The 42,472-nt window shown below is 71.0% G+C and carries 36 protein-coding genes and 3 pseudogenes (1 of these 39 running past the window's edge); 14 read left to right on the top strand and 25 right to left on the bottom strand.

The features are described from left to right. Positions 1-1,103, bottom strand: a pseudogene (locus tag ACIPK3_RS27315) (LysR substrate-binding domain-containing protein); the annotation flags it as partial. A gap of 43 nt (positions 1,104-1,146) precedes the next feature. On the opposite strand from ACIPK3_RS27315, the pseudogene ACIPK3_RS27310 reads away from it, so the two are divergent. Both ACIPK3_RS27310 and ACIPK3_RS27305 read left to right on the top strand, forming a co-directional pair. Beyond that, positions 1,147-1,277: pseudogene (locus tag ACIPK3_RS27310) on the top strand (alpha/beta fold hydrolase); the annotation flags it as partial. A gap of 460 nt (positions 1,278-1,737) precedes the next feature. Continuing rightward, the gene (locus ACIPK3_RS27305) at positions 1,738-2,142 is read left to right on the top strand and encodes an FKBP-type peptidyl-prolyl cis-trans isomerase (RefSeq protein WP_402573815.1); all 405 of its coding nucleotides are present in this window, start codon (positions 1,738-1,740) and stop codon (positions 2,140-2,142) included. A gap of 281 nt (positions 2,143-2,423) precedes the next feature. Here the strand turns inward: ACIPK3_RS27305 and ACIPK3_RS27300 are convergent, their stop codons facing one another. Next, the gene (locus tag ACIPK3_RS27300) at positions 2,424-3,065 is read right to left on the bottom strand and encodes a TetR family transcriptional regulator (protein ID WP_402573813.1); all 642 of its coding nucleotides are present in this window, start codon (positions 3,063-3,065) and stop codon (positions 2,424-2,426) included. A gap of 111 nt (positions 3,066-3,176) precedes the next feature. On the opposite strand from ACIPK3_RS27300, the gene ACIPK3_RS27295 reads away from it, so the two are divergent. Next, a complete protein-coding gene (locus ACIPK3_RS27295; protein ID WP_402573811.1) occupies positions 3,177-3,830 on the top strand; it encodes a hemerythrin domain-containing protein in 654 nt (217 codons plus the stop codon). Continuing rightward, complete coding sequence (locus tag ACIPK3_RS27290) at positions 3,827-4,513, top strand: SDR family oxidoreductase (protein WP_402573809.1); 687 nt, start codon at positions 3,827-3,829, stop codon at positions 4,511-4,513. Before ACIPK3_RS27295 ends, ACIPK3_RS27290 begins: the two co-directional genes overlap by 4 nt. 209 nt (positions 4,514-4,722) lie before the next feature. On the opposite strand, the gene ACIPK3_RS27285 is transcribed toward ACIPK3_RS27290, so the two are convergent. Beyond that, positions 4,723-6,087 carry a M4 family metallopeptidase gene (locus tag ACIPK3_RS27285; protein ID WP_402573808.1) on the bottom strand — a complete coding sequence of 455 codons (1,365 nt, stop codon included), beginning with the start codon at positions 6,085-6,087 and terminating at the stop codon, positions 4,723-4,725. Between the two features lie 120 nt (positions 6,088-6,207). Beyond that, on the bottom strand, positions 6,208-6,696 hold the full coding sequence (locus ACIPK3_RS27280; protein WP_402573806.1) for a GNAT family N-acetyltransferase: 489 nt from the start codon (positions 6,694-6,696) through the stop codon (positions 6,208-6,210). Positions 6,697-6,787: 91 nt separating this feature from the next. Here ACIPK3_RS27280 and ACIPK3_RS27275 point away from each other — a divergent pair, with 91 nt between their 5' ends. Beyond that, a complete protein-coding gene (locus ACIPK3_RS27275; protein ID WP_402573804.1) occupies positions 6,788-8,008 on the top strand; it encodes a metallophosphoesterase in 1,221 nt (406 codons plus the stop codon). A gap of 88 nt (positions 8,009-8,096) precedes the next feature. Here ACIPK3_RS27275 and ACIPK3_RS27270 read toward each other — a convergent pair whose 3' ends face one another. The 5 genes from ACIPK3_RS27270 to ACIPK3_RS27250 form a co-directional block, all read right to left on the bottom strand. After that, on the bottom strand, positions 8,097-8,777 hold the full coding sequence (locus ACIPK3_RS27270; protein ID WP_402573802.1) for an HAD family hydrolase: 681 nt from the start codon (positions 8,775-8,777) through the stop codon (positions 8,097-8,099). A gap of 108 nt (positions 8,778-8,885) precedes the next feature. Then, a complete protein-coding gene (locus ACIPK3_RS27265) occupies positions 8,886-9,530 on the bottom strand; it encodes a response regulator (RefSeq protein WP_402573800.1) in 645 nt (214 codons plus the stop codon). Then, entirely contained in the window at positions 9,527-10,705 is a 1,179-nt protein-coding gene (locus tag ACIPK3_RS27260; RefSeq protein ID WP_402573798.1) for a sensor histidine kinase, read from the bottom strand. The genes ACIPK3_RS27265 and ACIPK3_RS27260 overlap by 4 nt, the downstream gene beginning before the upstream one ends. 34 nt (positions 10,706-10,739) lie before the next feature. Continuing rightward, a complete protein-coding gene (locus tag ACIPK3_RS27255) occupies positions 10,740-11,471 on the bottom strand; it encodes a hypothetical protein (protein WP_402573797.1) in 732 nt (243 codons plus the stop codon). Further along, a complete protein-coding gene (locus tag ACIPK3_RS27250; protein WP_402573795.1) occupies positions 11,468-12,418 on the bottom strand; it encodes an ATP-binding cassette domain-containing protein in 951 nt (316 codons plus the stop codon). Before ACIPK3_RS27250 ends, ACIPK3_RS27255 begins: the two co-directional genes overlap by 4 nt. A 234-nt stretch (positions 12,419-12,652) precedes the next feature. On the opposite strand from ACIPK3_RS27250, the gene ACIPK3_RS27245 reads away from it, so the two are divergent. The 4 genes from ACIPK3_RS27245 (at position 12,653) to ACIPK3_RS27230 (ending at position 14,899) form a co-directional block, all read left to right on the top strand. Beyond that, positions 12,653-12,919 carry a PLD nuclease N-terminal domain-containing protein gene (locus ACIPK3_RS27245; protein WP_402573793.1) on the top strand — a complete coding sequence of 89 codons (267 nt, stop codon included), beginning with the start codon at positions 12,653-12,655 and terminating at the stop codon, positions 12,917-12,919. A 103-nt stretch (positions 12,920-13,022) separates the two neighbouring features. Then, on the top strand, positions 13,023-13,508 hold the full coding sequence (locus ACIPK3_RS27240) for a DUF2975 domain-containing protein (RefSeq protein WP_402573791.1): 486 nt from the start codon (positions 13,023-13,025) through the stop codon (positions 13,506-13,508). Then, positions 13,508-13,729 carry a helix-turn-helix domain-containing protein gene (locus tag ACIPK3_RS27235; RefSeq protein WP_402573789.1) on the top strand — a complete coding sequence of 74 codons (222 nt, stop codon included), beginning with the start codon at positions 13,508-13,510 and terminating at the stop codon, positions 13,727-13,729. The genes ACIPK3_RS27240 and ACIPK3_RS27235 overlap by 1 nt, the downstream gene beginning before the upstream one ends. Positions 13,730-14,260: 531 nt before the next feature. Next, positions 14,261-14,899, top strand: coding sequence for a hypothetical protein (locus ACIPK3_RS27230; protein WP_402573788.1), 639 nt, complete (start codon positions 14,261-14,263; stop codon positions 14,897-14,899). Here the strand turns inward: ACIPK3_RS27230 and ACIPK3_RS27225 are convergent. Then, a complete protein-coding gene (locus tag ACIPK3_RS27225) occupies positions 14,812-15,132 on the bottom strand; it encodes a hypothetical protein (RefSeq protein WP_402573786.1) in 321 nt (106 codons plus the stop codon). The two genes, ACIPK3_RS27230 and ACIPK3_RS27225, sit on opposite strands and share 88 nt — an antisense overlap. A gap of 326 nt (positions 15,133-15,458) precedes the next feature. Further along, a complete protein-coding gene (locus tag ACIPK3_RS27220; RefSeq protein ID WP_402573784.1) occupies positions 15,459-16,901 on the bottom strand; it encodes an amidase in 1,443 nt (480 codons plus the stop codon). Between the two features lie 90 nt (positions 16,902-16,991). On the opposite strand from ACIPK3_RS27220, the gene ACIPK3_RS27215 reads away from it, so the two are divergent. Continuing rightward, on the top strand, positions 16,992-17,627 hold the full coding sequence (locus ACIPK3_RS27215) for a TetR/AcrR family transcriptional regulator (RefSeq protein ID WP_402573782.1): 636 nt from the start codon (positions 16,992-16,994) through the stop codon (positions 17,625-17,627). Between the two features lie 124 nt (positions 17,628-17,751). Here the strand turns inward: ACIPK3_RS27215 and ACIPK3_RS27210 are convergent. The 5 genes and pseudogenes from ACIPK3_RS27210 to ACIPK3_RS27190 all read right to left on the bottom strand — a co-directional run. Further along, positions 17,752-18,444: pseudogene (locus ACIPK3_RS27210) on the bottom strand (transglycosylase SLT domain-containing protein); the annotation flags it as partial. Between the two features lie 238 nt (positions 18,445-18,682). Next, positions 18,683-19,309 (bottom strand): hypothetical protein, encoded by a 627-nt coding sequence (locus ACIPK3_RS27205; protein WP_402573780.1) that lies wholly within the window; start codon positions 19,307-19,309, stop codon positions 18,683-18,685. A gap of 106 nt (positions 19,310-19,415) precedes the next feature. Continuing rightward, on the bottom strand, positions 19,416-20,123 hold the full coding sequence (locus tag ACIPK3_RS27200) for an AAA family ATPase (RefSeq protein ID WP_402573778.1): 708 nt from the start codon (positions 20,121-20,123) through the stop codon (positions 19,416-19,418). A 49-nt stretch (positions 20,124-20,172) separates the two neighbouring features. Continuing rightward, positions 20,173-20,754, bottom strand: coding sequence for a TetR/AcrR family transcriptional regulator (locus tag ACIPK3_RS27195; protein WP_402573776.1), 582 nt, complete (start codon positions 20,752-20,754; stop codon positions 20,173-20,175). Between the two features lie 98 nt (positions 20,755-20,852). Next, on the bottom strand, positions 20,853-21,752 hold the full coding sequence (locus ACIPK3_RS27190; RefSeq protein WP_402573774.1) for an SDR family NAD(P)-dependent oxidoreductase: 900 nt from the start codon (positions 21,750-21,752) through the stop codon (positions 20,853-20,855). 208 nt (positions 21,753-21,960) lie between these two features. Here ACIPK3_RS27190 and ACIPK3_RS27185 point away from each other — a divergent pair, with 208 nt between their 5' ends. Beyond that, a complete protein-coding gene (locus ACIPK3_RS27185) occupies positions 21,961-22,680 on the top strand; it encodes a tetratricopeptide repeat protein (RefSeq protein ID WP_402573772.1) in 720 nt (239 codons plus the stop codon). A 33-nt stretch (positions 22,681-22,713) separates the two neighbouring features. Here the strand turns inward: ACIPK3_RS27185 and ACIPK3_RS27180 are convergent, their stop codons facing one another. Beyond that, positions 22,714-23,205 carry an RICIN domain-containing protein gene (locus ACIPK3_RS27180; protein WP_402573770.1) on the bottom strand — a complete coding sequence of 164 codons (492 nt, stop codon included), beginning with the start codon at positions 23,203-23,205 and terminating at the stop codon, positions 22,714-22,716. A gap of 341 nt (positions 23,206-23,546) precedes the next feature. Between ACIPK3_RS27180 and ACIPK3_RS27175 the strand changes: the two genes are divergently transcribed. Then, entirely contained in the window at positions 23,547-23,951 is a 405-nt protein-coding gene (locus ACIPK3_RS27175; RefSeq protein WP_402573768.1) for a hypothetical protein, read from the top strand. Positions 23,952-24,010: 59 nt separating this feature from the next. Here ACIPK3_RS27175 and ACIPK3_RS27170 read toward each other — a convergent pair whose 3' ends face one another. From ACIPK3_RS27170 to ACIPK3_RS27145, 6 genes are all read right to left on the bottom strand, one after another. Beyond that, the gene (locus tag ACIPK3_RS27170; RefSeq protein ID WP_402573766.1) at positions 24,011-27,178 is read right to left on the bottom strand and encodes a condensation domain-containing protein; all 3,168 of its coding nucleotides are present in this window, start codon (positions 27,176-27,178) and stop codon (positions 24,011-24,013) included. Then, positions 27,168-29,093, bottom strand: a complete 1,926-nt coding sequence (locus ACIPK3_RS27165) for a non-ribosomal peptide synthetase (protein ID WP_402573764.1) — start codon at positions 29,091-29,093, stop codon at positions 27,168-27,170. Before ACIPK3_RS27165 ends, ACIPK3_RS27170 begins: the two co-directional genes overlap by 11 nt. Position 29,094: 1 nt before the next feature. Beyond that, a complete protein-coding gene (locus tag ACIPK3_RS27160) occupies positions 29,095-31,008 on the bottom strand; it encodes a non-ribosomal peptide synthetase (RefSeq protein WP_402573763.1) in 1,914 nt (637 codons plus the stop codon). Then, positions 31,008-34,160, bottom strand: a complete 3,153-nt coding sequence (locus ACIPK3_RS27155) for an amino acid adenylation domain-containing protein (protein WP_402573761.1) — start codon at positions 34,158-34,160, stop codon at positions 31,008-31,010. The genes ACIPK3_RS27160 and ACIPK3_RS27155 overlap by 1 nt, the downstream gene beginning before the upstream one ends. Before the next feature lie 316 nt (positions 34,161-34,476). After that, a complete protein-coding gene (locus ACIPK3_RS27150; protein WP_402573759.1) occupies positions 34,477-35,769 on the bottom strand; it encodes a condensation domain-containing protein in 1,293 nt (430 codons plus the stop codon). Positions 35,770-35,832: 63 nt separating this feature from the next. Beyond that, entirely contained in the window at positions 35,833-37,134 is a 1,302-nt protein-coding gene (locus ACIPK3_RS27145) for an MFS transporter (RefSeq protein WP_402573758.1), read from the bottom strand. A gap of 638 nt (positions 37,135-37,772) precedes the next feature. On the opposite strand from ACIPK3_RS27145, the gene ACIPK3_RS27140 reads away from it, so the two are divergent. Together ACIPK3_RS27140 and ACIPK3_RS27135 are read left to right on the top strand one after the other, a co-directional pair. Further along, the gene (locus ACIPK3_RS27140) at positions 37,773-39,002 is read left to right on the top strand and encodes a hypothetical protein (protein WP_402573756.1); all 1,230 of its coding nucleotides are present in this window, start codon (positions 37,773-37,775) and stop codon (positions 39,000-39,002) included. A 74-nt stretch (positions 39,003-39,076) separates the two neighbouring features. After that, positions 39,077-41,284, top strand: coding sequence for a tetratricopeptide repeat protein (locus ACIPK3_RS27135; RefSeq protein ID WP_402573754.1), 2,208 nt, complete (start codon positions 39,077-39,079; stop codon positions 41,282-41,284). 55 nt (positions 41,285-41,339) lie between these two features. Here ACIPK3_RS27135 and ACIPK3_RS27130 read toward each other — a convergent pair whose 3' ends face one another. Then, the gene (locus ACIPK3_RS27130; protein WP_402573752.1) at positions 41,340-42,158 is read right to left on the bottom strand and encodes a class I SAM-dependent methyltransferase; all 819 of its coding nucleotides are present in this window, start codon (positions 42,156-42,158) and stop codon (positions 41,340-41,342) included. 101 nt (positions 42,159-42,259) lie between these two features. Further along, positions 42,260-42,472: the 3' portion of a hypothetical protein gene (locus ACIPK3_RS27125; protein ID WP_402573750.1), read on the bottom strand. 582 nt of this gene lie beyond the right edge of the window; only the last 213 of its 795 coding nucleotides appear in the window; its start codon lies off the right edge, out of view; the stop codon is at positions 42,260-42,262.

The raw sequence follows: 42,472 nt of genomic DNA, 5'->3' as shown, positions 1-42,472 counted from the left end.
GGGGGGGGTGGGGGCCCCAGCCACCCCCGGGTGTGATTGGGTGCGGGGGTCACAAACCAAATCCCGGGGGGGGGGGGGGGGGGCGCGGCCCCCCCCCCCCCCCCCCCCCCCCGCACTCGGTGCTCGGCCGTTCGAAGCCGACTGTCGTGGCTTCGGCCAATCCACGGGCTCCGGCTGCGGCCGGACCGACGCCGAGCCGGCTGCCGACGTCGATGGGCGTTGTTCTTCTTGCAGGGGAGCCTCCCTGGTGGCGGTGATGTCGCGGCGACATCGCGTAGGAGGTCGATCAGCATGTCTGCGAGCGGCGTGAGACTGGCGTCGGTTCTTGTCAGGGCGTAGAGCTGGCGGTAGGGCCTGGGGTGGGCCAGTTCGCGATGGGTGGTGCCGGGCCCGGGTCAGGGCCAGTCGCGACACCAGAGCCACAGCGCTGCCTGTGCCGACGAGGGCCTGGACGACGTCGTAGGACTCGGTCTCGAACCGCACGGTGGGAGTGAAGCCGGCTTCGCGGGCAGCGTCGTGGAACTGTGCGCGGGCGGCGTGGCCGGCCAGGATGGAGACCAAGATTCGTCGCGCAGTTGTTCCAGGTGCAGTTCGCTGTCCGCGGGCTGCCCGATGGCCAGAGGGTGGTCGTCGGGCAGAACCACGACCATCGGGTCCAGCAGGAGCGGGTGAGCGCGCAGGTGCGGGGGCGGCGCGAGCGGCGTGCCCCAGGACGCGACGAGGGCGAGATCCAGGCACCCTTCGCTGATCTCGTCCGCCCCGCGTCCGGACACCACGTCGACGACGAAGACGTCGGCGTCCGAATGGCGGTGCCGCAGAGCCGTCGGGGCGGGTGGCAGCAGATGCAGGGCAGCAGCCTGCCACGTTCCGATCCGCAGCCGTAGGGAGAGGTGACCGAGCAGTGCGGCCAATTGCGCCTCGGCCTTGTCCGACGCCTCCTCCACGGTTCGACCGTGAGAGGCGAGCAGCGCACCGGCCGCGGTGAGCGTTGCTCCGCGAGGGCAACGGACGACCAGGGGCACCTGCCAGTCGCGCTCGGCCTTGGCCACCTGCTGGGCCACTGCCGCGGGCGGGAGTTGGAGGGCGTGAGCCGCCGCCGTCAAGGAGCCGCGACGCTCGATCAACGCGAGAAGCCGCAGCTGTCACCTGCTCGCCGATCGCATCCCCAACGCCCGACTCCACCTGATCCCCGAAGCCCGGCACTCCTACTTCGAGGAGTCCGCACCCACGCCAGCCCCCTCGTCCTGGACTTCCTCACCACCGCGGACGAGTCGTAGGCCATTCGAGAACAGTGCCGCAGCCCTGAACGGCCGCAGGAGGGGAGGGGGTGGATTGTGCGCCATCGGCAGTTCAACACGCGGGACTTGACAGGGAACGCACATGGTCGGACGACGCCACCCACGCCTTCCGGACCAGGTGTCCGTCGACATCGTCGCCCGATCGGCGACACCGTCCGGTGCGATCACCCTCGCCGTGCGAGAACGGGCGCCAGACGGTCATCGGCCGTGAGGAGGACTGTCCCACCGACGTCGTCAACGAAGTCGCGGGTCCATCACTGGTTCGCGATAGACCCCGTCAACGGGGCAAAGGCGTGAAACATCAACAGGTGAGGCCGCCGAGTTCGGTGCGCTCCGGGGGGATGGGCATCCTCGGTAGCGTGACCATCTGCTGCACGGGGGGTCCATGGGTCCCGGCTGGTCCGTGCGGGTGCTTTCAACGGAGAGTGATGAGGCGGCGATGAGTGAACTGACGAAACCCGAGGTCCGCGTTCCGGGGGGTGACGCTCCGACCGAGCTGACCATCCGGGATCTGGTCGTCGGGAATGGGGCTGAGGTGAAGCCGGGCATGGTGGTCAGGGTCCATTATGTCGGGGTGACCTTCGAGTCCGGGAAGGAGTTCGACGCCTCCTGGGACCGGGGCGAGCCGTTCAAGTTCGCCCTGGGCAGTGGCAGGGTCATCAAGGGTTGGGACCGGGGGGTGAGGGGGATGAAGGTCGGCGGTCGGCGCGAGATCATCGTTCCCCCGCGACTCGGCTACGGGAATCAGTCGCCGTCGCCGTTGATCCCGGCAGGCTCGACCCTGGTCTTCGTGGTGGACCTGCTCGACTCGTACTCCGGCACGGCTGGGTGGAGTACCGCCTGACGCCCTGGCCGCGCCTTGGCTTCGACGCGCCGCGTCGTCTCCTGGGTCCGGCCGCCGTGTTCCTCGCCGCCGTTCCGGCTTCGGCCTCCGCAGCGTCCGAACTGCCCCGCCGCGACTCGTTGACCGCCGAACACCTGGGATTTCCCCCGGTCAGGCACCCGCGTTCCGGTCGACTCATCGGGAGGCCCAGAGTTTCCGGACCGGGCACGGACCAGGGCCCGACTCAGCCTGCGATGTCCCCGTAGCCCCGGCACGGTCTCCCGCTAGGACGAAGCCCCTGTTCACTGGGGCGGGTTCCGAGGTGCGGGGGCATCGTCGAAGAGAATGTGCCGCAGGATCCGCGTGAGGTGTGAGGCGAGCTGCTCGGGTGACATCGAGGCAAGTGGCTCGGTTCGTGCGATGTACCGGCTGAAGACCACTCCGATCATGTGTGACCCCACGAGTGCTACGCGGATGTCCAAGTCATCGCCGAGCACTGCCGGTGCGTCGGGGGAAAGCACGGACCGGTACGCAGCGGCACTGTGCTCCTGCATCGCGACCAGGAGGTGAGCGGCTGCACGTTCGTCGGACGCGGCACTGCGCACGAGGGCGACGAGTGGGTCGTTGACGGCGTCGGTCTCCATCCGCCGGACGAAGGCGTGGGCGATCCGGTCGGGCAGTGTCGCCGGGTCTCCGGCAACTACCCGTTCCAGGTCGCTGTTACCGGGCACGGCCGCGAGGAAGAGCCGCTCCTTGGACTGGAACTGACGTGTGATCAGGCCGTGGGTGACACCGGCTCGGCGCGCGATCTCGCGGAGGGTAGTGCGGGCGTAACCACGCTCGGCGAAGGTGTGACGGGCCGCCTCCAGAATGGCCGCCCGGTGTCCCTCCGGGTCCCGTCGGCGCGTGCGCAGTGGCTTCTCGGACGCATCCTGACCGTTCATGGCGTCTCCTTCATCTGATCACTGTAGTGCCGGCCACCGGGGTCCACACCGACCGCTGGTACTCTTAATATCCAAGTGGACATTAAGAGTCCATTGAGATGGGAGGCTGCTGTGAGCACGAGTCCGCCGGAGTCCGCGGGGATCGTCGAGACACGGCTACTGCACAAGATGCACCGGGCCGCGACGTCCCTGCTGGCCGACGCCGCGCAGCGCGACAACGCCCCGTCGGCCGCGCTGGCCGAACTGCGTGACTTCCTGGTGGCGGCGCTGCGGCATCATCACGAGAGCGAAGACGATGTGCTCTGGCCGCAGTTGATCGCCGCCGACCCGGTGGCCGGCGCCGTGCTGAGCGAACTCAGCACGGAGCACGATGCGCTGGACGCGGCATTGGACGCGCTCGCCGCCGCTCCCGTGCGGGACGATGCGGACCGGGCACCGGTGGCCGCCGCGGCAGCCAGTGTGCGCGACCTGGTGCACCAGCACCTTGAGCGCGAGGAACCGGTGCTGTTTCCCGCGTTGGCAGCGCACATGTCGGATCGGGCCTGGTCCGAGTTCTCCCGCGCGGTGATCGCCTCGGCCCCGCCCGTAGGTACCCACCTCAACCTTGGTTTCTTCGAACAGGTGGGCACTCCCGCCGAGCTCGCGGTGGTCACGGCGAACCTGCCGCAAGCCGTTCTTCCCCTCGTGCCGGCCATGCGTGAGCAGGCCGAAGCCACCCTGAACAGCCTTCGCGCAACCGACAACTCAAGGACGGTCATCGCGTGACCAGCACACTCATCGTCGGCGGCAGCGGCGGCCTGGGCGGAGTGATCGCCCAGCACTTCGCAGACCGCGGTGACGAAGTCATCATCACCAGCAGGGACAAGGCACGGGCCGAGACCATTGCCGCCGGGATCGGCGTCGGCGTCCGGGGGCTGGCCCTCGACCTTGCCCAACCCGAAACAATCAGCGCCTCGTTGGCCGACGTGGCCGAGGTCGACAATCTTGTCATCACCGCGGTCGGGCAGGCCGCGAACACGCTGGCGCAGTTCAACATCACTGATGCCGTGACGGCCGTGACCATGAAGCTCGTCGGCTATGCCGAGACCGTCCGTGTGCTGCGCGACCGGTTTCGCCCAGGCGCTTCCGTCGTTCTCTTCGGCGGGCTCGCCAAAGAACGCCCGTATCCGGGCTCGACCGTCGTCACCACCTTCAACGCCGGAATCACCGGCTTGGTGAAGACCCTCGCGGTGGAGCTGGCTCCGCACCGCGTCAACGCCCTGCATCCGGGCCTGATCGGCGACAGCCCCAAATGGCGCGACGTTCCCGACCCACCGCACTCGGCCCAGACACCGATCGGACGACTGGTGACGATGGCCGAGATCGCCGACGCCACCGACTTCCTGCTCCGCAACACCGGCATCAACGCCCACGACCTGTACATCGACGGCGGCCTGCTGGCCACCTGACCCACAACCCCACGCGAGTTCATAGCCCCCTCGCTCTACTGCTTGAGCATGGAGGCGTGGCAACGCATGGGAACGCGAAACCGGCGGGTGCCCGCTCCATGTGCTGTGGAGCGGGCACCGCTGTCTGCTTACTGAACGGGCCCGGGGCGCATCGCCATCACCGGGGGAAGGCCCCTGTATGACGCACGCCGGTCAAGCCCGGAGCGATGTCACTGAGGCCCGACCTCCCACTTCACCTGGCGCTGCGAGGCGTTGCCGTCGCTGTCCGTCGCGGTGAACGTGATGTCGAAGCTGCCCTGCTGGGTGGGACGGCCCGAGACCACACCAGTGGACTTGTTCAGCGTCAACCCCTGGGGCAGGCCGGCGGCGGTGAAAGTGACGCGCTGACGCTGCGGGTCCGGCGCCTGCAGCCGCAACAAGGACTGCCCTCCGACCGCGCTCCTCTGATAGTTGATCCACTTCAGCGACGGAGCCTGCGCCGCCTCAGGCACCGGGTCGCTGCCGTCGACCCCGACCGCGAGCCACGCCGCTCCCACGGCCTTGGTCTCGGCACTGTTGCTCCCGTACAGGTCGGCAGCGGCGCGCAGGCTCGCGGCGCGGGCTCCGGAGAAGGTGGAATTGGGCACCAGGTAGCGGGTCAACGCGCGGTACCAGATCTTCCCGGCCTTCTCGTTGCCGATGCCCTTGACTGCCGGTGCTCCATCACAGGTGGGGCTGTTCCCCCACCGCGACTTCACGCTGCCCACGGCCAGTTGGTAGAAGAACTTGTTGCTGATCCCGGCGAGCGCGTGGGGTTCCGCTTCGCCCTCTCCGATTCCGGGTGACCAGCAGCCCATGGACTTCCCGTCCTTGGTGGGATCGTCCATGTACCGCAAGGGCGTGCCGTTCAGGCCCTCACCGATGGTGTAGTCGGGCCGGTCCTTGGAGTTGTCCGCCGAGAACTCCACCAGGGTGCCGAAGATGTCGCTCGTGGACTCGTTCAGGCCACCGGACTCACCGTATGTGTTCAGGCCCGCGGTCACGCCGGTGATTCCGTGGCTCATCTCGTGCGCCACCACATCGAGGGTGTTGGCCGCGGAAAGGCCACCTCCCGCCGGGCCCAGATACATGCAGCCGCACTCCGGGTCGAACTGGCCGTAGACCTCACCGTCGGCCGTACCGACATCGGTGAACACCCGGGCCCCTTTCCCGTCGTCGTAGATGCCGCGCCTTCCGTGCTGCTTCAGGAAGTAGTCCCAGGTCTTCACTGCCGCGTAGTAGGCGTCCACGTCGGTGGTCTGCCGATCGTCCCTGGTTCCGTCGCCCCACACGTTGTCGGTGTCCGAGGACAGGGTGCCGGCGTACCAGCCTTGGACGTCGCCGCCTGCCAGGTTGCGTACCTGGACACCGCCTCGTCCGGGGTCCTCCAGCAGGAAGTCGCCGTTGGCGTTCCGGCTGGTGCTGATCTTCACGTCACCATTGTGGTAGCCGTGCCCAAGGCCGGTGGAGGGCGTGCCTGCCTGAGCCACACCGGTCATGGCCACGGCAGCGGCCACAGCCGCCGCCAGTGCGAGTGCTTTGGATGTCTTTCTCATGCAGCCAGGCTGCTCAGACCAGATGATCGCCCCTGGCCCGGATTGTCACGGATCAGTAACCGGAATGTCGAGCCTGCTGCGCCTTCCGTGGTCACTGTGTTCGAGGTGGCCGGCACCGCGTCATTCAGAAGGAATGCGGAACTCGAATTCGGGACGGTCCCACGGCACGGCGGGCGGGTTCGCGAGCGCCGTCCCGGTCCGTACCGCACCGGCGCGGTGGTAGAAGTCCGCGGCGGGAACATGCGACACGACCTTGACACGGTCGAGCCCGGCGGCGCGTGCCTCGGACCGCATGTGCGCGACGAGCTGTCGCCCAATACCCCGTCGTTGCGCTTCGTCGGCGACGAACAACAGGTCGAGCTCCGGCGGCGCGAGGACGAGCGAGTAGAAGCCGAGGACCCGGCCTCCGTGCTCGTCGGCGGCCACGGCGACGAAGACGCGGTGGGCCTCGATGTAATCAGGACCTACCCGGTAGCCCGCGACTGCGGCCTCGTACTTGCCCTCGTAGGCGCCCGAGCCACGCACGAGCCGTGTGAGCCGTTTGGCGTCCCGCGCGACGGCCCTCCGTATCGTGACCGGCCGCCTGACCAGGGAAGTACGTGAACCCATCGGGAGAGTATGTCCCATGAGCGCAGCGTCCGCGGCCCGAGGGCGACCGGATACAGTGCGCGAGACGGCAGCCCGGTCAAGGAGGGGAAGCGTGACCGACACCAGTAACACCCGCCCCGCCGACAGTGCGGCGCAGACGCCGCGGCAGAGCCGACTGCACCGTCTGATGCGCTACCTCCCCCTGATCGCCCCCGTTCTGCTGTGGGCTGTGCCGTGCTGGGTGCTCCTGTACACCGGCCAGCACTGGCCGGTGCCCGTCACGCTCACCGGCACCGCCCTGTTCGCCCTCGGCCTCGGCGGTATGCCGCTCGCGATGGCGCGCGGCCACGGTCGGCGGCAGCAGGACCGGGCGGCGATCTTCGGTGACAGCCTGCTGGGCATCAGTTGGGTCCTGTTCACCTGGTCCGTTCTGCTCGGCGTCCTGCTGCGGCTCGCCTTGAGCGTGGCCGGCGTCGGCGAGGGCCAGGACCGGGCTCGAATCGTCACTTCGGCCGTCCTCGGGGTGACCGCCGTACTGCTCGCCTGGGGGTACGCCGAGGCCCGCCGTGTGCCGCGCGTGCGCCGACTCGACGTACAACTCCCCCGCCTGGGTGCCGGGTTGGACGGCATGCGTGTCGTCCTCATCACCGACACCCACTACGGTCCCCTCGATCGCGCCCGCTGGTCGGCACAGGTGTGCGAGACGGTGAACGCCCTGGAGGCCGACCTGGTCTGCCACACCGGCGACATCGCAGACGGCACGGCCGAACGCCGTCGCGCCCAGGCCGCCCCACTCGGTACGGTGCAGGCGACTCGGGCCCGTGTCTACGTCACGGGCAACCACGAGTACTACAGCGAGGCGCAGGGTTGGGTCGACCTGATGGACGAGCTGGGCTGGGAGCCGCTGCGCAACCGCCATCTGCTGCTGGAACGCGGAGGCGACACCCTCGTGGTCGCCGGTGTGGATGACGTCACCGCCGAGTCCTCCGGCCTGGCCGGCCATCGCGCCGACCTCGCCGAAGCCTTGGACGGCACCGACCCCGACCTGCCCGTCCTGCTCTTGGCGCACCAGCCCAAGTTCATCGACCGGGCGGCAGCCGACGGCATCGATCTCCAACTCTCCGGCCACACCCACGGCGGCCAGATCTGGCCCTTCCACCACCTGGTCCGCATCGATCAGCCCGCCCTCGCCGGACTCAGCCGCCACGGCACCCGCACTCTCCTCTACACCAGCCGCGGCACCGGCTTCTGGGGTCCGCCGTTCCGCGTCTTCGCCCCCAGCGAGATCACCCTGCTCGTGCTCCGCTCCCCGCAGCAGCCCACCTCGATGTAGCACTGGGCGGCCCGACACCTCCGCTTGCAGCCGTGTTCGTCAAGCCGTCTCATCGAAACGGTCGGCCCGTACGCTCAAGAGGGGTGGGTCAGCAGGCTGTGGCATGCCCCAATTCCCTGGCCCAGCGCTGCAATTCGGGTTCGGCCAGGCTGGTGCCCAGCCAGTCGTGGTCGAGGTCGGCTCCCGGCATGGAGGGTACGACCGCGACGTAGAGCCCGGCGGCACGCGCCGAGGCGATGCCTGTGGCCGAGTCCTCGAAGGCGATGGAACGCGCGGGGGCCGCACCGAGCGTCTCGCATGCCGTGAGGTACAGCTCTGGTGCGGGCTTGGGGGAACGCACCTCGTCGGCGGCGAAGGAGTGGGTGAAGCAGTCGCTGAGGCCCGCCGACCACAGCGCCGCGTCCAGCAGTTCCCGGGGGCTGTTGCTGGCTACGGCTATGGGTACGGCCGCCTGGCAGGCGCGCACCAGTTCTGTTGCCCCCGGGAGCGCTGCGGCGCCTCGGGCAAGCTCCTCGCGGACCCTTTCGAGGAGTTCGACGGCGAGTTCGGCACCGGCGCCGGGGCGGCCGAGGTAGTGGGCCATGGCCTCCCCGGCGGCCTCCACGGTGCGGCCGATGACCAGGGCCTTCTGTTCGGGACCGAAGGGATGGCCGTGCGCGGCGAAGATAGCCGTTTCCGCAACGGTCCAGCAGCGTTCGGTGTCGACCAGCAGGCCGTCACAGTCGAAGACCACGGCCTCGGCGCCGGTGGGGAGTGAGTAGGTGATCATGAGCGATCACCCTAGGCAGGAGGTCGCGGTCCGTCCAGATTTCTGCCCGATTTCGGGCAGGAGTGGCGATGTTCACGCCCTCGCCTGCGATGTTCGGACAGGAGGCAGTCAGGCCAGGTTGGCTTCGTGGGTGAGGATGGCGATCTGGGTGCGGTTGGCGGCGTCGAGCTTGGTCATGATGCGGCCTATGTGGACCTTCACCGTGGACGGGCTCATGAAGAGGTGGCCCGCTATTTCCGCGTTGCTCATTCCTTGGGCGACGGCCACCGCGACCTCGCGTTCGCGTGGGGTGAGGGCTTCCAGCCGGGTCTTCGCCGCCCGGGAGGGGGCGCGGGAGGAGAACTCGGAGAGCAGCTTGGTGGTGATCCTCGGCGAGAGCATCGCCTCACCCCGCGCAAGGACGTGGACGGCGCGGGCGAGTTCGCGTGGCGGGGTGTCCTTGAGCAGAAAGCCCGCCGCGCCGTTCTGCAGGGCGGCGTAGACGTACTCGTCCAGATCGAAGGTGGTGAGGATGGCCACGGCCGGGGCGTCGGGCAGCGCGGTGACGCGCCGGGTCACCTCCAGCCCGTCGACCCGGGGCATCTGGATATCGGTGAGCACCACATCCGGACAGTGGCGGGTGACGAGCTCGGTGACGGCCGATCCGTCGGCGTCCTCGGCAACGACCTCGATCTCCGGGTCCGCGTCCAGGATGAGCCGGACGCCTGCGCGCACCAGCTCCTCGTCCTCCAGCAGAACCACCTTGACGCTCACGCCGCGATCCTATCCGTGCCCAGCGGGAAGACCGCCCGGACGCGGTACCCACCGTCGTCGCTCCTGCCGGTGCGCAGGGCTCCCCCGGCCAGAGTGACGCGTTCCCTCATGCCCATCAGCCCGTAGCCGGAGCCGGGGATGGCGGATCCGGCCGCGGCCCCGCGCCGGTTGGTGATGGTGACCTGGAGCTGGTCCTCCGCCACTTCGAGCGTGACGCGTATCGCTGCGTGCGGGGCGTGCTTGGCGGCGTTGGTGAGGGCCTCCTGGACCACGCGATAGGCGGCCCGGCCCACGGCTCCGGAGACCTGCGGAAGCGGATCGGGGAGGCTGGCCCGGAGGTTCGCCCCGGCAGCGGTGGCCTCGTCCACCAGGGTGGCGACACCCTCCAGCGCGGGCGGTCCCGAACCCGGGGCCGGCGTCTGATCGTCCCTGAGGACCTTCAGCACGTCACGGAGCTCGGCCAGTGCGCCGGCGCTCGCACGGCGGATCACCTCGGCTATTTCGGCCGTTCGTTCGTCCGGGGCGCTCACGGACAGGCCGCCGGCCTGTAGCGCGATCACGCTGACCCGGTGCGCGACCACATCGTGCATCTCCCTTGCGATACGGCGCCGCTCGGCTTCGACCGCGCGTTCGGCAAGCAGATCCCGCTCGCGCTCCGCCTGCTCGGCCCGGTCCCGCAGGCTGGCGAGCAGCGCACCCCGCTGAAAGAACCACAGGCCCAGCAGCACGGAGGCCGCCACCGCGAACAGTGGCACCACCGCTACGTACACCAGCCGGTCCGCGCTTCCGGTGAGCTCCCGGTAGTAGCCGGGGATCATCGCGAGGGTGACTGTCCCGCCCGCGACCCAAAGCCGTCGGCACGGCCCCCAGCGACGGGCCGCGGTGTACCCGGCGACGCAGGCCGCGACGCCCACCGAACCGGTGAAGGCCACCATCACCGTCGCGACGACCGACAGCCACGGGAACCGTCTGCGCAGCAACAGCGCGGGAGCGGAGGCGGCCAGGGCACAGACCGTTATCAGCGCAGGCGCCGTGTGGCGGGCGAATACGCCCGCCAGGACCAGGGCGGTGACCAGCAGATCGAAGCAGAGCGACCGGAACCGGCCGTCCCACCAGTCCAGCCACTGTCGGCGCCGGGTCGGGGCAGGGCTCAGCGCCGCTCGCGGATTCTCCATGTACTCGTCCTTCCGCCCCGACTTCTTGTTCAGTTCAGACATCCCGCCGGGAGAGGGCCAGGGCGCTTCCAGCCAGCAGAAGGGCCGTCAGTGCGAGCAGCGGCAGGGCCTCGTAGCCGTGCGCGGCCGCCCCCGCTTCGGCCAGCTGCCTGGCCGCAGCGAACGGCACCATCCGTGAATCGAGCCGGAGAGCAGTTGTCAGCAGTGGTTCCAGTACCGCCGGCCACAGCACGGTGATACTCAGCGCGGCCACGGCGCTCCTCGTCAGCCCGGCGAGTGCCAGGCCGACCAGGCCGGTCAGCGTGACATACGACACGGTAGCGCCCGCTGCCGCGAGGGCCCGACCCGGGTCCGGGACGGTGTGACCGATTGCCAGCACACCCACGTAGTCCACCGCGGCGGCGACCGCGGCGGTCACCGCGCCCAGGGCAGCCACCACCACGGCCTTCGCGGCCACGATCCAGGCTCGGGACTGGAGGGTCAGCACTGTTGTGATGATGGTCCGGTGGCGGTACTCCGCACCGAAGGCGTTCACTCCGAGGGCCGCGATCGGTGCCGCGGTGAGCACGATCATCAGTGACAGGCCCTTGGTGAACTGCTCCGTGCCGGTGGTGTCGGCTCGTTGGTCGACCAGGGCGAAGCCGAGCTGGGCCAGGACCACAAGGCCGCTCAGCACCCAGGTCGAGCGCAGGGTGCGCAGTCCCGTCCAGGCGTGGTGCAGGGCCGGGATGGCCGGGCCCGAAGGGCTGGAAACGCTGACGCTCATGCCGCTTTCCTCTCCTGTCCGCGCTGCTCGCGCAGCTCGGCGCTGTACTCACCGGCGCTGTACTGGCCGGCCTCGGCGGTGGCGGCGAGGAAGGCGTCCTCCAGACTGCTCTGACGGGTGTGCAGCTCACGCACCCGCACTCCGCCACGGGCCGCCGACTCCGCCACCTGATCGGCGTCCAGACCCTCGACGACGACGGTCTCGGCTCCCTCGCGGCGAGCGGTTGCCCCCTGCGCACCCAGCCCTGCCAGCAGGGCCTCTGTGTCCGTTGTGCGCACCACCACCTCCGAGCGGGTGTACGCGGCGATGAAGTCCTCCACGGACTGGGCCGCGATCAGCCTGCCCCGGCCGATCACCACCAAGTCGTCGGCGGTCTGCGCCATCTCGGACAGCAGGTGGGAGGAGGCGAAGACGGTACGGCCTTCCTCGGCCAGATCGCGCAGCAGGGCGCGGGTCCAGTGCACCCCCTCCGGGTCGAGGCCGTTGACCGGTTCGTCCAGGACCAGGTACTCGGGGTCGCCGAGCAGGGCGGTGGCCAGCCCCAGCCGCTGGCGCATGCCGAGGCTGAAGCCGCCGGCCCGGCGGCGGCGAACGTCGTCCAGGCCGACCAGCGACAGCACCTCCCGCACCCGCCGTTCGCCGATTCCCGCCCCGGCCGCCACCATCCGCAGATGGTGGTACGCGCTGCGGGCGGGGTGCGCCGCACCCGGATCGAGCAGCACCCCCACCGTCTTCACCGGATCGGCCAGTTCACGATAGGTGCGACCGCCGAAGGTGGTCCGGCCCGCGCCATGCTCGAGGCCGAGCATCAGCCGCATGGTGGTGGACTTCCCGGCGCCGTTGGGGCCGAGGAATCCGGTGACAGCGCCTGATCGCGCGGTGAAGGAGAGGTCGTCGACGGCGACCGTCTCCCCGTAGCGCCTGCCGAGTCCCTGAACGGTGATCATCGCTCTCCTCGCAAAAAGGCCGTGGGCGGAGCGTCCGTGCGCCCGCCCTGACGAACTCGTCAAGACTGCGCCGGTCTCGCGGCCCGACGCATCACGCGACCGGTCAGCGCCGCCTACGACTTTTGGTCAAGTGGGAGCGGCGGAAAGAGAGATGTCCCTTCTGGACTGCTCGGACAGCCTGGAGGCAGTCGGATTCACCCCGCGCCTCGGCGCGATCGGAAAGGAAGAGTTCCCATGCACGTACTGGCGACGCAGCACACGCTCCTGGCCGCCCACTCCGCCCACGCCAACACTCTCATTGCGGCCGCGGTGATCGTCCTGCCGATCCTCCTCCACGCGACCCTGTTCGTGGGCGCGCTGATCAGCATCAGCCGGTCCGGTCTCGGCGGAGGGATGAGGCTGGTCTGGACCGTCTTCGCCCTCGTCGCCCCGTTCCTGGGCAGCCTGCTGTGGTTCGCCTTCGGCCGATGCAACGCCGCACGGCAGCGGCGCTTCGCCTGATGTCCGGCCGGGGCCCATGGGAGGGGACGACCTTCGCCCCAGCCCTTGCCTCGCCTATCGAAATTCGATAGATTTCTATCGCAACTCGATGGAAGGATGGGTCATGGGCAAGCTGGCAATGCGTGCACTTCGCGTCGTGCTCGTGGTGGTACTCGCCGGCACCGTGTTCGTGCAGACGTTGATGGTGTGGGCGTTGGCCACCGACCCGGAGGACGGGTCGCTGCCGCTGACCCCGCTGCGCGTGATCACGATCCTGGGCATGGTGTCGGCCCAGGTCGCCCTGATCTGCGTATGGCGGCTGGTGACGATGGTGCGACGCGGAACCGTGTTCTCCCACGCCGCCTTCCGGAACGTGGACGTCATGATCGGCGCGATCGTGGCGGCCGCCCTCGTGTGGTTCTCGGTCACGGCCATCAATGCTCCGGGCCAGCGGGAAGACCCGGGCGTCACCCTCATCATGGGCGGGGTTGGCGTGGCCATCCTGGGGGTCGCGCTCATCGTGCTCCTGTTGCGGATGCTGCTCGCCCAGGCCGTCGCCCGCGACGTCGAAGCGGCACAGATGCAGGCCGAACTGGACGAGGTGATCTGATGCCCATCACCGTCGGGATCGACGTGATGCTGGCCAGGCGGAAGATGTCCGTGGGCGAGCTCGCCGACCGTGCAGGGATCACGCCCGCCAACCTGGCGGTTCTCAAGAACGGCCGCGCCAAGGCGGTGCGCTTCGCGACACTCGCCGCGCTCTGCGAGGTGCTCAAGTGCCAGCCGGGCGAGCTGCTGCGCTGGGAGGCTGAGGACGCCTCGGGCGGATGACGTGCCCCCGGTGGCCGTCATGTCCTCCTCGTCTCGACCTGCCAGGGGCGGCACGGCAACAGGAAGCACCCCACGGCGCCGACGGCGCGCGCCAGTTGAATCACGGCCATCGGCATCAAGGCCAGAGCGTTCCACGAGAGCCACTGCTCCCGCGAACGTGGACGGTCGACACTCACCACGCGTGAGCCTTGGAACGCCTGGCAGACCGACTGGGTCCGGATCCTGATCCTTTCAGGTGAATCGGATGACTGGCCGCTTGGTTCGAGGTTCATACGGCTACGCCTTCCAGAGGCACGTGGCCCACGAGGAACCGGGCCCCGGACAGACCCTCCGCGCCGGGCCCCCGTGTCGTCCCGAGCATCACCACTCCCCCGCCGGACCTCCCAGGGCAACCCGCCGAGATCTCCAGGAGCGTCAGATGCCGAGCCGGATCAAGCCGACGACCGTGACAGGCCGCAGACTGACGGCCTAGCGCTGGCCACCCAGGCTCTGACCCTCCCGGGCACGGCTCCTGCCCACGCCGATGTGGTCGTGGCCTGCGACCCCGCGGCCCTCAAGAGCGCGATCAGCACCGCCGACACCGGCGGCGACGCGGTACTGAACCTCACTCCCTACTGCGTCTACGAGTACAGCGCCCAGGACTCCGGGGACGACGCGCTGCCGGCCATCACCGTCCCTCTCACCATCCACGGCTTCCACGCGACCATCCTTCGCGACACCGGCACCTCGACCCCGGCCTTCCGCATCCTCGACGTCAACGGCGGAAACCTCACCATGGACGACGTCACCGTCATGAACGGCTCGGTCATCGGTGTCTCCCCGTCCTTCGGCGGCAACATCTACGTCCGGGGCAACGGCACCCTCACCACGACGGGGGTGACCATCCAGGGCGGGAGATCCCGCGCTCTCGGAGCTGGGCCCTACATCGCGAGCGGCAGCACCGCCACCCTCGGCACCGGCAACCTGGCCACAGGCCGGTATTCGAGGGGTGCCGGGATCTATCGCGCGGTCGGGGTGGCCACCGACATCATGAGCCTCACCAGCACCAGCATCACCGGCAACAAGGCCACCGGCACAGGATCTCAGACGGGCGGACCGCTCTGGACGGTCCCGCTGGTGTCGGGGTCGTCCGTGATGTTCGCATACAGCCCGCCGCCCAGGGAGTACTGACCGGAGGCGGTGTTCCCGCTGATCGTCGAGCCGGTCTGGACGATCAGCGAGCCGCCCAGGGCGGCGATTCCGGCGCCCCTGCTCCCCGCGCCGACGAGCCGGTTACCGGTGACCCGGGTGCCGGTCAGCGTGGTGGTTCCGCTGAAGGTCACCAGTCCGCCGCCGCCCCCGGCCTCCTCGGCGTTGGCGATGGTGGCGAGGTTGCCGGAATCGGGCTCAGGCCTGAGCCTCACCAACACCGCCATCACGCAGAACACGTCGCCCCCCGCCCGGCTCCCGGCGGCTTCTACAGCGACGCCGCAGTCACGGACGGCGGCGGCAACACGGTCCTCAACTACTTCCCCACCAACTGCCTCCTCAGCCCTGTGATCCCGCCCTTCTGCCCAGGGGACTGACTGATCCGGGCAGGAAGTTGGTACGACGGAGACGTGGTGTCGGCAGACGGTCGTGGTCGACACCACGAGGGGCAGGGGGCCCGCGACCGGCGCGGCGCGGATGTTGCCTCTCCGCGCCGCCCGTTGCCCCCTGACCGTCTCCTTGCCCGCTGTCGTGGCACCACCTACCGCGCGGCGGCGAGAACTTCCGGGCGAGGGTCGACTGGCGTGAGCACGCCGAGGCGGTTCTCGATCTCCTGGGCGGCGGCCAGGCAGAGGTCTTCCCGGAACGCGCGCCCGATGATCTGTACGCCGGACGGCAGTCCGTCGCTGACTCCGGTCGGTACGGCGACTGCGGGAACTCCCACGAAGCTGGTCACCGTGCACAGGCGCATGCCCTCGGCGACCCGCTCCCGTCCCGCTTCATCGCGTGACTCCAGTCCCGGCTCGACTGGCGGCTCGGTGAACACCGGTCCGAGCAGCAGCGGGTACTCGTCGAGGAACTCCGCCCAGGAGCGGCGTATGCCGAGCCATGTCCCCATCAGCTTCGTGAGCTCTGCGGCGTTCGCCGGCGGAGTCTTCTCCATGGCCATCCGGATGTAGCGGTCTCCGCCGTTGCCGAGCAGTGTCCGCACCACTGGCCAGGACGGCGCGAATTCGGTCACGGTGATCCGGCCGTATGCCTCGAGTGCCTCGGCCATCCGCGGAACGTCCGCCACCTCCCGCACGTCGTACCCGGCGTCGCGCAAAGCTTCCGCTGCCGCTGTGACGGCGCCGCGAACCACGGGGTGGACACCATGGCCTCCGGGATCGGCGACAACCGCGACCTTGACCGGCCCCGGCAGCGGCTCTCCGTAGAGGGGTACCGGTACGGCCCGGGGGTCCCGCGGGTCGGTGCCGGCCAACGCCTCGTATGCCAGCCGCAGGTCGGCGACGGTGCGGGCCAGGGGGCCGTCGGTGACCAGCATCTGTGAGGCCGGTCCGGGGTCGTCCGGGCCGAGGACGCGGTGGTCGGCGGGGAACCGCCCGGTGGTCGGCTTCAGCCCTGCCACGCCGCAGAACGAGGCCGGGATCCGTACCGATCCGCCGGAATCGTTGCCGAGACCGAGCGCGGCCATGCCGGTGGCGACGGCCACTCCGTCGCCGCCGCTGCTGCCTCCTGGGGTCCGGCTCCGGTCCCACGGGTTGACGGTGTCGCCGAACAACTCGCTGCGGGTGTGCATCCCGGCCAGGATCAGGGTGGGCATGTTGCTGTGGCCGATCGGTATGGCCCCGGCCGAGCGGAGCCGGGCCACCGGGGGCGCGTCCGCCGACGCCACCAGGTCGCGGAAACGCGACGTTCCGAGCGTGGTCGGCACTCCTTCGACAGCGGTGCACTCCTTCACCGTGAACGGCACGCCGGCCAGCGGTCCGAGTGCTTCGCCCGCTGCCTGCCGCCGGTCTTCCCGCATCGCGGCCTCACGGGCTCGCTCGGCCATCAGCTGCGTGACCGCGTTGACCTGCGGGTTGACCTCAGCGATGCGTTCCAGGTGGCTGTCGACCAGTTCGAGCGCCGATATCTCGCCGCCTCGGACCGCCTCCGCCTGGGCGGCGGCCGTCATTGCCCACGGGGCGTCATGCCTGATCATCGTGCTCCCTGTCCAGATGCCGAAGTGTTCGTGTCCGAACCATAGCCCGGAAGCGATACGATCGTATCGGAATAAGGAGGCCTACCGCGCATGCCCAAACAGGTGGACTACGAAAGCCGACGCCGTCGGATCGCCGAGGCCGTCTGCCTCCTGGCCGACGAACACGGTCCGGAGGGAGTGAGCATGCGCGACGTCGCCGCCCGTGCGGAGGTCTCCCTGGGCGCCGTTCAGCGCTGCTTCCGCAGCAAGGAGGAGATGCTCCTGTTCGCCGTCGACCACGTCGGCGAACACATCACCGAACGCGTGCGGGCACGCCTGGCCGCGAGCCCGGCCCAGTCGGCCGCCACCGCCCTGGGGCACGCGGCCGACGAGATCGCCCTGCTCCGCGAAGAACACCGCGCCGAAGCACGGATCTGGCTCGCATTCGTCGCCCAGGCCGCAGTCAAGGAGCCACTCGGCCGCCCGCTGAGGAACAGTTACGCGGCCCTCCAGGACCTCTTCGCCCGCCTCATCGCGGAGGCCGCCGAGAACGGCCCGGCCGGCGAAGGCATTGCACCGCCCGTCCCGCAGGTCGAGGCTCGCACCCTGCTCGCCCTCGCCGACGGCCTCACCAGCCACGTGCTCATAGGCCACTTGACCGCAGAGGAAGCCGAGGAAGTCCTGCACACACACCTGGTCGGCCTCTGGGAACGACTCCGCTCCACCCGCCCACGAAAGGCCGACTGACTCCCGGGCACTTGACCGTTATCCGCGCCCGCCGTGCGCCAGTGCCCCTGCCGTCCAGCCCGAATGGGTGGCGGTCGCCCTCCGGGACGGCTGCTCGGAGGGCCTGCTCACCGAGAGCTCGCTGGTACGAGTGGTGGAACTGCCAGTACGACCAGGCCTGGCAGGGGCTGCCGTACTTCTGGTTCATGTAGTTGAGGCCCCACTTGATCTGCGCGGCCGGATTGGTCCGCCAGTCGGCGCCCGCACTCGACATCTTGGAGCCGGGGTATGCCTGGACGAGACCATAGGCACCGGAAGGGTTGAGCGCCCGACAGTTCCAGGTGGACTCGTGGTCCACGATGTTGCTGAAGCACTGGAACTGGCCCGCGCCCACGATCTGACTGGCCAGCGCCTGGATCTGCGCGACGGAGTAGGAGTCCTGGACCGGGAAGCTGGAGGCGTCGCGTGTGGCGGAGCGGCCGGCTGCCTCTTTAACCGCCTTGCGCTCCTTGGCTTTCTCTTCGGCCTTCTTCCTGGCCCTCTGCTTGGCAACCGCGTCCGCCGTGGCCTGCTTGCGGGCCCACTCCTTGGCCACCTTCCTGGCACCCACGTCGGCGGCGACGGCCTGTGCGTCGGCCTGCCGCGTCAGGGACGCGGTCTGTACATGAGCCTGCTGACCCGCCGGGATGTCAGCCAGCAGCGTCGTGTCGCCTGCTGTCGCCTCGGCGTCGCTTCCGGGCCGGCCGGTGCTGCTCGACGCAACACCAGCGACGGCGCCCACAGCGGTGACCGCCGTGGCCGAGGCCACCGCGAGTCCCCGGACCGATATGTGGCTCACGCCGGCCTCTCAACTACGGAGTTACGGGTGACACGGGCGACGACAGCGGCGTCAGGACGGCCGGCGGTCCAACCGGCCCTACTGTCCGAGTACATGAGGTCCCCTTCCTCATGTGAAGTGCGGTTGTCGCCTCCTGTACGCACGGGCCCGGGGCGAGGTTGCATCGGATCGGAACCTGTTTCCGGGATCGAGGACGAGCAGGTCGTCAGGGTGTGCGATCCCGCGGGACTGAACGGAGTCAGAGCCACCCGAGTGAGCCGAACACCAGGAGGCAGACCGCGTCGAAGGCGAACAGCGCGGAGACGACAACGGCCTTGGTGCGGACGCGGGCGAGGTCGTGGACGACGGCAACGGCGACGAAGAACGGGGCATAACCGAGCAGAAGAATCAGGAGGGGGAAGTCGGCCTGCCACCAGGACCAGTCCCAGGTCAGCACACCTGCCTGATGCAACAGGAGTTCCACGCCCACGCAGGCGACCGAGTTCACCAGCACGAACAGGGGCCTGTTGGGCACGCCAAAGAGCCGCATCGACTTCGGCGGGAGGAGTTTGGCGGCCGCCACCCCCATGACCGCGAACATCAGACAGATCTCGATGTTGAGTCCGACGAGGATCTGGTACGCGCTGTGGCCGGTCGCGCCCCAGACCGGCGCCCGGTCGGTGAAGTGGAGCACGAGAGCGTTCCAGATCTCGTTGAACCAGTCCATGCCCCACAGTGCGAGGCCCGCGAAGAAGACGTTCCAGTTCCGGCGTTCCACCTCGGCCGCGTAGACATAGATGACCACAAGCAGGAGAGGTATGACGTACCACTGGAATTGACTCGCGTCCCGCAGATGTTCGAGGGCTGCGCGGGCATGGTCGGTCATCGGGCCTCCGTCCGGTGGCGGCGCGGGGTCACCCACCGCGCTACTCGCCGGTAACTATGTGCAACCCGCTCCGCTCCGTCAAGAGGGGGCGTCCTCCCGGTCGAGGTCAGTCGAGGACGTGGCGCAGGTAGGACTGCGGGTCGGCGAGATAGCGGCGCCAGTGGTCCACCAGGGCGAGCTCGCTCCAAGCCGTCCGGCGCATGCCGTGCTCACCGACCTCGATGATGTCGGCACCAGGCAGGGCGGTCAGCAGTGGGGAGTGGGTGGCGCAGATGACCTGGCCGCCAGACCTCACCAACTGGTCAATATGACCGAGCAGTTCCAGGCACGAGGCGAAGGACAGCGCGGCCTCGGGCTCGTCCATCACATACAGCCCCGGCTGGAGGAACTTCCCTCGGAACGCGGCGAGAAAGCCTTCTCCATGGCTGACCGAATCCGGTCCGAACCCTTCCCGGTCCAGGGCGTCCAGCGCCGTCTCGGCGCGCAGGAAGAATCCCTTGCGTGCGGACCAGTTTCCCAACATGCGCCGTCCGCGCGGAGCCGCGTCGAAGCGGATCCACTCCCCCAGCACCGACTTCGGGCGGTGACTGGCGTAACGCCAGTCGTGCGAGCCGCCCCAGGAGTCCAGACCGAAGCCCTCTGCGAGGGCTTCGACCAGGGTGGACTTGCCGGAGCCGTTCTCACCGACGAGAAAGGTCACCGGCGCGGTGAACCGCAGCCCGTCCTCCAGCAGCCCGCGCACACAAGGAACGGACCATGGCCACTCATCCTGTTCATACGAGGCCACATGTGCGTACGCATGTTCGATGATCACGCATCGAGTCTCCCACAAAGCGCATCAAAGGCCGCCGCGAACGGCCGCCTCATGTGTTCGACGGGGCGGTTCGCAGGCCGCCGAGCAGTGTGGCGAGGTAGCGGTGCGCTGTGTCGAGCCGGTCGGCAGGAGTGCCGCCGTGGACGTCGACGGCGTGGGCGATGCCGCACATCAGGGGGACGAGATCGGCAGCGGACAGGTCGGGACGGACCGCTCCGGCCTCGCGGGCCCGGTCCAGGAGTTCGGTGCCGGTCGTTGTCAGCGACTGCCTGAGCTCCGTGGTGCGCGGGAGGGCGTCGGCCGGTGCGGCGGTGACCAGGGCCAGGGAAGCATCGGTGATCTGCGCGTCCACGGTCCGCGTCAGGAAACCCTCGAGCGCGCGCCAGGGGTCGGTGTCGGCCAGCGCCTGTTCGCCGTGGGCGGCCAGGGCCTCCAGGCAGGGGGCGGCCACGGTCTCCAGCAGCGCCTCGGGGGTGGCGAAGTGCCGGTAGACGGTGCCGACACCGAGTCCGGCGCGGCGGGCGACATCATTGAGCTGCAGCGTGACGCCCTGGTCGACCAGTGCGCGGGCGATGGCGACGATCCGGTCCCAGTTACGGGCGGCGTCCTTGCGCAGCTGTGTGGTCGGCATGGGTGGCCAGTCTCTGTTCTCTGTCGCGTGTCCCGTCATGTGTTTCCGGATCATACGTGGCCGTTCCCCGGCCGGGAGGTCGGCGCGGGGGCGGGTCTTCAGTGCCCGGCAGCGGTGGCTACCACAGGGGCGTGGGCCTCGCTGAGCAGGCGCACGGCCTCGGCGACGCGGCGGTCGGTGGCCGGTCGGAACGGGGCGACCGGACGCGCTTCGGGACCGATGACGACGCCGGTCCGGCCGGTCAGCGCGTCGTCCGTGGCGGCGACGATCGATGGCCTGGCCGCCGTGGACGCCGGGCCGGATGTGGACCGTTCGAACCTGCGGCGCACCAGCGGCCACAGGAGTCGCAGGGCAGGAGAGACGATCTTCGGGTCGGCCAGGGTGCCGTTGGTCATGTCGGTCGCGGCGCCACCCGGGTCGGCGGCGAAGACCGACACACCCGTGCCCTCCAGCCGCGCGGCCAGGTCGAGTGTGTAGGCGAGGTTGGCGAGCTTGGCACGGCCGTACCAGTGGAAGCCGTAGTAGCCGCCGGGCGGCTCGACGGCGTCGAACACCCGTTTCGCGACTCCTACCGCACCGGAGGTCACATTCACGATCCTGCTCGGCGCACCCGCCGTCAGTGTGGGCAGGAGCAGCTCGGTCAGCAGGTAGGGCGAGAGGTGGTTGACGACGAAGGAGGCTTCGACACCGCCCAGCTCCCGTCGGTCGGGGAACATCGCCCCGACGTTGTTGACCAGCACCGTCAGTGGATCCCCTGAAGCGTCGTGCTCGGCTGCGATCCGGTGGGCGAGCGTGCGCACCTGGTCGATCGAGGAGAGGTCGGAGGCCAGGAACCGGGCAGGGTGCGCCGGTCCCATGGCGTTGATCCGGTCCACCGCCCCGGCACCCCGGTCGGCGTTCCTCCCGACCACCGTGACCGCGAACCCGGCGTCGGCAAGCCCCAGCGCCGTCTCCAGACCGATACCGGCGGTCCCGGCCGTGACCACAGCTTTCCTCATGTGCTCCTCCATCCCTCCAGGGTAAACGGATAGGTCATCCGCTTACCCGGAGGTACGCTAACACACATACGGATGACCTATCCGTTTATCTCGGAGGCGGCCCTGACCGCTGTGGATCCGCCGGCGCGACCGGTGCCACTGGTCGGGGCTGCGGCACAATGACGCGCGAGCTTCGGCCGAGGCACGCCGGGACGAGAAGGGCAGTGACGTGGTGCAGTGGCAGGGGACCAACTTCACCGTGGACGGACACGAGCCGACCAGCGCCGAGGAGTACTACCGGATCGGCCTGCATTGCTGGAACAGCACGCAACACCGCGGTGCGGCCGCCTTCTTCCTGGAAGCCGCCGCGGGCACCGGCCACGGTGCCGCCGTCGAGCTGCTCGGGCACATCGAGTACGTGCAGGAGCGGTATGCGAGCGCGGTGCCGCGACTGCGGCAGAGCACCGGTTCGCCGCGAGCGACGTACTACCTGGCCTCGCTCTACCACCGGGGCTGTCCCCAGGCGGGCATCACACAGTCGTTCGACGAAGCAGCCCGCTGGTACCACGCCTCGGCCGAACTCGGTGAGCCCGAAGCGATGCTCGCCCTGGGTGACCTGTATCTGGAGAGGCTGCTGCCCCTGACCCGAGCCCCCGCGGAACACGCCCTGGAACACTTCCTGGCGGCCGCCGCACGCAACCACCCCTACGGCCAGTACCGTGCCGCCGAGCTCTACCGCACCCTCTACCAGGACCCCGAACGCGCCGCCGCTCTCTACCAGTCCTGCGTGGACAACCCGATGACCGAGCGCCACGCACTGGGGTCGATGATGACCCTGCAGAGTCGGGCGCACCTGCGGGAGATATCGGCGAACAGGACGACCCGGCTGGAGCAGCAGCGCCGCGACGCCATCAATCCTGAGCGCCCCAGGGGCGACTTCTTCGGTTGAGACTTCGGTTGAGAACGGTGGCGTGACTCTCCCCTACACGAGGTCGTAGCGCCACGCCTGGTTGGAGGCTCCGGTGCACGGCATGAGGCCGACCTCGCGGCGGTTGCCCGAGGGCTGGCCCATGTCCTCAAGGCACTTGCCGCTCATGTAGTGCCTCAGAACCACGATGTTCCTGCCTACGGTGTCCGTACGCCACTGCTGCTCGAAGCTGTTGTTGCAGGCCCACTGCTGGACGCCCGCGCCGTCGTACGTGCCGTCACGCGGTTCGACGCACTTGTACGAGCGGCGCGTGTACAGCGCCTGGCCGCCTACGTCGTTCGGGCCGACGCCGAACACCTGGTTCTGTCCGTCCTTGCACTTGAACTGCTGCACGACTGCCGCGTCGTCGTAGGACTCGTCTCTCACGTCCAGGCATCTGCCCGTCGCCAGATTCTTGTAGCGGGCCGTCAGCAACCACTGCGCATGGGTAGGGGCGGCCTGCGCGACGCCGGTCGCACCACCTGTACCCATGAGACCGACGAACATGAAAGCACTGAACAGAACGACGCTGCGAAAGCGGTGTGTAGACATGAGGGTGGTCCCCTTGATCTTGAGGCGGCAACTGAACGATCGGCAGGTGCGACGCCATCAGATCGGAGGCGGAGCCCGCTATGTGATACGGAATTCAGACATACCCCGTCGACTGACCGGCGAATTCTCAGCGCTGCGACTGCGCGTCGCGGTTGGCGCGGCGCCCCTCCCTCGTCGGCGACTCTCACCTGTCCGGCGGGAACCGTGACGATCACTTCGTGCGTGACTTGTCCTTGCGGCACTCCTGCCGCCGGTGGAGGGGACGGGCCGTGGAGAGATCAGGGCATCCTGCTGAGGTGTCCGCCGCCGACGGCGGCCGCGGTTGGTATCCGGTCTCGCCGTCCCTCGCCGCTGTCGGCGTACTGGCCGGCACCCGGTGGACGGTTCGGGCTTGGGACGACTGCCCGCTCGGGAACAACGTCAGCAACGAAATCGGACTGCGGTTCGTCACCGTGCCTGCGGTCTGGCTGTCCATGAGCGCTGTGCTCGTTCTGCTCCAGGTCGGCCTTCGCAGGCGTCCCCTGCCTGGCGGGCAGGTCACCCGTCGGCTCGTGCTGGTCCTCGTGGCCGTCGCTCTGACCGTGCTGTATCGGGTGGGGATGGGCTGGCCCTTGCAGTCCCATGGCGACTGCTTCGAGGGTTACCCCCTATTCCCCTTCGCCGACAGCGGCGCCGACCGTGGACCGGCACCCGGTCGGTGACCGAGCGGTACGGTCTGCGCCCGGAGCGTCTTGCGGGTGCTCCGGGCGCAGGCGGCGTGTCAGCCGTTGTCGGGTGTCATGCCGTCGATCATCTCTGCCAGCACGGTCCGCCGGTCCTCTCCCGGCCGCGCCCGGAGCGGACGGGCCAGGCGTGCGCTGTCGTAGTGCCAGCGGTGATCGAGGTCCCGCGGGACCTCGCCGGTCTCGCGGAACTCCGCTCGGGTGCCGAGCAGTTCCGTGAGGTCGTGTGCCAGGTCGTGCCAGGACACATGGCCGCTGCACGCGTTGGCGACGCCGTGCACGGGACGGTCCAGGCACTCGGTGACCGCACGGGCCAGGGCGGCCGCGTGCACCCAGGCGGCTCCGTACCAGGAGTGTCCGCCGGTACCGGGACGTGGCAGTTCGATCGGTTCACCCTGGCGGGCGGACTGGTAGAGCGTGCCGATGGCGCCCCAGCGCATTTGTTCGCGGAGCCGGTCGTGCGCGCCCCAGACGATCGGTGACCGTACGGCGCTCGCACCCCCGCGTCCCTCGGTTCCCGCGGCCCGCAGCACCATGGCTTCGCAGTCGAGCTTGGCCCTCCCGTACGGGCTGACGGGCTCCTGGGGCGGCGACTCCTCGGCGACCCGTTCCGTTCCGGGGTGCCCGTAGGCGTCGACGCTGCTGACGAAGACGAACGGTCCGCGCCGCCAGGCGTCGACCATCGTCTCCATGGCCGCCAGATCCACCTCGTGCCGGGTGAAGGTGCAGGCGGAGTGGACGACCGCGTCGGCGTGCGCGACGGCGTCCCGCAGTCCGGCCAGGTCGGAGAGGTCGCCCTCGACGACGTCGACGCCCTCGGTGGCGATCAGATGGGCGGACTCGGGCCGAGCCAGCGCCAGCACGGGGCGGCCCCGGGCGGCCAGTTCACGCACGACGAACGCGCCCACGCCGCCCGTCGCGCCGGTGACCAGCACCATGCCCGGGCGGATGTCCCGCGACCGGGCCGGCCTGCTCGACGCCTTGGCGGCCCTCGCGGCCTTCGCGGCGGTCTGCCGCGCCGCGCGTTCGTCGAGGAGCGCGGTCAGCGCGCGAGGCGTACGGGCCTGGAGCACGTCGAGGCCCGTGAGCGGCAGTCCGAGCTTGGTGCGCAGCCGTTCGGCGAGCTGCACGGCCTTGAGGGAGTGGCCGCCGAGGGCGAAGAAGTCGTCGTCGGGCGACGGGAGGAGACCGAGTACGGCGGTGAAGATCTCCATGACCGCTTCGGCCCGGGGGCCGGACGGGGCGCTCGGCCTGGACTGCCCGGGCAGCCGGGCCTGGTCGGACGTCCCGGTGGCCGTGCGCGGCAGCGCGTCGAGCAGTGTGACCGTGGCGGGCACGCTCCCGGGCGGGAGCGACCGACGCAGCAGGCCCAGCAGTTCGTGACCGGACGGGCCGACGCTGTCCCGCAGGACGGCGTAGGCCACGGGCGTCCCCTGCGCGGGCTGGACCACCGTGGCGTCGGCCACCTGCGGGTGGGCTCGCAGGGCACGCGCGGCCGGGTGACGGTCGCCGTCCGGCGCGTCGCCGTCGGAGGCATCGCGACCCGGGGCATCGCGACCCGGGTCGTCGCCGTCCGGACGGCCGCCCTCGTCGGCCGGCGTCGGCCGGGCGGCCGTACCGGTCCGGCCGTCCGTCGGGCCGCTGAGCACCCCGGTCGTGTCGCCCACGCCATCACGTGGGCCGGGCATCTGTGCCGTGCCGGACGCGTTGTCCGCGCCGGGGACGGGCAGCTTGCCCAGGGCGAGTTCCGGGTCGTCCGCCGCCGCGTGGAGCAGGGCCGCGTAGTCCCGTACGGCCGCCTCTGCCACGGTGTCGTCCAGCGCGTTCCCGTCGTACTGGACGAGCGCCATGGGCTCGGCGGCGTCGGCCAGCTCCAGGCCGTAGGACAGGGTGAACTTCGCGCCGTCGGTGGGGACGTCGACGTACTCGGCCGACGTACCCGGCAGCCGAAGGACCGTCGGCTCGCCGAGGACGTCGGAGGTGACGCGGACCAGCGCGGTGCCGTCGGCGCCGCGCGCCCCGGCGCCGAGGCGTTCGAGGACCAGGTCGAAGGGGATGTGCCGGTGGCGCTGGGCCTCGAGGAGTGCGTCGCGTACCCGCCGCAGCAGTTCGACGAAGGTCGGGTCGCCGGAGACGTCCACCCTTACCGGCAGGGTGTTGACGCACAGGCCGACCAGGCCTCGCATGGCGGTTCCGCTGCGGTGGGTGCCCGCCACGCCGATGACGAGGTCCTCGTCGCCGGTGAGGCGGTGCAGCGCGGCGAAGGCCGCGGTGAGCGACACGGCGAAGAGCGTGGCCTGCCGCTCGGCGCCCAGTGCCCGCAGAGCGTCGGGCAGGGTGGGCGCGAGAGGCACGGTGCGCATGGCCGCGGGCCGGTCGGCGGTGCGCGGCGCGGCCGCCGCCGGGAGAGGCAGGCGCGGTGGGGTGGCGTCGGCCAGCAGGTCGCTCCAGCGGGCCAGTTCCGCCTCGAAGCCGGGCAGGTCGTCGTGCTCGCGGCGCGCGTGGTCGGCGTACTGCGGTGGTACGGCGAGGGTGTGCCGGTTCGTTCCGTCGGTGGCCGCCGTGTAGAGAACGGAGAGTTCGGCGGCCACGGTCTCCAGCGAGCCGCCGTCCACGGCGATGTGATGGAACGTCAGCAGCAGGGTGTGGTCTCGCGGCCCGTGGCGCAGGACGAGCGCCCGTACGGCCTCGCCGGCCGCGAGGTCGAACGGCCGGGCCGACTCGCGCCGCAGCAGTCCCGGCGCATGCGCAACTTCGGTGTCGACGACGGGTACGGGGATCGTGCGCGGCGCCGGGAGCACCTCCTGGCAGGGCTCGCCCTCGCGCTCCGCGTAGCGGGTGCGGAGAATGGTGTGCCGGGCCACCAGCGAGGTGAGGGCGGTGGCGAACGCGGTCACGTCGAACGGGCCGCGCACACGGGTGGCGAACGGTACGTGGTAGGAGTCGCCCGCGCCGCCGAGCCGCTCCATCAGCCACATGCGGCGCTGGGCGCGGGAGAGCGGGGCGCCACCGGACTGCCGAGCGGCCTGCGGTGCGGTGCCGGAGTGGGCGGTGTAGCGCGGTGTGTGGCCGCCCTCCTCCGCGGTCGGCCCGGTGCCGGGCTCGGTCGTCACGGGCCGGGTGGTTCCGGCGCGGGCCCTGCGCAGCAGTTCCCGCTGCAGTTGCTGTTGGCGGTCGCGCGCCGCGGAGTCGGCGTCAGTGGACATCGCTGTTCTCCGGGGTTTCGGGGTGGAGGTCGCTGTGGGCGGCCAGGAGGGCGCGTTCGACCAGTGCGGCCTGCGCGGCGACGGTCGGCGCGGCGAAGAAGTCGGCGAGGGAGAGCTCCACGCCGAGTTCCTCGCGCAGGTCGTCGGTGACGGCGAGGGCGAGCAGGGAATGGCCGCCGAGGGCGAGGAATTCGGCGTCGGCGTGGGTGACCTCGCTGCCCAGTGCCCGGCTCCACACCTCGGCGACGGCCTGTTCGAGCGGTGTCAGCTCCGCCGTCGGCATGTCGGTGGGCCGGCTGCCGGCCGAGTGGGCGCGTCCGGTGAGCGCGCGCCGGTCGACCTTGCCGGTCGAGGTGAGGGGAAGCCGCTCCAGCGCGGTGACCGTGTCGGGCACCAGGTGGGCGGGCAGGACGGCGGCGAGTCGCTCGCGCAACGGTCCGCCGCGAGGCACGGTGCCGGGCGCGGTGACGACGAACGCGACGAGGCGCGCCTCGGGGGTGCCCGCGCCCTCGACGGTGACGGCGGCGTCGTCGACGTCCGGCTGCTCGCGGAGGGCGTGTTCGACTTCCGCGGGTTCGACACGGAAGCCCCGGACCTTCACCTGGTCGTCGTTGCGGCCGTGGAACTGGAGGGTGCCGTCGGGCCGGAGCGAGACGATGTCGCCCGTACGGTAGAGCCGGCCGGCGACGGGGTGCTCGACGAACCGCTCGGCGGTGAGTTCGGGCAGCCCGGTATATCCGTGGGCGAGCCTGCTGCCGCCGATCCACAGTTCGCCCCGGTCGCCCTCGGCCACCGGATGGCCGTCGGCGTCGAGGACGTGCGCCGTGGCTCCGGAGATGGGCCTGCCGATCGGTATCGGCGCCTCGCAGTCCCGTTCGGTGACCCGGTGGGCGGTGGCGAAGGTGGTCGTCTCGGTCGGTCCGTAGCCGTTGACGAGCTCCAGCCAGGGGAAGGCGGTGAGCACCTCACGGGCCTGTGCGGCGGCCATCGCCTCGCCGCCCACGACGACGGTGCGCAGCTGGGCGAAGAGGCGGGAGCGGCGGGCGGCGAGCTGGTGGAAGAGGGCCGTGGTGAAGAACGCGACCGTCACGCCGTGCCGTTCGACGTGCCGGGCCAGGTCCTCCAGGGAGGGCCGCTGCTCGGTGCAGACGACGACCGCGGCACCGTTGGCGAGCGCGACCCAGACCTCGAACGTCGAGGCGTCGAAGGTCATGGGCGAGTGGAACAGGACGCGGTCGCGGTCGTTGAGGGTGACGTAGTCGGGTGCGGTGACCAGCTCGGCGATGGCGCCGTGCGGCACGGCGACGCCCTTGGGGCGGCCGGTGGAGCCGGAGGTGAACATGATGAACGCCGGGCTGTCCGGGTCGGACTCGTCCACCGGCTCACCGCTGGTCAGCGGCTCCTCGGGCAGGGCGAGAACCGGGCCGGGGAGCGCGGCCGCGTCCAGCAGCTTCGCGTCGCCGACGGTGAGCGTCACCTCCGCGTCGGCGATCATCGCCTCGGTGCGGGGCCGGGGCTGGGCGGGGTCGAGCGGCACGCACACGGCTCCGGCGAGCCACAGCCCGAGTTGCGCCACGATCGTGCGGGCCGACCGCGTCGTCAGCAGCGCCACCCGGTCGCCGCGAGTCACCTCGTGGTCGCGCAGGCGTGCGGCGAGGGCACGACCGGCCTGGAGGAGACGGCCGTAGGTGAGGGTGGTGTCGCCGTCGACGACTGCGAGGGCGTTCGGGGTGAGTCCGGCGTGCCGGGCGACGAGCGCCGGCAGGGCGTTCGTCCGCACCGGCGGCGGCACGGGCGCGGTGGTCCGGGCACCGGGCTGCGGTGCGGGTGTGTTGTCGGCCTGGTCGACGGGCTGTGGCGCGGGTGTGCCGTTCGCGTTCGCCGGGGCCTCGGGCTGCGGGGTGGTGCGTGTCATGTCAGGCTCCTTCCGGTCGCGGGGTCCGGCGCTGGTCGAGGAGGGCGGCGAAGGCGCGCAGGTCGGTGCTGCGCAGCAGTTCGTGGGCGCGGGGCCGTACTCCGGTCTCGCGTTCGACGGCCGCCAGCAGCCGGGCGGCGACGACGGAGGTGCCGCCGGCGTCGGTGAAGTTGTCGCCGAGGCCGGTGCCGGGTCGGCCGAGGAGGTCGCGCACGGTCGTCAGCACGAGCCGTTCGGTGGCGGTGGCGTCGGCCAGGTCGTCCGCGGGGGCGGCCGTGGGCGCCGCGGGGGCGGGAACCTGGGCTGCCAGGGCGCCCCGGTCGACCTTGCCGTTGGCGTCGAGCGGATAGCTGTCGACGAGCCGTACGGCGCTGGGGACGGCCTGCTCCGGGAGCCAGGCACGGACCGCGTCGAGCAGATCCCCGGTCGCGGGCTCTGCGCCCTCGGTGGGTCGTACGTGCGCGACGAGGCGGCCGTGGCCGGAGCTGTCGCGCAGCACGGTGACGACGGCACTGCGCACCCGGGGGTCCTGCTCGAAGGCGGCCTCGACCTCGGCCGGTTCGATCCGCACGCCGCTGATCTTCACCTGGTCGTCGAGGCGGCCGAGGAACTCCAGGCTGCCGTCGGCGTTCATCCGTACCCGGTCGCCGGTGCGATAGAGGCGGTCGACGGCGGGCAGCGCCGGTTCCCGCGGAGGTGCGGTGAACCGGCGTGCGGTCAGCTCGGGGTCGAGGTAGCCGAGCGCCAGGCAGTGGCCACCGATGCGCAGTTCACCGTCCATTCCGCGGGTGACGGGCCGCCCCTCGTCGTCCGTGACGACTACGGTGACGCCCGGCAGCGCGGTGCCGATGGGTGGCGGGGTCGGGTCGCCGGCCTCCGGGTCGGTGCCGCGCATGGCGTGGGTGCTGGTGACGACGGTGGCTTCCGCGGGACCGTAGGCGTTGTGGACGGTGGCGGTGACGTCGGGGCCGGGGCGGCGGCGCATACGGTCGCCGCCGACGACGAGGTGACGCAGCTTCAGGTCCCGCGGCCACGGCCGGTCGAGGAGCGGTTCGACGGTGGGGGTGGCCGCCACGGCGTGGGTGAGGGCGGTGTCACGCCACCAGTCGGTGAGCACGTGCGAGTCCCAGCGGGTGTCGTCCGGGGCCGGGACGAGGGCGGCACCGGAGGTCAGGCCGGCCCACAGCTCCAGCAGATGCGGGTCGAACGCGACACCGATGAGCAGGGACTGGCGGTCGCCCGGTGCCAGGCCGGTCTCGGCCCGGTACCAGTCGAGGGCGACGGAGAGGGATGTCTCGGCAACGGCTACCGCCTTGGGGCGGCCGGTCGAACCCGAGGTGAGGACGGCGTACAGGGCGCCCTCGGGGGCTCGCCGGGTGCCGCGGACGGTGGCGGCGAAGGCCGCCACCGTGGCGGCGGGGGCGTTGACGCCGTCGGTGGGCAGGGGAAGCGGGGTGTGCTCCCCGCTCCGGTGGTCCCCGGGCAGGACACCGGGGTCGCCGATGAGGCAGGCGACGTCGAGGTCCTCGGTGACGGCCTGGGTGCGGCGCTCGCCGGGGCGGGGGCCGAGCGGCAGGTAGACGGCGCCGATCCGGGCGAGTGCGACGGCGGTCACCACCAGGGCGGTGGAGCGGTCGAGGCAGACGCCGACGAGGTCACCGGGGCGTACGCGGTCGCCCAGCGCGGCGGCGACGCGCACGGCCGCCGCGTCGAGTTCCTGGTACGTCCAGGTCCGGGTGCCGTCGATCACCGCGGGAGCCCGCGGGGTGCGGCGGGCCCAGTCCTCGAATCGGGCGAGGACACTGGTCGGTTCGGCGGCGGGGCCATGGGCGACGCTGAGCACGGTGCCGGTCGCGGTGGCGGGGGGCGTGGCGGGCATGGCCGGGATGGCGGGCGCGGTCGGGGACTGGGTCATCACGACTCCGTGGAAAGGGTGGTGGTGGCGAGGGCCTCGGCCTGGTCGGCGAGCACGGGGTTGCGGAAGAGCACCTTCAGCGGCGGGCGCGTGCCCAGCCGGGGCTCCAGCCAGGCGGCGAGCTCGGCGGCCAGCAGGGAATGGCCCCCGCTCCGGAAGAAGTGGGAGCGGGCGTCGAAGCGGCTGTGGCCGAGGACCTCGCGCCAGCCCTCGGTGAGCAGAGCCGTCATCGGATCGTCGGACACGGCGGCGGCCTCGGGCTCGGAACCGGCTCCGGGCTCGGACGTAACGGCGGCGTCGGGTTCGAGCTCCGCCGCTCGACGGGCCAGGGCCGTACGGTCGGGCTTGCCGCCGGCGAGGGTCGGCATGGTGTCCAGCCACGCCCACCGGGCGGGCACGAGGGGGCCGGGGAGGCGGCCGGTCAGCTCGGTGTGCAGCGCCTTCTCGTCGAAGTCCGCGCCGTCGGCGCCGTCCTCGAGGAAGCCGACGAGCCTGGGGCCGCCGGGGGTCTCACGGTCCAGCACGACGGCGCAGGACCGGCCGCCGAGCACCGCGGACGCCGCCGCCTCGATCTCCTCCAGCTCGATACGGTGACCGCGCAGCTTGATCTGGTTGTCGCGCCGCCCGAGGAAGTACAGCAGTCCGTCCAGACCGCGGTAGCCGAGGTCACCGGTGAGGTAGACACGCTGCCCACCGAGTGCGTCGACGGTGACGAACCGGGCGGCAGTGACCTCCGCGTTGCCCGCGTAGCCCTCGGCGAGTCCGGGCCCGGCGACGGCGAGTTCACCGACTGCGCCGGACGGCAGCGGGCGGTGGTGGGCGTCCAGGACATGGACCCGCTCGCCCGGCAGCTCGGTGCCCAGGGGGACTTCGGAGCCCTCGGCGAGGGCGTCGCGGGAGATCTCGTGGACGGTGGAGCTGATGGCCGCCTCCGTGACGCCGTACACGTTGAGCACGGTGGCGTCGGTGTCGGTGAGAAAACCGCGCAGTGCGTCCACGGGAAGGCGCTCGCCGCCGAGGACCAGGAGCCTCGGTGCCCAGCTCTCGTCACGCAGCGCGGGCCGCAGGTCCTCGCGGGTGGCGAGGAAGTAGCTGGTGGGCAGGTTGGCGACGGTGACCCGGGCCGACGCCAGCAGTCCGGCGAGCTCCGCGCCCGTGGGCACCTCGTGCTCGGGCAGGACCAGGCACGCACCGGCGTGCAGGGTCGGCAGCACCTCCTCCAGCGCCACGTCGAAGGACGGCTGGGCGAACATCAGGACCCGGTCCGAGGTGGTGAGGCCGAACCGATCGGCGGCCGCGGTCAGATGGTGCACCAGCGCCGCGGGGCCGACAGCGACCGGCTTCGGCGTGCCGGTGGAGCCGGAGGTGTGGATGACGTACGCGGTACCGGGAAGTACGGCGCCCTCGCGCGCCCGGGGCAGTTCCGGGGCGTCGAACCGGGCGCTCGGCAGTGTTTCCGGCAGGGCCGGGGTGCCGTCACCGGTGAGGACCAGCGCCGGGGCGAGCCGCTCCAGCAGCAGTCCGAGCCGGGCCGGCGGGTCGGACGGGGACAGGGGGCAGTAGACGGCGCCGGTGCGCAGGCACGCGAGCAGGGCGACGACCGAGTCGGTCCCCCTGGGCAGGACCACGGCCACCGGCCGGCCGGGCGTCACACCGGCGTCGCGCAGTCGCTCGGCGAGCGAGCCGACGCGTGCGTCGAGTTCGCCGTAGGTGAGGCGGCGGGCGCCGCACAGCAGGGCGGGCAGCGACGGGTGGTGCGCGGCCACGGGATCCAGCGGATCGCGGTCGGCGGGGACGGGCACGGGTTCGGCGGCCGGTTCCACGGCGGCCGGTGCCAGGTCGGCCAGCGGGGTCGCGGGGCTGTCGAGGTAGGCGCGCAGAAGGTCCAGGAAGCGGCCGGAGAGCAGTCGGGCGACGTCTTCACCGAGGAGGTCGGCGTCGTAGTCCCAGACCAGGGTCATGCCGGGGGCGCCGTGGCGTGTGGTGACACCGCGCCGGTCGTCCGGGAGCAGCACCACGTCGAGGTCGAAGCGGGTGGTGCCGGTGTTGAACCCCTCGAAGAGGGTGATGTCGAGACCGGGTACGTCGATCTCGGGAAGGGGTGCGTCGTGGGCGCTGAACATGACGGAGAACAGCGGGTTGTCGGCGCCGGAGGTGTGCATGCCGAGTGCCTGGGTCAGCTCCTGGATCGGCACGTCCTGGTGCGGCAGGGCCCGGATGAGGGTGTCGGTGACCTCGTCCATGGTGTCCTGGGCGGGGGCGGTGCCGTCCAGGGCGAGCGGCAGCGGGATGGTGTTGACGAACATGCCGACGGCGTCCTCGTAGCCGAGGGGGCGGTTGCCGACGGCGGTGCCGATGACCATCCGGGAGCGGCCGCTGTGCCGGCGCAGGAGTTCGGCGAACAGTCCGAGGAGCGTGGCGAACGGAGTGAGACCGCGGGACCGGGCGTGCCCGCGCAGGCGTTCGGCGAGGTCGGCGCCGATCGTCTGGCGCAGCTGTCCGCCGTGGTGCCTGCGGCGGGCACCGGGGCGGGTGAGGCCGGGCAGTGGCAGGTCGTGGGGCTGGTCGCGCAGTTGGGCCCGCCAGAAGTCGAGCGACTCGGGAGAGTACGCGGCTTCGGCCTGGGCCCGGACGTGGTCCGCGTACGACGAGGCGGGCGGGAGCTCCAGGGTCTCGCCGAGGACATGGGCGCGGTAGACGCGGAAGACGTCGTCGAGCAGGATCGCGAAGGAGTGCCCGTCATGGATCAGATGGTGCTCGACGTGGATCAGCCGGTGGTGGTGCTCGGCGAGCCGCACGAGCGTCCAGCGGATCAGCGGTGCCTCGAAGGTGTCGAGCGGTGTCTCGGCCTCGGTGCGCAGGAGTTGGGCGAAAGCCGCCTCGGGATCGTCCTCTGTGCCGAGGTCGACCGTGCGCAGCCTCGGCGGACACTGCCGCACGACCCGCTGCCCCGGTACGGAGCCGGTGGTAGCGACGAGTTCGAGCCGCAGACCTGGGTGGCGTGCGAGCGTGGCGGCGAGTCCCTGGCGCAGCGCCTCGGTGTCGAGCGTGCCCCACAGGTCCAGTGCGGCGGTGAAGTTGTAGGCGCGACTGCCGGGCTGCATCTGCTCGTGCAGCCAGACGATCTCCTGCGAGGAGGAGAGGGGAAGCATGGGCGATCCCTGAGGTTGTCGGGTCGGATTTTTCCGGTGCCGGTCACGGTTGTGTCCGGCGGTGGTGGTGCGGCGGCTTCGCGGGTCGCGCGGTGCCGCTTCTGGCGTGGGGGGTGTGGGGGGAAGCTTGGGGTGCGCGGCGGCTTGGTACGCGCCGTGGTGCCGGGCGGTGCGGGGCGGTAACGGCACGCACCGGGATGTATCGATTGATGTCGGGGCGCACCGAGGCCCGGGCGGCGGCCCGCTACGGGCTCGTCGGCGGTGTCCCCCAGGCGCCCGGCCTCACGGCGGCGCGTGGGCATCCGGACGGCGGAGGTCAGTGCACGGCGTGCTCCGCGGAGCGCAGCGCGTGGGTGAGCGCGTCGAACGCCCGGTGCGCGGCGTCGTCGTCGAGGATCGCGCGGTCCCACACCATCCGCAGACGGATCTCCGCTCCCTGGGTGACGGAGACGGCGAAGGGACCGCGGACCGGTCTGCCGTCGACGTGGACCTCCCGTCCCTCGACACCGGCCAGTCCGAGGAGTGGCCGGCGGCTGTCGTCGTCCACGGTGAGCAGGCCGTCGAGACCTCCGGTCCAGCCCGAGCCGGCGGCCCGCACGGCGGTCACGACCGCGTCGAACGGCACGTCGGCCCGGTCGAGGTCGTCCCACCAGGCGTCGGCCGTCACCTCCGGGCCGGGTCCCTGGCCGGTGTCGGCCGGGAAGACGACGGTGTTGAGGAAGCAGCCGATCACCGGTTCCGCTCCCGTGGGGCGGCCGCCCCACGGGTAGCCGAGCGGGACCACGCGGTCCGGTCCGTACAGCGCGCGGGCCGCGGAGCGGCAGGCGTCGAGCAGTCCGGGGAAGGGTACGCCGCCGTCGGGCGCGGGCAGCCGTGCCTGCGCGACGCCGCTCGGGCATGCGCCGTCGGGCACGCGTGCCGGGCGGGGTGACGGAGCGTGGGCATGCAGCGCGTGCAGCCGGTCCGCCCAGTACGCGGCCGCGTCGGGCGTCTCCGCCCGTTCCTCGGCGGCGAGTTGGAGGAGCACCGCGTCCCGGTAGGCGACGAGTTCCGCTTCCGTCTCCGCGGGCGCGGGACGGGACGCGGTGGCCTCCTCGGCGTACGCGGCGCCGAGTTCCTCGACGATGCGCGCCAGCGAACGGCCGTCGCAGACGGCGTGGTCCAGGACGACGGCGAGGATGTCCTCCTCACGCTCCTCGTCGCGCACGAGGAAGAGCCGCAAGGGGGGACCCTGCGGATCCCAGGAGGCCAACGCGCGGCGGAGCGTGTCGGCGGGCCGCTCACCCGGTACGGGGGCCGGCCGGGTCACGCTGACGTCCGGATCGCCGACGCGCAGGACGGGAGTGCCCCGGACGACGGCGGGCCGCGAGCGCAGGGCGGTGTGCCGTGCGGCGAGCCTACGGGCCGCAGCCCGCAGGCGTTCGGGGTCGACGGTTCCGCTCGGGAAGGCGAAGAACATCGGCACCACGTCGGGGCGTCCGGACGGGTCCAGCGAACGCACCAGGACGAAGCGGCGCTGCGCTCCGGTCACCGGCAGCAGGGCGTCGGACCGGTCGCCGGCGGTGAGACGCCGGTAGCGGGCCAGGTACTGGCTCGTGATGCTGAGCACGTGGTCCTCTCTGTCGTGGACTGTCGTTGTCGCGGGCGCGCGGGAGGGCGTGGTGACGGGCGGTCAGCCTGCGGGTGCGGGGGCCGGCCGTTCTTCTCCGTCGGCGCAGGCGTCCTCCCGCGGACCGGGCAGGTCCCGCATCCGGCGCAGCGGGGAGAGCAGCAGCGGCAGCGGTACGGCGACGATGCCGACCGCGCACCAGGCGAGTGCCGTACGCGTCCCGAAGGACTGGGCGAGGGCGCCGCCGAGGAGCGCGCCGAGCGGCAGGGTGCCCCACATGAGGAAGCGCAGGGTGGCGTTCATCCGGCCGAGCAGTCGCGGTGGGCACAGCCCCTGGCGGAAGCTGACCTGGGCGACGTTGTAGACGACGGCGCCGAAGGAGACGACCGCCGATCCGGTGGCGAAGAGGACCGCCCCGAGGACACCGTGTCCGGACAGGGGCCACAGCACGGCGAACGGGCCGGTCACGAGGACGGACAGCAGGATGACCCGGGCCTGCCCCAGCCTGGCGGCGAGGCGTCCGGCGCACAGGGCGCCCAGGAGTCCTCCCACGGCCGAAGCGGACAGCACCAGCCCGAGTCCGCCGGGTTTGAGTCCGACGACGCGGACGAGATGGACGGTCTGCGTCGCCATGAGGACGGCGGCGCAGAGGTTGGCGAGGCCGGTGGTGAGGGCGATGACGCGGAGCAGCGGATGGCCGAAGACGAAGCGGACGCCCTCGCCGATCTCCTTGCTCAGGGAACGCCCGGCGGAGGGCTCGGGGGCTTGCTCGGGCTGCCGGATGCGCAGGAGGAACAGGGCGGAGAGAACGTAGCCGATGGCGTCGGCGATGACGGCGAGGTGCGCGCCGACGAGTTGGACCAGTCCGCCGCCGACACCGGGGCCGGTCACCTGGGCGGTGGAACGGACCGTCTCCAATGCGCCGTTGCCGGCCACGAGTTGGTCGCGGGGCAGGATCTGCGGCAGGTAGCTCTGGTGGGCGACGTCGAAGAACACGGTCGCCACGCCGGTCACGAGCGCGACGGCGTAGAGCTGGGCCATGGTCAGGACGTGGGCGAGCGCGGCGGCGGGGATGCTCGCCATGGCCACGGCACGCACCAGATCCGCGCGGATCATCAGGGGCCGCTTGCGCATACGGTCGGTGAGTGCCCCGGCGGGCAGCCCGACCAGCAGGAAGGCGGCGGTCTCCGCGGCGGTCAGCAGGCCCACCCGGAAGGCGGACGCGTCGAGTTCGAGGACGGCCACGAGCGGCAGGGCCACCAGGGTCACCTGGGCACCGAGCTGTCCGGTGGCAGCTCCCGCGAGCAGCAGCCGGAAGTCGCGCAATCGCAAAGGGCCACCGGCGGCTGGGGATGTTACGGACATGTGAAGGACACTCACCGACCGATCGATCGGGAGTCAAAGGAACCCGGTCAATTTCGGACTTCCTTTGCGTCGTTATGGAGGCAAGTCGGGAAATCTTTCGGCTTACCCGGGGTACGTGCGCGTGAATGTCCGTTGATCGACACCCGGCGAGGGACAGGTGGGGGCAAGGGGGACAGGGGGTGCGAGGAGGGGGCAAGCGATGACCGTAACGTTAAGTAGTCGATTCGATCCTGACCGAAAACACTCATTCATGATCACGTAGCGCCGGAAGCTCTCGGTCCATCAGCTATGAACCCCCCGTGACGCCCCGTCCGGTGCCCGCTGCTCGCGGCCCCGGCCATCGCGTTGGCCGTTGCCATACCGTCGATCAACCGATCCCGGACACCCGTTGCCTAGCTTGTGACGCACCAAGCGATGTCGGCCATGCAGGCCGATGTCGTACGAAGGGAGGTGTCCGCGATGAAGAAGATCGTCGTCCGCAAGGCCGGCCCGGTGCGTCTGACCAGTACCGCCACGCCGCTGTATTCCGACCCGTTCTGCGGCTACAGGCCCTTCTGAGGCCTCACCGGCGGGGCCGACCAGGACATCCCGGTCGGCTCCGCCAACCGTCCGTGAACCTGCCTCCCGGAGGAGTACACGTGTCCGTCCCCGTCGACGGCGCCCCCGCAGGCCCCCGTCTCGAGCTCGACCGGCCGCTGGCGCTGCGGCCGCTGGTCTACCTGGAGGAGGGTGACGAGGTGACCATCGGCAGCCCGGACGTGGACTCCTACGCGGTGTTCCCCGCCGACGGCGCCGCACTGGTACGGATGCTGGCCGACGGCCTCACCCCCCGACAGGCCGCCGAGCGCCACGAGAAGGCGCACGGCGAGAGCATCGACATGGCCGACCTGCTGGCCGTGCTGGAGGATCTCGACTTCATCCGGGACGGTCGGGACGGCACCGACACCGCCGCACCGGCGCCGGTGCGTTGGCAGCGGCTGGGGCGGATGCTGTTCAGCGGGCCGGCCTGGGTGGGCTACGCGACCGTGATCGCGCTCTGGGTCATGGAGATGACACGGCACCCGGACCTCGCACCCCACCGCAGCGTCCTGTTCTTCACCTCTTCCTACACCGTGATCACCCTGGTGCTCTTCCTCGGCCAGATGCCCTTCCTCGCCCTGCACGAGGGGTTCCACGCACTGGCCGGCAGGCGCCTGGGGCTGCACTCCAGCTTCTCGGTGGGACGGCGTCTGATCTACGTGGTGTTCGAGACGACGCTGCCCGGCCTGGTCGCCGTTCCGCGCCGACGGCGCTACCTGCCGATCCTCGCCGGCATGGTGGCCGACGTCCTCGCCACAGCCGTACTCACCCTGGTGGCGGCCGTCGTTCGTGAGCCGGACGGGACGCTTCCGCTGACCGGACGGGTCTGCCTCGCACTCGCCTTCGCGGTCGTGCTCCGCCTTGTCTGGCAGCTCTTCTTCTATCTGCGTACCGACTTGTACATCCTGCTCACCACCGTGATGGGGTGCACGGATCTGCACGGCGCGGCCGCGGGGGTGCTGCGCAACACCGTGCGCCGCTGGACCGGCCGGCCCGCACTGGACCTGTCCGCGTACGGTCCGGCCGACCTGCGCGCGGCCCGCTGGTACGCCTGGCTCCTGCCCGTCGGCTACACGCTCACCCTCGCCTCCTTCGCCGCCGTCCTGGTCCCCTCGGCCTATCAGCTGCTGTCCGGCCTGTTCGGTCGCCTGCGGGCCGGCACGTCCATGACGGGAATCCTCGACTCGGCGACGCTGCTGGCCCTTCTCCTCGCCCAGTTGCTCGCGGTCGCCTTCATGGCGCTGAGGGACAGGCGGGCCCGACGAACCGGTGCACGGCAGCGGGGCTGACAGCCTCTCCGCGGTCCGCCGCCCTCCATGACATCCCACCGACCTCGTGTCCGGGTAAGAAAGGCAGCCCCGTCATGACCGCTCCACGCCATCACTGGATCAGCGCGTCCCTCCGGGCGGACCGCATCACCGCCCTGGAACGGCTGGAGTTGCCCGAGCAGCTCGCCGCGGTGGGCGCACACCGTCGGCTGCGCGGGCCGTACACCGCCGTGGGCACACTGCTGCGCGCCATCGTCCCCGACGCGCTGGAGCGCTGTCCGGAGGCGGTCGCCCGGCACGACGTCGAGATCCTGTCCACCACTCCGGAGCTGCACGCCCTCGTCCCCGCTTCCAGGGAGACCCTGACCTCGCTGGCCGTGCCGAGAGAACGCACACGCTTCTACTCCAGGGTGCGGACGCTGCGCATCGCCAACGGACTTGTCGACTTCCTGAACGCGTATCTGCGGGAGCTCGGCGACCAGCCGCGCTCCCTGATCGTCCACGACGCCCACCAGGCGGATCCCACCGACGGCGAGTTCCTGGCCGTGCTGCTGCGCAGGATCGACCCCGAGCGACTCACAGTGGTGGTGACCACGTCGGACGAGCCGCTCGGCGATCCCGTGGGCTCGCCGGCGGAGACCCTCGGCGCCGCACTGGCCGCGCACTGCACGCGACTCGACGCCCCCGTGTCGTCCGTGTCCGTCCGATCGGACCAGTCGGCGCTCGCCGCCCGCTACGTCGACGACGACGGCATCGGCGACGACCGCGAGCAGCTCGCGGCCTATCGGCAACTGCCGCCCGCCGAGAGGCAGGCTCTGCACGACGCGCGCCGTCGCACACTGGAAGCGCAGGACGAGCCCTCGCTGCGGCTCGGGGCGATCGCCTGGCACGCCGAGAACGGCGGCGATCCGTCGGGCGCCGGGGCGGACGCCCTGCGACACGCTCTCGACCACTGCATGGACCTCGGCTTCTACCACGCGGTCCTGGACTACGGCACCCGCGGACGCGGGATCGTGGCCTACGAGAGCAACCCCGACCACTGGTGGGCCTTCACCACCAAGATGACCACCTCGCTGGCGGCCCTCGGCCTCGCCGAAGAGGCACTGCCGCTGTACGAGGAGGCCCGGGGGCTCAGCACCTCGCCGTCGGTCCACATGCAGGCCGCGTACGCCACCGCGATGATCCACACGCGCCATCTCGTCGCGGAGCAACGCGACCACGATCACGCCCGCCGCTGGATCAACCAGGCCATCGCCTTCGCCGGCCAGTTGGCCGATCCGAAGGACCGTGAGATGCGGACCGCCTTCTACCGCAACGGCCTGGCCCTCATCGAGATGCACCGCGGCGACCTGGAGGCGTCGCTGTCCCTGGTCGACACCTGCCTCGCCGATCTCGACGCCGCCCTGGAACCCGACGAACAGGCCCTGCACCGCTCGGTGCTGCGGCACAACCGCGCCCAGGTCCACGCCGCTCTCGGTCACTCCGACATGGCCCTCGCCGACTTCACCGCCGTCATCGCCCGCGATCCCAACTACGCCGAGTACTACCTCGACCGGGGCATCCTGCTGCACCGGCAGGGGCGACTGGGCGAAGCCCTCACCGACTACGACCAGGCCATCCGGCTCTCGCCGCCGTTCCCCGAGGCGTATTACAACCGCGCCGAGGCACGCGGCGAAGCCGGCGACGTCGAAGGCGCGCTGGCCGACTTCGGGTACGTCCTGGACATCGACCCGCACATGACCGACGCCCACATCAATCGGAGCGCTCTACTGGTCGAGCTGGCACAGGACGACCCACGTGCCGTCGGCGCCGCCCTGTCGAGCATCGACGCCGGACTCGCGGTCGCCGCCGACAGTGCCGAACTGCTGTGTCTCAAAGGCCAGTTGCACGAGCTCGTGGCGGAACCCGCGGCGGCGGCCGCGGCATACTCGGCGGCGATCGCCGGCTCCCCCGGGTGCGCGGAGGCGTGGGCCCTGCGCGGGGCCCTGGCCCACGGCACCGGCGACCTCGCCTCGGCCATCACCGACCTGGAGCGGGCTCGTACGCTGTCCGACGTGCCGGGGGTCCGCTTCAATCTCGCCGTCGCGTATCACGACACCGCCCGGCACGAACTGGCCGTGGAGCTCCTGGACACCGTCCTGACCGAGACGGAGGATCCCGACGCCCGGCTGCAACGTGCCAAGAGTCTCATCGCGTTGGGGAGAACCGAGGAGGCGAGAAAGGACCTCCGGATCTGCCTGGACACCGCTCCGGACCACCTGGCAGAGGCGCGCGAACTCCTCCCGGACGTGTCCTGGACGTGACACCCCAGCGCAGATGACGGAGCGCAGCCGTCGGTACCTGGACCGGCGGCTGCTCTCACGGACGCTGCCCCCAGGTCAGCATCATGCCCGGCCCAAGTTCGGCGAGCCGGGGCGAGGCCAGGTAGGCGAGCGCCTCGTCGAGGACGGCGGCGTCCACCCGCCCGGTCTGCTCCAGCGCGGGCCGCATGCGCCGCCAGGTCTCCGCCCAGAAACGGGCCAGTGGGCCGTCCGCGACGAGCGGTGGACAGTACAGTTCCGCGGCCACATTCCGCAGGCCCTCCTCCCGGAAGAAGTGCGGATAGGCCGGGACCGAGGTCGTGTCGGTGCCGATCGTCTCCTTGAGCGTCCGCCACATGGCGTCCATCACCTGCCGGTACGCGGAGGAGGAGTCGAGTGCGTCCGGCAGGTCCACGGTGTCGCCGAGCACCAGCCGGCCCCCGGGGTTCAGCCACGTCACCAGCCGGGAGACGAGCCGACGGCGCTCACGCAGGTGCATGAGCACGAACCGGGCGTGGATCAGGTCGAAACGGCCGGGCCGCAGGCTCTCGTCCGTGAGGTCGGCGGTGACCACCCGCAACCGCGGGCTCGTGAGCGAGGCGAGGGCCCCGGTGTCCCGGTCCAGGGCGACCACCTCGTCGACGCGCGCCTCCTCCAGCAGCCAGCGCGCCACTGTCCCGGTCCCGGCGCCCACCTCCAGACAGCGGCTGCCCGGGCCCACGCCCAGCTCCCGAAGACGGCGTGTGGTGACCGGGTCGTAGACCAGCGCGGCGTCGTCGATCCGTGCCGCCTCCCGGGGGTGTTCCGGGGCGAACAGACTCTCGCCGTAGCGACCGTCGCCAGTGACCGCCGAGCCGCCGGCCGGTGAACCGGTCATACCCCCAGGATGCCGAACCCGACCCGGACCCGCAGCCGGAGCGGCGGGGCGGGCGCTGCGGGGCCGCGGTAGCGGCGGACGAACGGCGCGGTCCCGTCGGTTCAGCCGAGCAGTCGTGCCAGCCGGCGGCCGGAACGGCGGAATGCCAGGGCCATTCCCGCCCAGGCGATCGCGCCCCAGCCGAGCATGACCGCGAGTTCCCCGAGCACGGATCCGATCGGCACACCGTGTCCGGCGAGGGCCGCGCGTATGGCGGTCAGACCGTGTCCGGCCGGGATCACGGCAGCGAGGAGAGCGGCAGGTCCCTGCTCGGG

The organism is Streptomyces sp. NPDC086787, from assembly GCF_044745865.1.
Classification (GTDB): Bacteria; Actinomycetota; Actinomycetes; order Streptomycetales; family Streptomycetaceae; genus Streptomyces.
This window is presented reverse-complemented; position numbering and strand designations above follow the sequence as displayed.

What these genes read in the sequence shown, in the direction of transcription:
- ACIPK3_RS27180 (WP_402573770.1), bottom strand. Translation starts at nt 23,205, where the DNA reads ATGTTCGTCGGTCTCATGGGTACAGGTGGTGCGACCGGCGTCGCGCAG.
- ACIPK3_RS27145 (WP_402573758.1), bottom strand. Translation starts at nt 37,134, where the DNA reads ATGTCCGTAACATCCCCAGCCGCCGGTGGCCCTTTGCGATTGCGCGAC.
- ACIPK3_RS27285 (WP_402573808.1), bottom strand. Translation starts at nt 6,087, where the DNA reads ATGAGAAAGACATCCAAAGCACTCGCACTGGCGGCGGCTGTGGCCGCT.
- ACIPK3_RS27255 (WP_402573797.1), bottom strand. Translation starts at nt 11,471, where the DNA reads ATGAGCGTCAGCGTTTCCAGCCCTTCGGGCCCGGCCATCCCGGCCCTG.
- ACIPK3_RS27235 (WP_402573789.1), top strand. Translation starts at nt 13,508, where the DNA reads ATGCCCATCACCGTCGGGATCGACGTGATGCTGGCCAGGCGGAAGATG.
- ACIPK3_RS27270 (WP_402573802.1), bottom strand. Translation starts at nt 8,777, where the DNA reads ATGATCACCTACTCACTCCCCACCGGCGCCGAGGCCGTGGTCTTCGAC.
- ACIPK3_RS27305 (WP_402573815.1), top strand. Translation starts at nt 1,738, where the DNA reads ATGAGTGAACTGACGAAACCCGAGGTCCGCGTTCCGGGGGGTGACGCT.
- ACIPK3_RS27165 (WP_402573764.1), bottom strand. Translation starts at nt 29,093, where the DNA reads ATGACACGCACCACCCCGCAGCCCGAGGCCCCGGCGAACGCGAACGGC.
- ACIPK3_RS27300 (WP_402573813.1), bottom strand. Translation starts at nt 3,065, where the DNA reads ATGAACGGTCAGGATGCGTCCGAGAAGCCACTGCGCACGCGCCGACGG.
- ACIPK3_RS27240 (WP_402573791.1), top strand. Translation starts at nt 13,023, where the DNA reads ATGGGCAAGCTGGCAATGCGTGCACTTCGCGTCGTGCTCGTGGTGGTA.
- ACIPK3_RS27220 (WP_402573784.1), bottom strand. Translation starts at nt 16,901, where the DNA reads ATGATCAGGCATGACGCCCCGTGGGCAATGACGGCCGCCGCCCAGGCG.
- ACIPK3_RS27130 (WP_402573752.1), bottom strand. Translation starts at nt 42,158, where the DNA reads ATGACCGGTTCACCGGCCGGCGGCTCGGCGGTCACTGGCGACGGTCGC.
- ACIPK3_RS27195 (WP_402573776.1), bottom strand. Translation starts at nt 20,754, where the DNA reads ATGCCGACCACACAGCTGCGCAAGGACGCCGCCCGTAACTGGGACCGG.
- ACIPK3_RS27155 (WP_402573761.1), bottom strand. Translation starts at nt 34,160, where the DNA reads ATGCTTCCCCTCTCCTCCTCGCAGGAGATCGTCTGGCTGCACGAGCAG.
- ACIPK3_RS27280 (WP_402573806.1), bottom strand. Translation starts at nt 6,696, where the DNA reads ATGGGTTCACGTACTTCCCTGGTCAGGCGGCCGGTCACGATACGGAGG.
- ACIPK3_RS27205 (WP_402573780.1), bottom strand. Translation starts at nt 19,309, where the DNA reads ATGACCGACCATGCCCGCGCAGCCCTCGAACATCTGCGGGACGCGAGT.
- ACIPK3_RS27135 (WP_402573754.1), top strand. Translation starts at nt 39,077, where the DNA reads ATGACCGCTCCACGCCATCACTGGATCAGCGCGTCCCTCCGGGCGGAC.
- ACIPK3_RS27250 (WP_402573795.1), bottom strand. Translation starts at nt 12,418, where the DNA reads ATGATCACCGTTCAGGGACTCGGCAGGCGCTACGGGGAGACGGTCGCC.
- ACIPK3_RS27160 (WP_402573763.1), bottom strand. Translation starts at nt 31,008, where the DNA reads ATGACCCAGTCCCCGACCGCGCCCGCCATCCCGGCCATGCCCGCCACG.
- ACIPK3_RS27170 (WP_402573766.1), bottom strand. Translation starts at nt 27,178, where the DNA reads ATGTCCACTGACGCCGACTCCGCGGCGCGCGACCGCCAACAGCAACTG.
- ACIPK3_RS27215 (WP_402573782.1), top strand. Translation starts at nt 16,992, where the DNA reads ATGCCCAAACAGGTGGACTACGAAAGCCGACGCCGTCGGATCGCCGAG.
- ACIPK3_RS27245 (WP_402573793.1), top strand. Translation starts at nt 12,653, where the DNA reads ATGCACGTACTGGCGACGCAGCACACGCTCCTGGCCGCCCACTCCGCC.
- ACIPK3_RS27190 (WP_402573774.1), bottom strand. Translation starts at nt 21,752, where the DNA reads ATGAGGAAAGCTGTGGTCACGGCCGGGACCGCCGGTATCGGTCTGGAG.
- ACIPK3_RS27260 (WP_402573798.1), bottom strand. Translation starts at nt 10,705, where the DNA reads ATGGAGAATCCGCGAGCGGCGCTGAGCCCTGCCCCGACCCGGCGCCGA.